This is a genomic window from Citrobacter sp. MGH103 (assembly GCF_001034475.2).
GTDB classification, from domain to species: domain Bacteria; phylum Pseudomonadota; class Gammaproteobacteria; order Enterobacterales; family Enterobacteriaceae; genus Citrobacter; species Citrobacter freundii.
This window is the reverse complement of sequence record NZ_CP073043.1, coordinates 748,552-806,222: the sequence shown is the minus strand read 5'-3', so window position 1 is coordinate 806,222 and position 57,671 is coordinate 748,552. Positions and strand designations below refer to the sequence as shown.

The following is a 57,671-nucleotide window of genomic DNA, read 5'->3' as shown; positions in this document are numbered from 1 at the left end:
CTGGTACGGATAGTAGATATAGATATAGCCCCTGCGCATCGCGCGTAGCGCATAGTGGTAGTTTTCGTTTTCCGCCGGGTAAGCTGATATTCCAGGTTTTGCCCACGCCGGCAATGGTTCTTTAATATATTCAGGAACCACCGCATAGCGTACAGGTAGTAATGCCGGTCCCTGTGACATACAGTCACATTTATGATTTATCATCCCTGTTCTCCCACATATTCGAACTGTAAATTGCTTAATTAATGTTTGCTCGAATTTCATTCCATTGTTGTTCTGTGATATGAGATATGATTTGAGTAAATTTCCCCCTCTCACTTAAGCTATTTATTTCAAGCAAGTTTTTAATAAATCCATGGTTATAAAACTCCGGAGCAACATTAATTGAACACTCGCCCCACTTGATAAGATCTTCTTGATCAGAAAAAGTATACAATACAGCTCTTTTAAGTGACTGCTTCAATAGCTTAAATACCGCGGGCTCTGAAAACCGTTCACGACTCAAATTAGCCAGACGATAATTACAGATAACTCTATTTTTTATCCCTGCAAAATTTATATCACGCCAATTGTCAGCGCTCAGCGATAACGTATATGAAAGTCGCAGTTGATTCTCAGACTGATTTATTTTATTGATAAACTGACCATCGCCATCAATAAAACTCCACACTTCAATTGGCCCTAACAAACGTCGTTGTTGCCAGTCATCCAGAATAGATAAAAGAGAGATCATAATTGCCGGGTCATAATACCGAAGCAAAACATCTTTTCCATCATGCTGCTGGATTGCCACCTTTCCCAGATAATCTGCGAGATTTACAATGTTTTCTTCGCAAGAAAGCCAACCACATACCATCCTGCCCTTACCCAGCAGTATTTCATTAGGTTCGATCTCTTGCAGAGATTGCATAATGCTTTCTTGTAGTAACTTACAATCCTCAGGTAAGGATAAATCCAGTGAAACCAAACAAGGTTCAAATTCAGATGATAGATAACGAGTAGCAACAGGTACCCTTACAACATCTCTATTTGTTATTTCATTATAGAATGATGATTCTTTATTTCTCAACCTTATAATTGCAGTATCAATCATTAAAATGCAATTTCTATTTAACGTTCTAAAAGAATTAAATATTTGCTCACCAATATAACCCCCTTGTTTTTGCATTGCCTGTAAGGAGTAATCATAAGTTATTAATGATTCCTTCATTATTGGTCCTCCATCAACCCAGCGTCACTGTAGGGCTTTGCGTACCACCAGCAGCATCAATAGCTGTGGCGCAAGGATCCGGTAATTCTATGCTGGCATTTAATGTTGCAGGAGCCATTTTCTGAATCCCAATGCTCTTTACGCGTACATTACCAGGCGCCCCTACTTCTATTTCACCATCTTTAAGCCTGATATACGCGCCACCACAACTGAGTACTAACTCTGTCGCTGCGGTAATGATCACCTGCTCATCCTTACTGGCTATACTCAACGTTTTCTTTGCCAGCAGATCCATTGCATCTCCCTGCGCCTGAATTTCCACTTTTCCTTTGCTGGCGAAAATTTTAATTCCCATCCACTGAGCGAAAAGACTTATTGTTTCTTTCACACCAAGGCGGAATTTTTTAGCGACACTGACATCCGTGTCCGCTCCGGAGGTTACAATGACATTCTCACCTGATGAGAGTTGGATGCTGGCAGGAGTCACCTGCGCAATGCCAGCAGGAGCAGAAAAAAGTAAAGCCTGTTTCTTGAGGTCTGTCATAGACTCCATTAACAATGCTTTTTGCCTCTCGATATCAGCCAGTTCTGCTTTCGCTTTTTCTGCCGCAGAGTGAATACCTTTCGCATCCTGAAGCGCAGCTTGTAAGTTAGCTACTGCTTCATGCATATCTAACTGCAAACCTCCAGCTAATTCCTGGCGATCGGCACTGATAAAGATCCCTTTCCCAGCCCGAATAGCTCCCCATTGGTCTGTACGCAGTTCAAACCCCTCGCCCCGCAGCGCACGCTGTGCATCCACATTATGCCCCAGGTTCAGCTGCGTCTTGCCGCCGTACTCGGTGCTGAGCTTGACGTGCTCCTCGCCCCGTTTGTCTTCCATGCGCAGCTTGTTGTTCGCGGGTGTGCGAATGACGTTGCGGGTGTGGTTTGCCTGTGTCACGTGGTCAGGATGCCGGGAGTCGTGCAGCGCGTGGGCTATATAGGGCCGGTCCGGGTCACCTTCATGGAACGCCACCGCCACTTCTGTGCCCTGTATCAGCGGGAAGTGAATCCCGTAGGTGTCGCCGCCGTAGGGTTTGGCCAGGCGCAGCAGCATGCTCTCGTAACCCTGCTGTTTGCTGTCCTGGTCTGCATCGAACTTCACCCGGTACAGCCCCTCCGCCGTCTGATGCGCGTAGATATCCCCGCTCTTCGGGCTGCTGACCCGTGCCGTCAGCGTGCCGCTAACCTTCGGTCTTGCCTTCAGCGCCGGACGCCAGCACTGCGTCTCACTGTACGGCACCGCCGCCAGCGTTACCCTCAGCGCATCCTTCCTGCTGCCGCTGAACCCGGCCCGGATGACCACCACCGGCTGCTGCAGCACGCCCGGCAGCGTCGACGGCACGCTGTTGTCCGTTATCGTCAACACCTGTCCCGGACGTAACCCCGCATCCGTGCTGAAACCCGTTATCAGCGTCTGCTCCGCCAGAAAACGCTCGTGGTCCAGTCGCGCCCAGAAGTTCCCGGTTTCCGCCGCCGGATCGAATGCATCCCCGGTTTCAAGATGGCGCGGTTTGTAGTGATACACCTCGCCATAGCGCATTTCCTCGCCTTCGCCGCCGGTGATATCCGCCCTCGCCGACTGCAGCACCTTCTGCGCTTCGCGGTGGTTATAGTCTTTTGTCGTCACTCCCGCCGGTGCCACCTGGTGCAGAATGTTCAGTCCCCAGACGGAGTCCGCCCCGCTGTCGCTCATTCCTGACGGGCTGTTCAGCGCCAGCCGTTTATCAAACTCATAGGCGCTCTGCTGGTCTGCAAAATGCACCACTTCCGTCCGGGTGTCCGGCTGCAGCGTGAAGAAGTAAAATATCCCCACTTCCGCCAGCAGACGCTCAATAAACGCCAGGTCGCTCTCCTGGTACTGATTTATCTGCTCACGCTTCGGATAACTCTGTGTCAGCGTGAATTCATACTCCCAGCCATGCAGGGCGTGCTCCTGCAGGATTTCACTCACCACTTCCGGGACCGATTTGTTTATGAAGAAGCGGTGCGTGCGGAACTGTTTACCCAGCAGGGAGAGATAAGGCTCAATGATGATTTCATGGCTGACCTGGTCGCACGACCCCGTCAGACGCCGGAAATGGGTCACCACGCCGTGGACGAATTTCACGGGCAGGGCATGCAGTAATTCCCCGCCTTTCATGGTCAGCAAAGCCGGTTGGTTCAGGAACATACCGGCAGTCAGCTCTGAAGCGCTGCAGGTAAAACGGACTGAATAATGGTAACGGACGCTTAACTGCTCCAGCCCCTCAAAACGTTCCACATCCAGTTCATGCGGGCATGAAGAAACCGATAAACTGTAGCGGTTAAGCGTGGGCCCTGATGCTATTTCCATATTCATAGCGTTAACTCCGTTTAATAAACTATAATTACGCGTTTATAAACCATAATAAAAACTGAATAAAACAGTTTTCCATTAAATAAAAATCACAGATAATCATCCCAATTACTACGTACGTGAGGCCAGCCAAATTTCATCATAAAATACCCAAAAACAATCAATAAAAAACCTCCCGCGCCCCATAAATATCTAAATCCATCGTCAGAAATAAAGAAGAACCAAATAGAAAAGGCAATACCAAACATACATAAGATATTACCAGCCAGATATGAAAAATAATACATTAAATATCTGGCTATTTCTCTAAACTTCCCAAGCCGTCCAGAAAACATTGGCAAACCTCATTAAAAAAAACTAAATTTGCATTGTGAAATTCAATTGCTTTTTCAAAAGGTGAAACAAGATCTTCTATCAGAAAATAAAGCAGATCCAGGTCCCCCATATCTTTCAATTTTTGATAATGACCTGGACTCCTTGCAGCCAGATAGCGAGATGTATAGATTGCTCTGGATACTTCCGCTCCCAGCGTAAGAAGCGAGCCTATAGCAGCACCTGAAAAAAATGCCGTGACTAGCCGATTAGAAATAACAGCCCCAATTTTAACGCCAGTTAGCTCTGAGAAAATCATCCTTCCAGCACTATTTCCAGCTATTTTTTCTGCCATTAAAGCAACATCCAGTCGAGAAGAAAAATCATCAATAAAAACTCCAACAACCTGATCTACCAGCTCCTTATTAAATCCCACCTTATTAATAAGTCTGGCAAACCTGTATTTGTCATCTTCATTCGCTCTGCGATGTTCTGTGTCCATAAAATCATAGGCCAAATACCCCATACTAACAGGAAATGATATAAGCCCTTTTACCAAAGCAGCAATAAATCCAGAATCATCAACATTAATAGCTTCGAGCATATCTTTTGCAAGATCTTTAGCACCATCCATATTTAGTCCTTTAGCGCAACGCATATCCCGATACAAAATAAAACCCAGCGCTAGTCTTTTCACTGGGTTTTATTTTTCACTTGCTATCAAATATCAGTTCAATTCCCTCTTCATCACGCCAACTTAAAGTAAGTTGCAGAGGTTTTTGCTGCCGGGAAAGATACGTTAACAACTGCTGGCTGAGCACTGGCAAGATTTGTTGATTCAGCAGGCTGTCAATATTCCTCGCCCCCGTATCCGGTAGCAGGCAAGCGGCGGTCAGGGCATCAAAAAGGTTCTCGGATATCGTCGTGGTGATACCGTAGTGGCGCTGCAATCGCTGGCTAACCTGATCCAGCTTCATTTGTACAATGGTGCGCAGCGCTGGTTCACTGAGCGGGTGATAGATAATGGTCTGGAAACGTGCCAGCAGCGCCGGCTGAAAATGGTCGCGCAAAAGCGGGCGCAGTAGTTCATGCAGATCGGGCTCTGCCGCTTCCGGCTGTTCTTCCAGCAGCTGCATCACGGCATCGCCGCCAAGATTGGAGGTCATCAAAATAACGGTATTGCGAAAATCAATTTCACGGCCTTCGCCATCGCGCATGAAACCACGGTCAAATACCTGATAAAACAGGTTCATGACGTCGCGATGCGCTTTTTCGACTTCATCCAGCAGTACCACGCTATAGGGGCGCTTTCGCACGGCTTCGGTCAGGATCCCTCCCTGACCATAACCCACGTATCCCGGAGGCGAGCCCTTGAGCTGGCTCACGGTGTGCGGCTCCTGACATTCAGACAGATTAATGGTGATCAGCGATTTTTCACCGCCAAACAGAATCTCGGCCAGCGCCAGCGCCGTCTCCGTTTTCCCGGTACCGCTTGGTCCGGTAAGCAGAAACACACCCTGCGGGCCGTTTTCCGGCGTAAGACCCGTTTTTGATGCGCGCAGTCGTTGCGCGATGGCATTCAGCGCATAATCCTGCCCGACAACGCGTTTTCCCATCTGAGTTTCAAGCGTCAGCAAGTCTGTCTGGGAGTCCTTCATTAATGAAGATAATGGTACACCAGTCCAGTCGGCGATCACCGTTGCGACAGTGCGCGCGTCTACATCCGGAAACAGTAAAGGATGACCCTGCTGAAGCACACTAAGCTGCTGCTGCAATTCAACCGTCTCCGCCTGACGGGAAATATCACGGCGGCTGGCCAGCAGTTGCTCAGTGAGCGCTAATTCCTGACCGTACTGGGTTTCGCGTTCATCTAACTCGACAAGCAGACGATTTTCATGCTGTTCAATGCTGGCCAGCCTTTCACCATGCTGACCATTTCCTAGCGCGAGATCGGCAAGCAACGCCTGCTTTTCAATTTCAAGCGCAGTTATCTCCGACTTCAAACGCGTCAGTGGTTCCGGAACGGTATCAAGGCTCATCCGCACTCTTGCGCCTGCGGTGTCCAGCAGGTCGACGGCTTTGTCGGGTAATTGCCGCCCAGTAAGATAGCGGCGAGAGAGCGTAACGGCGGTTTTAACCGCGTCGTCGGTGATGTGAACGCCATGGTGTTCCGCATAGCGTGATTTCAGACCGCGCAGCATTAAACAGGCAGTATCATCATCCGGCTCATCCACTTTCACCATCTGAAAACGCCGCTCCAGCGCAGCATCACGCTCAAAATACTGTTTATATTCGCTCCATGTGGTCGCCGCAATGGTTCGTAATTCTCCTCTGGCCAGAGCGGGTTTTAGCAGGTTGGCTGCGTCTGCGCCTCCCGCCTGATTACCGGCCCCAATGATGGTGTGTGCTTCATCGATAAAGAGCAAAATCGGTATTGGTGATTGTTGAACGGCATCAATGATATTTTTCAACCGCTGCTCAAACTCACCTTTCACTCCAGCCCCCGCTTGAAGCAGCCCAAGATCCAGCGTGCGTAACGTCACCGCTTTCAGGCTATCCGGCACGTTACCTTCCGCAATACGCAGCGCCAGCCCCTCCACCAGAGCGGTCTTGCCGACGCCGGGTTCCCCAACCAGAATGGGATTGTTTTTTCGCCGACGGGACAGCACATCCACCATTTGACGAATTTCATTATCGCGACCAAATACCGGGTCGATACCGCCGGCATGCGCTTTCGCGGTAACGTCCTGCGTAAATTTATCGAGCACGCCTTGTAATGCTGGCGACAACATCGATTCAGCCGGTCCAGGACGCGGTTCATCATCAAAGGAAACCTGCGCCAGAGCGGCTTCTTGCTGTCTTTCCGGCCGCTCATCAGACTGGACATTTAATAGCGGCAGGAGGCGTTCCAGTTGAGTATGTCCTGCGCTCAGAAGAGGCCACAGGCCATCGCACTTCAGCAATGACGGCTTGCCTACCAGCGCCATCAGCAAGTGCACACCCCGTATCTGCGAATTTTCATCCGTTGCGGCGCATAGCCACGCTTGTTGCATTAAAGAAAGAAGCGCATCAGACAACTGCGGGCGGCTTTTCACGGAACGAGGCTGAACATCCAGATGCGCCAGCAGCGACTGCCAGAGATTGTCGATATCCCATTCATAGCGACGAGCGATGACGGTAATATCGCCCTCCCCCTGCTCAAGCAACTTCAGTAACCAGTGTTCAGGCGTGATTTCTGCATGCGCGCGCGTCTGGCATAACGATGCTGCCGCTTCAAGCGCCTGAGCGCAGTAGGGGTTGAGACGACGTAATAACACTGCTGACTGGTGTTCCATTTGGTTCCTGACTCCCTGTATTCAGGCATGCTACCGCCCGTGGCCGTAATCCAATGCCCATAAGGTAATAAGTGACGTTGATACTCTCTGCTTAACCCCCACTCCGGACGCTCAGCAGAGGGCATAAAAAAACGGATGAGGAAATCCTCATCCGTTAGTGCATTACGCGGTGGTACGCTCGTTCCAGGCGTCAGAATGGATAATGTTGCCATCCTTATACGTCCAGACGATCTTCTCGTAGCGCAGTTCAATCTGCTCCAGGTGGTTGTGCTTCTCTTTAGCCGGATCCTTGATGTCGTACATCACAGGGTTTACTTTCACCACTTTCACGTTGTGCAGAGTGGTGTTGAAGTATTCCACTTCCTGACCCGCATCATTAATGCGATACCATTTGAACTCTGCCTGGCGTAGGGTCTGACCGGTCGTTACAGCCTTATACAGATACGGGCTGGAGGCATCGATTTCCTTCGTGAAAAGGAATGGGGTATGGATACGCGTCCCGGTCAACTTACCGGTGTTGTTATCGGTAGGGATGTACAGGTTATGTTCCTGAGCCACTACTTCGATACTGCCCACACGGTCTTTCACGTCAACAGAGCCTTTGATATCCGCACCGCCGTCGTCTTTCAGCCAAAGGTAGACTGGAATTGCCATAACTTTTTCTCCATTTTTACTTCGCTAATGCGTCACCGCCTTCCGGTGACGGTTCCTTCATTCCCGGTACCCGACAGGCATCAGCCTGCGGTACCAGACTGATCTCTACACGGCGGTTGGCAGCCCGACCCTCCGGCGTATCGTTGGTTTTGTAGGGACGTGATTCACCGTAACCCTGAACGGCAAAGCAGCTCTCTGCGACGTCACCGGTATCACGCATCCAGTCGCGAACAGATTCCGCACGTTTGAGAGAGAGCTGTTGATTAGATTTATCGTCACCCACATCATCGGTATGCCCGGCGATGACTATCAGCCAACCGGGTCTGGCTTTGATATTGACCAAAGCTCGAATGAGTACTTTTGTTGAACCCGCTTTTAGCGCCCATTTGCCCGTATCAAACAGCGACATGCTGTTGAGACGCACGGTTTGCGGGGAGATCGCTTTTGGTTTTTCAGGTGGCAACCAGTCGCTGATTGCGGCCTGCAAAGGTGGGATCAATCTCATCCCCTGGTACAATCCCATTGAAAGAGAAAGGGGTTCGCCGCGCTGATACCAGCGATCAAGCCGCTGCGCATCCCGACGAAGTTGATCCTGAGCCTGAATCTTTGGCTCGACAGGATTGCCGCTAAGATGGCGGTATAGCGTCAGATGATCGTTTGTGATCCTGATGAGATGCTGGTTATTGATAAAGCTGCATGCCATCGCCAGTCCGACAAAAATGCCGCATAGCAGACCACTTATACCCAACGTTCGTTGAAATGCTGTCAGCGCCCGGCGGCGGGATAAAAAAGGCAATGCTAAATCAGGAAAAGGCAGCAGTTCGGACGCTGCAGAAACCGCAGGAGAAATCGTTGTCCGATCGGTGATATGCCGTTGCCACAGATTATTTTCACAGACCGCTAATGAGGTGAAACACACAACCCGTAAAGCAGAGAAAAGTGGCGGAACATGGCGCTCGGCGTCGCCCTGCTCCTTCTTCAGCCAACCCAGTAAAGTATCTAACCACACTGCATGTGTAAGATGAGAATGGCGAGCAGAGTGCTCTTGCGATGAGAAAGGAACACAATCATCTAATCCTGTAGCCGACTGCACTTCAGCATCCTGAGGGGTGCGAATAAACCAACGTACAGTCTCATTGCATTGAGGAGAATTCAGCCAACAACACAGCCAAAATGGCGGTATACCAGATAACCAACGCCGACTCTGGGTCACCACCCGCCGCCAACTGAGCAGCATGTGCTTAAGCGCATCTTCATCATTATGCCGTTCCGGGATTAACGCCAGCATCACGGAGACACGCATAAGAAGCCCCGGACGCTGCACAGCTATCTGACGAACCAGAGCACTATAATGCTCTGGGGATTGAACAGATAAATACCAGCCCTGTGAACTCTCGCAGGAATCGCCACGTCCGGCAAACAAGGGGGCAGTATCGCCACATACCAGCACAACAGGCCCACTGAAACTCTCTGGAGGGAGCGGAACGTCATGAGCAGACGTCAGCCGACCATACTGGCGCCAGCCATAAACGATTCCAGGAATGGAAAGCAGTAAAATAAAGACGGTAAGACCACTGCGAACACCTGCACTTAACGGACTGAATCCCCAGACCAGCAACAAAGCCAGCACGGTCGCCAGTACATAGTTCACGATCCCTCGCAACTGAGCCATGTCTTAACCCTGCCCAATAAGCTGAGCAATCTGCCCTTGTAAGACATGAGAAAATGTGAGCCATAAAGCACCTAACGCCAGCGCGCCGACAAGCCATGCCAGCCACCAGCGGCGCTTACCGCCAGAGAAGCCGGAAGCCCGCATAATTACCGGCGCATCGTGCTTTAATTTAAAAGGCATCGCCTGAGTCGCCAGCGCCTCAAGAACATCTTCGCGACGTTCGTCACCTTGCTCACGATAGCGCCCCACAAATCCGAGCGTGATTGCGCGATAAAAGCAGGTTAATACGGCGGTATCAGGAACGGGCTCGCGCAGAACGGTGCGAATACGCTCCCAAAGTTCTTCCCCGGCATTGGTGGTGTTGAAATAGCGGGCCTGTAAAGGTGTCGCAAGCCAGGTGATATAACCGCTATCCTGACGGTTGCGGTTCAACACGCTTTCATCCAGTAATGCACATTGCGTATAGAGCATGTGCTCAACGCTGTGTTCGCTGTATCCCATATCACGCAAGGCCTCACGTGCAGAATCAATCCATTGGCAGGCCTGGCGATAGAAAGCAGCCCCATCGTCAACTTCCGGCCCATCGCGTAATTGGCTTACAGCAAGCCAGGTTGGCCAGAACACCTGATCAATATCCTTATTCATTTATTTCAATCCCTTAATACTGCAAAGAGCTCAAGTTGAATCTCTCCCAACGTTCCCGGCACATAGAAAGCGCAATTACCGGCGTCCAGCATGGACTGGGCGGCTGGATGATTAATCTCAAGAGCAAAATATTGATTTTCCAGTCGTAGTGGGATAGCGGCGGGTACATGCGTCAGCGGTTTTAATGGAATGCCGCTGAGTGCCACATTGACGACATCTGACACATCAGCCCGACTTCCTGCTTTACACAGCTGTGGAAACTGCGTCAGGAGGACATGCGCAGGAAGAGGCGAACGAACGGAAAGATAAAAATCAGCGCCTTCACGCAGCCGTGCATCCGACAGAGCGCCATACCAGAACTGTCGCTCCTGCGTCAGTTCAATCGCGACAACGCGAGATGGCAGGCTGGCTTCCAGTAGTTCCACCAGCAGTGCAAACAGTGGCGGGAATACCTGCTGCGGATTTGCGTGCTGGTATGGAGGTACAACGCTGACATCATTTTCTAATGAAAAGGTCAGCAGGCTGCCGGCTAACCGCGCCAACTCCCGCCACAAAAGCTCGGGGTGACGACCTGGGTTTTGCAGCATTTCTTTCAGAACAGGCTCTGAGCTATTAAGCGCATTCAGCAGCCAAAACAATGAAACATCTGCTACCGCAAAATCCGCCATTCGTTCATTACTTTCACGGCGCAAGGCCATCAGACGGCGGCAACGGGCCTGGATACGGTGTACCAAATCACCGAGCGAATTGATTAATGAGGGGCTCGCTGAGAGTGAAAGCGAGGGTGGTAAAAAATCGTGCCCTAATTCCCATTGCCCCTGAGCATTACGAATAAGGCAAGCTACCGGACAGGTGAGATAAGCGCTGTTATCGTCGTGGGCATACCGGAGGGTAATAGCATGCCGCAGCACCGCCATATCAGTCTGCTCCTGGCCTGCGAGATCCTGCACTGGCAGCCATTCCTGCTGCCAGCGACACGGGCGGCTAACGCCGTTGCCTGATGAAAGGTTACCGCCATTAGCCGAAAGCAGCGGCAATGCCAGCACGATATCAACGCTGTTGTAACCAGTAAGGTGCGATAAATCACACGCCGGAGGCAGGTTATCTGAAATACCTGTATCCACTAACGTACCGTCAGGGAAGCGCACCACCAGATTAACGGGATTCAAACGGGAAACCGTTAGCGCACTTTCGTCAAACTCCGCGCTGATGACGCCCCACGGTGATGAAAGTGACATGTGAGCCACAACGTCAGCGACATAGGCATCCCAACGAGTCTGTTGCTGAAACTGCTGGGGAGCCAGAAAGGCCTCCTCGCTCCATAACGGACGATAGATCTTCATCGCACCTCCTGTGCGCTGCGTCGTTAAGATTTCGACTTAGGCATTTGTGAAACTAACGACAGACTGACGTCCATACCTTCAACCTGGAAATGCGGAATAGCGTACAGGCGCACGCGGAAGAAACCGGGGTTATCCTCAATGTCCTCCACCACGACACGCCCATCACGCAGCGGGTGTGATGCCTGTAAATCATCGCCAGGATCGGTCATTTCGGTTACCAGACTGCGCAGCCAGTTGTTAAGTTCAAGCTCAAGCAGACGGCGATCTTTAGTCGTGCCAATGTTTTCTCGCTGCAGGATTTTCAGGTAGTGAGCGATACGAGAAAGCAGGAATATATACGGCAGACGTGAGTTAATCCGACTGTTAGCCGTCGCTTCCGGAGTATCAAACTGTGCAGGTTTTTGAGCCGAGTTAGCAGAGAAGAAGCAGGCGTAATCACGATTCTTATAATAAGAAAGCGGAATAAAACCGAGGTTGGCGAATTCAAACTCGCGGGTTTCCGGAATCATTACCTCAGACGGGATTTTCACCTGATTACCTGTACCTAAATCGTACAAATGGATAGGCAAATCTTTAACCGCGCCGCCCGCCTGTGGCCCACGGATCTGGACGCACCAGCCATTCTTGATAAAACTTTTCACCATGTTCACAGCGAAAGAGAAAGAGGCACTGGTCCACAAATATTTTTCGTGATCCGGCCCCTTAACTTCTTCAACATAGTTAAAACTGCGTACCGGCACCGTATCTGGGCCATACGGCAGGCGACCCAGCACACGCGGCATAGTCAGCCCGATGTAGCGTGAATCATCGCTATCACGAAATGCTTTCCACTTGATGTATTCAGCACGTTCGAAATAATCATTGATGTCTTTTATGGCCGCGACTTCTTCCATATTTTCTTTCAGGAAGAATTTCGGCCCCACGGCACCAATAAACGGCATATGGCAAGCAGCCGACACGCCAGAAATATTGCGCAGCAGTGCAATATCCTGCGGACTGTTATCAAATTCGTACGCTGAAATCATTGCCGCAATGGGTTCGCCGCCTGGTTGATCATATTCTTCAATATAAACATGGCGGTATAACCCACTCTGGATAAGCTCCGGCGCGTCGTCAAAATCATCACGCAGCGCATCCTTGCTGATATCCATCATTTCTACACGGACATTTCGGCGAAAATCGATGCCGGTGATCATCGAATGCAAACCACGCCAGAGCGATTCTTGTTTTTGAAATTCAGCATGGTGCATAACTTCATTAACCTGGTCGCTAATTTGCTTATCCAGGCGAGCAATCTGCTCATCGAGCAGCGTTTTATCCAGACGTTCCAGGGGCTGCGCAGCATCCGCCAGACATGAGACCAGAACCTGAATCGCAGCGGTCACGCGTTCAGCCGGAGCGGCATCAGATAGCGCTTCATCGCTCTGCCACGCATCGACGTTTTTTAATGTCGAAACCGGGGCAAGATTAATTTTGTCAAAGAGGGATTGATAAACGCTACGTTCACTGGTCGTGGTGGTCGCGACTGAAGAGGTATGTTCCTGAACAGACATCAACATATTCCTTTTATGATCCTTTACTATTCCTGCCGATTTAGCGGAGGAAACCCTGTATAGCCTTAAATCTCTTCCGGCATCATCGTTGCCAGTTCATCACGCAATTCCTGACTCAAGTCCGGATCTTTAAGGATGATTTCCAGCTCGCGACGAAAAGCGGCGTTATCGAGTAAGTTAGATTTCAGGTCACGCAGTAAGTTACGCATAGCTAACAAAACGCGTAATTGTGGGATATTTCTTGCGACCTGTTCGGGTTCGAAATCGCGGATATTTTTAAAGGTAAGGTTAATATCGTCCTTTCTGTCATCACCAGCCAACGTATTTTTAACACTCAAATTAACCACTGGTGAGAACTTAGCTAACACATCATTAAAATTATTCTTATTAATATCAACCTTTTCGCGCTCCGATAATGGTCGTTGTTCTCTACCATTACTGAAATCCCCCACGGTCAAAAGTTTTAACGGCAATTCAACCTTTTTTTGCACGCCTCCGGTATGTAAATCTAACTTAATATTAACGCGTGCTGTCGGCACTTCATTCTGAAAACTGTCACCCATACGTCCCTCTCAGACCGGCGATTCCTGCCGATATTGTGCATTTCCTGACGGAGCATTTTCTAATCACTCAACGTGTTTCTTACAACGTCATTTCTGTGGGCAGTCAATAATGACTGTTAATGACAATTAATGATTATAATTAGTACGCAGTCGGAATCCGATATATTCCACGGGAGAAAACTTGATCGATATCACTAATCAGCCAAATAACACATTAGTGTTTATTATTTAAAATTAAAATCAATAAAATATTTATCTGATACAAGCGACGAAAATTAATCATTGGTGAATATATTCATTAAACGAATGCATTTAAGTTATAAGACATTAATCTTAAAAATATTTACGCTCTTATATATACATCACGAAACTTATTTAAAGTTAACCAGCACCAATTTAACTATAAATAAAAAAGCCGGAGATATACTCCAGCTTTTCGTATTTCAATCAAGAACATGCCAAAAGATTACTCTTCCTTCACCACAATCAGCGGCTCGATATCGCTCTCTTTCTTAATCACCAGCGACTCATCGCCGCGCAGGCAGGTACCGCCGTAGTTACCGCCTACGGTGAAGGTACAAACCTGAATATATTTACCGGCAATGTTTGGCAGACACCAAAGCTGCTGATAAATGTTCTTCTGCTCGGCAAACTTACCGCTGGTTTTATCCAGTAGCTCTTCCTGATGGCTCACCAGATCGATGTTGCTGCCACAACGTCCTGCAATGGGTTTCACCGCATAACCGGTTTGTGCCAGCTCTTCATTAACAGTGAAATCGGTATCAAGCAGATAGCGGTGGTGCGGGAAAAGCTGCCAGAGGATTGGCAATATCGCTTTGTTGCCTGGGATCACCGTCCACAGAGGTTCGAAGACCAGCACTTCCGGGCGCAGCAACACGTCGATTAAACGCACTTCCTGATTCGTATGCCCGGTACGAATTGGTACCGCGGCGTACTCCGTTTCGCTGACCTCTCGCACCTGCTCAATCGCGGTTTCCCACGCCCAGGTTTTCCAGACACAGTTCACCAGGCGGCCGTCACCGTCAATCAGTTGACCGGCATCATCCCAACGTAGCTCATCGAGGCCACGCAGAATTTTGCTGTCAAACCCGGCCTGACGCAGCGCCTGCTGCATAAACTGCGCGTGATAGTTTTCTTCGATATCCTTATCCTGCATGATGTGGACAAACGGACGTGCGCGGCTGTGCTTCCAGGCACCCGCCAGTTCGTTGATCAACCCTTCAGCCGGGTTGTGTCCCTGCCCTGTGTAACCACGCTCGGCCCATCTTTCGAGAATCAAGCCAGCTTCGGTATGGCACGAGGCGGAATCGGCGTTGTACTCATACACCTTCAGTCCACGTTCATCCATACAGAAATCCATACGACCCGTAATCATATGATGCCGACGACGCTGCCAGGAAAGGCGCAGGCGCGGCCAGAGGATTTTCGGAATATCGAACAGCGCCAGCAAGTTATCGTCTTTCAGCACCTTGTCGGTCGCGTGCAAGTACATCAGGTGCAGCTCGTTAGTGGCTTTGATCAGCTCCTGCTCGGCACTTTCGGTAATGGTGAAGTACTGATGCGGATCCTGATTAATCACATGCCCATTCGCCAGCACGTAGGCTTTTTGCAGCGGATCCTGTTCATCCAGCCATTTACCGTCAAACTGCCCGTTATCTTCCAGTCGCGCGCCGCCAATTTTCAGTGAGTCACTGGCGATCTCCGGCTGCGGCAGGCTGTAACGAGTATCCTCGGTCTGGATCATCCAGCCAAGGATGGTGGTGTCGTCAAAGGTATCCCTCAGGGTGTAGCAACCGTTTTCAACCACCATCTCCAGCTCGCGGGTCCACTGCTGTCCGGGAGGCAGCGGCGTATGGAGCACGTTCTGTTCGGCAATACGGATTTTGTTTTCCAGCAACTGGGTGACGACCGCCACATGGCCAGTATCTTTAAATTCGCCGCCTTTTTGCCAGATAAGCAACGCGCCTGCTACCGGTGCGCGGGGTGAACCATTGGGAAATGCCTGTAACGGCAGGATATTGTCATTCACCACTTCACGTAGGAAGCGTAAGGAGAAGATCTCCCAGGCCATGCCTACATCGGTGAAGACCACGCCATAGTTAAGGAAGAGAAAGCGGCGTGCGAACTCTACGCACTGCCATTTGTGGCCCATGTATTCGTCGTCGATATAGCTGCGAAATGCCGCATCATCGTCGTAGTCCCGTGGGTCGAGGGAGCTGTAATCTGAAGAGTAGATTGCTACGCCACCTGGGGCGTAGCCCAATAATGTCCCGAATGGGGCATCCTGACTGGTCGTTCCTTTGCTCATGCACCTTACCTCAAAACAATACAGCCTGAGCAGGTTGGCGTGAATTTTTCGCTCTGATTGCCTGCTCTGCGACACTAACCGGACAGAGGTCGACATCATCATACACCTCAACGCAGCGACTGGCGCTCAGAGGCGAAAAATTCACAACAGGAACTACACCTGGGTAAGGATTACCGGCACGCTTTTATAGGCCGGAGTCAAACTTTGTGTATCCACCGCCTCCAACGAGAGCAGGACATTCGCTTCAGGCAGATACGCGCCAATTGAGCCCGCCGCCATGTTGTAAATCACCACCGTTAAGCCGTACATGATGCGATCCGCGCAGGGCTGACCGTTGTCGTCCAGCGCCTGAACGTTGACCACATCACCCTGGCTCAGACCGCGGCTCATCGCTTCTTCGACGCTTAAAAACACCACATCCCGACGACCGGTAATGCCACGATAGCGATCGTTCATACCATAAATCGTGGTGTTGTACTGATCGTGGCTGCGTAGCGTCGCCAGTATCAGCGTATCGGCAGGCTGATTTTCCCGCTCTACCGCCCGCTGATGGCTGACGATAAAGTTGGCTTTGCCATTCTCCGTTCGCCATTCACGGCGCGAAGCAGGCGTATCCATACGAAACCCGCCCGGTTCAGCAATACGGGCGTTGTAGTCGTGGAACGCCGGGATCACGGCTTCAATGGCATTACGGATCAGCGCGTAGTCCCCGGTCAACGCTTCCCAGTTTACCGGCGAAAGCGGCAGCGTTGCGCGCGCCATGCCCGCCACAATCGCGGGCTCGGATTTTAGCCAGCGGGAAGCCGGCTTCAGCGCGCCACAGGACGCGTGGACCATCGACATTGAGTCTTCGACGGTCACAGACTGAATGCCCGTAGCTTGCAGATCGCGCTCGGTTCTACCCAACGCGGGGAGCAAATAGTTGTGTTTTGCCAGCAGCAGGTGTGATCTGTTCAGTTTGGTCGCCACATGGACCTGCAGATCCAGCTTTTTCATCGCCGCAAAGGTACGCTGCGGCTGGGGCATCGCCACCGCCAGATTGCCACCCATGCAGATAAGTGCTTTTACGTCTCCGCGCTCAATGGCGCGAATACTCTCCACGCTGGAACGACCATGTTTGCGCGGAACACGGATAGAAAAATACGTCTCAAGGCGTTGCAGGAAATCTTCGGACGCCGCTTCGTTGATCCCCACAGAACGATCGCCCTGCACGTTAGAGTGACCGCGCAACGGGCAGATCCCCGCCCCCGGCTTACCTATATTGCCTTTCAGCAGCAGCAGGTTTACCAGTTGCTGGACGTTCTCAGTGCCGTTTTTATGCTGGGTGATGCCCAGGCCGTAACAAACAATCGTGGCGCGGGATTTACTGTAGCTGTGCGCCAGATCTTCCATCTGACTGCGCGTCAGACCCGAGTCCTGTTCCAGCTCCGCCCAGCTACGCTGGCGTAAGTCATCATACAACGCGGCATATCCAGCGGTATGCTCTTCGATAAACGCATGATCGAGCGTCGGCTGCTGATCCAATAAGATCCGCGCTTCGTCCATTTCGATTAGCGCTTTCATGATGCCTTTGAGCAGCGAAGCGTCACCGCCCATTTTTACCTGGTAGTAGTCGTTGCTCAGCGCCGTCGCCTGACCGGTGAACATCTCTTTCGCGCTTTGCGGGAAGCTAAAGCGCTCAAGCCCCCTTTCGTTCAGCGGATTAATGGAGATAATTTTAGCCCCGCGTTTGGCAACGTCGCGTAAGGTGGTCAGCATGCGCGGATGGTTAGTGCCAGGGTTATGCCCGATACAAATCACCAGATCGCAGTGGTCAAAGTCCTCAAGTTCAACGGTTCCTTTTCCAAGGCCAATGGCCGGCGTTAACCCTGCGCTGGTCGGTCCGTGGCACATGTTTGAGCAATCAGGGAAGTTGCTGCTGCCATATTCGCGGGCAAACAGCTGATACAGGAACGCTGCTTCATTTGACGTTCTGCCGGAGGTGTAAAACTCAACCTGCTGGGCTGAATCATAACTGCGCAGACGCTCGCCGATTTCCTGGAAGGCGATATCCCAATCCACCGCCTGCCATGTGTCTGACGCGGCATCGTATTTCATCGGCTGCGTTAAACGACCGATGTTTTCCAGCTCATAATCGCTGTAATGCCAGAGTGTGGAAACCGGGTGACGGCTGAAAAATTCTGGTGACGCTTTCTTGTTGGTTGTCTCCCAGGAAACCGCCTTAACGCCATTTTCGCACAGCTCCATCGGTGCCCGATGGCCAGGGTCCGGCCATGCACAGCCCGGACAGTCGAACCCTTTCACCTGGTTCATTTTAAACATCGCGATAATATCGCGGGCGACAGCCTTTTGCGAAAACAGCGAAGCAGTGACGGCTTTTACCGCGCCCCACCCACCCGCCGGGCCCTGATAACCGCTTACTCCTGGAACACCCTTTTTCATTATTACTGCTTATTCACCGCCAATTTTTGATGGTGAATACGGTAGCAATTTCCGTGCAACAATGATTTCCTCTTCATGGAGTACGGGCCAGGTACAATGAACGGGTTAGATTTATCTTCCCCTTTCAGCACAAAACGGCATAAAGTCCCAATCTGTTAAATTGAGTTCTACCTGGCTGCTACACTGCATCAAACAACCACTCAGAAGGCAGGTCACTATGTCAGACAATACCTATCAGCCCGCGAAAGTCTGGACGTGGGAAAAATCGAACGGCGGCGCATTCGCCAATATCAACCGCCCTGTTTCCGGCGCTACACACGAGAAAACGCTGCCGGTTGGCAAGCATCCGCTGCAGCTCTATTCGCTGGGTACGCCAAACGGGCAGAAAGTGACGATTATGCTGGAGGAGTTGCTGGCGCAGGGCGTGAAGGGCGCGGAATACGATGCCTGGATTATCCGCATCGGCGATGGCGATCAGTTTTCCAGCGGCTTTGTTGAGGTGAATCCGAACTCGAAGATCCCGGCACTGCGTGACCACTCGCAAAACCCACCGGTTCGCGTATTTGAATCTGGCGCAATCCTACTCTATCTGGCGGAAAAATATGGTTATTTCTTGCCGCAGGATTTGGCAAAACGTACTGAAACGCTAAACTGGTTGTTCTGGTTACAGGGTGCTGCCCCGTTCCTCGGCGGTGGCTTTGGTCACTTCTATAATTATGCGCCGGTTAAAATTGAATACGCGATTAATCGCTTCACCATGGAAGCCAAGCGCTTACTTGACGTGTTGGATAAACAGTTAGCGCAGCATCAGTTTGTCGCCGGAGATGAATACACCATCGCCGATATGGCAGTCTGGCCGTGGTTTGGCAATGTGGTTCTGGGTAACGTGTACGACGCGGCAGAGTTCCTTGATGCAGGAAGCTACAAGCACGTGCAGCGCTGGGCAAAAGAGATTGCGGCGCGTCCGGCGGTTAAGCGTGGTCGTATTGTGAACCGTACCAACGGACCGCTGAACGAGCAGCTTCATGAACGCCATGACGCCAGCGATTTCGATACCCATACCGAAGATAAGCGCCAGGGTTAACGTAAGATGCCGGATGGCGGCGCAAACGCCTTATCCGGCCTACATATAAGGCGCGGGCCTGATAAGCGCTGCGCCATCCGGCATAAAATCACGCGCTGGTGACGTCGTACTCCATACGGCGAAGTGCGTCTAACGTGGCTTTAGCTTCATCTTCATCAATGATGCTCATGGCGAACCCTACGTGCACCAGCACCCATTGCCCGACCAGCTCAGCCGTATCACCTTCACAAATCAGGGCAATATTGACATCACGTTTGATGCCGCACACTTCAACCTGCGCAAGCTGGTGAATATCTTCACCAACGGCCAGAACCTGACCAGGGACTCCAATACACATATCTGACTCCGCCCCATAGCAACCTATGGGTTATTCGACTTCAATACTTTTCACTTTCAGTGAATCGCCCGCATCAACTCGCAGACGATCCCCCTGACAATGTGGACACTGCGCATCATGCTGGGTGATTTCCACAACCTGACTGCAATCCCAGCACCATGCCTGGGCTGGCTTGTAATCAATATGCAGCTCACACCCTTGCGCCAGCGTCCCCTGACAGACGATGTCGAAACTGAAACGCACGGCGCTCTCTTCAACGCAGGAGAGCGCCCCGATTTCCAGCCAAACGCCGGTTACACGTTTGACACCGTGCTGCTCTGCCTGCTGTTGAACAATCTCAACCGCGCTCTGACAAAGGGACAGCTCATGCATTTTCGCAGTTCCGACGACCCAGCAGCAGCGCGCGGCGATTGAGCTGCGGCGCATTTGGATCGCTCACCGGCAGCGATAACAGCATTCGCGCACAATCGTCAGTCAGGCGCACTCCTTCTTGCGCAGACATGCTGTGCGAAAGCGGCGACATCAGTGAACAGGAAAGGTATTGTGATACGCCCTCCAGTTCACCAACGGTAAAGGTCATCTCGCCATACGGCAGACGCAGCCCGATTTTTTCGCTGACTTTACGTACCGGCCAGACCTGGTCTGGTCCAGGGAAAATCAGTGCGCTGAGCATCCAGGGTGTGATAACACACCCCGTCCACTGCCCTTCAAACAGCGTAAAATCAGAGACATATACCGGCATATTCGGATGCAAGAAAGAGAGATCGTGCATCGAACGCCGGGCAACCTCTTCAAACGCTGCCTGAATCTGCATCTTCGGGGCCGTCTGAAAACCGACAAACTCCTCAGACATGAGCCGCCTCCCGAGGGATCGCTTCAACACCTGATTCGCGAAGCGCAGCAAGAACCTGCTCAAGTGCAGGTTCAATCATCGCTTCGACCGTTGGCGTTAGCCCGATATGCGGCTCCAGTGACTCCGGAATAATGCCGACTAACGTCAGCTTTTTCGGAAACTCTCCGGTGAAACGCAGGGCCGACAAAACGTCGGCCAGGCCAAGCTGGTGCGGTGAGATTTTGTTGGTAAACAGCGCCGGGATCTCTTCATCCCGCAGGACCATCATCGTTCCTGGCGTGTTTTTCTTCGACACAATGGCGTCAGCAATGATCAGATGATCTCTGTTCGCCATATCGCCGAGAAGCTCCATCCCAGCCGTACCACCGTCCAGAACATCAACAAAGTCTGGCAGGATGTACCGTTGCTCTAATGCCTCAACGATACGTACTCCGATGGCTTCGTCGGTCAGCAAAATATTGCCGACCCCTAAGACTAATATCCGCATTACAGAACCTTAACTGAGACCACTTCGTTCCCGTCAACGTCCACCACATGCACCGCACATGACATACAAGGATCGAAGGAGTGAATGGTACGAACCACTTCCAGCGGTTTGTTTGGATCGGCAATCGGCGTACCTACCAGCGAGCGCTCATACGGTCCCACTTCATCATTAAAGTTACGTGGGCCAGAGTTCCAGGTTGACGGTACAACCGCCTGGTAGTTGCTGATAATGCCATCTTTAATCACCATCCAGTGAGACAGCATACCGCGCGGCGCTTCGAGGAAACCAACACCTTTGAATTCGCCCGTTGCCGGAATATCCGGTTTCACGAAGGTGGTGTGGTCGCCTTTACCGATGTTCACGATCAGCGCGTTGTACTGATCCTGCAGAACGTTCTGCAGTTCACAGCAGTGAACGGTACGGCCAATAATACGACCCAGCGTAGAGTGCAGCTGAGACACTTCGATAGTTTTACCGGTCAGCTTGGTGTAAATCGCGATGATTTCATTCAGCTTGGCATGAGTAGACTCACGTTTGGCCGCCAGTTTACACAGCATGTTGGCCAGCGGACCCACTTCAACCGTTTTACCGTAGAAGGTCGGTGCTTTAACCCAGGAGTACTTGCCGTCATCTGACCAACCGGTGTAATCAGGAACCGTTGTACCTTCCCACGGAGCCTGCGGCGCTTCGTCTTTGTACCACGCGTGTTTCGCACTCTCCTGAATCCCTTTGATCAGGTACTCATCGGAGTGAGAGGTGATCGGACGATAGGTCGACAGATCTTCATTAGTAATGTAACCACCCGGGAACAGGAAGCTGCCGTTTTTACCGTCAGTCGGGAATTCCGGCGCACTCAGGTAGTTAACCGCGCCCTGACCACGTTCCAGCCATTCAGGGTAGAACGCAGCAATGACTGCGGTATCAACCTTGTAAACCTGCTCAACGAAGTCGCTCAGCTTATCAATGAATGACTTGATGTACATCAGGCGTTCAAGGTTCAGCACGCCAAGACCGTCGAGGTTAATCGGGTTAGCAACCCCACCTACCGCCAGGTTCTGGATGTGCGGCGTTTTACCGCCCAACAGCGCCACAACGCGGTTGGCATCACGCTGGCATTCCAGCGCCTGCAGATAGTGAGCGACCGCAATCAGGTTCACTTCCGGCGGCAGCTGCATTGCCGGGTGACCCCAGCAACCGTTAGCAAAAATGCCTAACTGACCGCTGGCAACAAGATCTTTGATCTTGTTCTGAACCTTGGTGAACTCTTCTGCGCTGTTCAGGTGCCAGGAGGACACGCCGTTCAGCATGGCAGATGCTTTCGCTGGGTCAGCTTTCAGGGCAGAGGTGATATCCACCCAGTCCAGCGCAGACAGCTGATAGAAGTGAACAATGTGGTCATGCGTGGTGTGCGCGGCCAGAATGATGTTACGGATATACTGTGCGTTCACCGGAACATCAATATTCAGCGCACTTTCTGCTGCACGAACGGAAGAGATAGCGTGAGTGGTCGTACAAACGCCACAGATACGCTGCACAATCATCCAGGCATCGCGCGGATCGCGGTTTTTCACGATCTCTTCCATGCCGCGCCACATGGTGCCGGAAGCCCATGCTTTAGATACCACGCCATTTTCGATTTCGCAGTCGATGCGTAAATGACCCTCAATACGGGTTACCGGATCAATAGTAATTCTCTGGCTCATGCTTTGCTCGCCTCATGACGATTTTGATCGTTTTGTTTTAAAGGAGGAAGTATCGGCAGTAGACGAATGAGTACGATGTATGCACAAATCTCAATAGCCACAAAACCAATAGAAATCAACAGTTCTTCCCAGGTCGGGAAGTAGTGGTAGCCACCACCAGGATTGAACGCCACCAGCGAATAGGACAGACGCCATGTTGCACAACCCAGCAATGCGCTCAGCGCAGACAGATACAGCATGCGCGAGTCATTACGCAGCTTAGTGACGCGCAGCACCACCAGCGGGAAGACCATCAGCACGACCTCAAGCCAGAACATGGCTGAGTAGAAATCGCCTGCAAACGCATACGACAGCTTGTCGCGATAGATCAGTTCGCCAAAGCGCAGAACCACGAAAATCGCCAGCAGCACGCTGATGGTGTTCGTCAGCTTGATGAACAAACTTTTCTCGTCCGGACCGTTACCTTTCAGCCCCGCTTGTACCAGTGAGCCTTCAAAGATGACGATCGAGAAGCCCATAATAAAGGCGGTTAATACCGAGAAAAGCGGCAACATTTCATAAGCTTGCCAAAGCGGATGCACCTTATAACCCGCAGAAATCATCAATGAACCCATTGAAGACTGGTGCATGGTTGGCAGCAGCGCGCCGAGAGCAATAACAAAGAACATCACTTTATTCAAACGCTTGAGAGAAACTTTCCACCCCAGACGTTCAAACAGAGCCGGAGCAAATTCCAGCGCCATGATGCCGATATAGATGGTCATACAGACCGCCGTTTCGAACAGTACCGAATTCACGTTGAAGTGGCCCGGAATGTAGAAATACGGCAGGTTCCAGTAACGACCGACGTCGATGGTGATTGACAGACCACCCAGCGAGTAGCCAAACAGGCTCGCCAACAACGCCGGACGTACCAGCGGATGGTATTGTCCTCTGTTGAAAACATACACCGCCCACGCCAGCGCCCAACCGCCGCATGCAAAGCCAGTACCAATCAACAGGTCAAACGCGATCCATACACCCCATGGGAAACCGCCGTTCAGATCGGAGACTGAGCCCAGTCCGAAGACCAGACGTTTCACGATCAGGAGCATACACAGGACGATAAGCGGCCCAAAAATAATGACCGGTTTGCTGATTATTTTTCCGCCCAGCGGTTTAGGATCATGACTCATGATCGTCTCCTCCATCGTGATGGTCGTTTTTCGTGTTACGACGAACCAGCACGGTTAAGCCCGCCAGCGCAGCCAGGGGTAATATCATGCCCTTGTACAGGGAATGTTGAACATGTTCGGAACGCGCACCAGTTGAAAGATCATCCAGCTTCGGCAGATCCAAATCCTCGTAAGGAACACCCGTCAGCACCATAACCTGCGTACCACCACCTTCTTTCTCACCGTACAGGTGTGGGTAGTACTTCGGTACCGTATGCAGATAGGTATCGCCTGCTTTCACCGTTTGACGCGGATAGTGGTATTCGCTGCCAGGCTTCAGCGCGAGACGTTTTTTCGCCTCAGCCATCAACTCTTCACGGGTACCAAAAATCACCGCACCGGCTGGGCACACTTCAACACAACCCGGCAAACCGCCTTTGTCCAGACGCTCAACGCCTTTCTGGTTACACAGTTCACATTTGTGAAGCGCACCAAACGGGTTGTTGTAGTCGTACTTAGGCACGTTGTACGGGCAGGCGACCATGCAGTAACGACAGCCCGTGCAGACGTCCTTGTCATAATGGACGATGCCGGTTTTCGGATCTTTCTTCAGCGCGGAGACCGGGCAAACGGAAACGCAGTTCGGATCAACACAGTGCATGCACTGTTTCTTGATGTATGCGTAGCCATTTTCTTCCTGGTCTTTGTTCACGCCTGTTCCGCTACGCCACACCTGGATGATGTTATTGGTATACGGAGACAGTTTGTCGTTGTTCGACCAGGTTTGCTCGCCTTCCGGGTTACGGGCCGGGAAGTTGATATCCTGACACTTGGTGACACAGGCCTGGCAGCCTACGCACAGCGTCGAGTCATAGAGCATCCCAAGAGAACCCGGGATCGGCGGACGGTTTTCTGCAGCCGCATGACTGATGGACGGCGCTGCGCCCAACAGCAATGCCCCGCTGGAGGCTGCTTTAATAAAGTTACGTCTGTTCACGGTTATTCTCCCCGTGAGTCAGCGTTATCTTTCTTTTGCTGACGCCCCAGTTCACGTACCGCCATCACGCTGACGCCGGCAACCAGTCCTACTACGCCACCCAGCAGTCCAATCGCTCCGGCAGATACATTACCGCCTTCTTTCATATTGACGTCAGGCTTCTCGGAACGCGGCGTTTGGTTTTCCACATGAGCAAGCTGGTGAATACCTTTATGGAAACCGACGCCTTCTTCGTTACAGCCGTAGCAAGGGTGACCAATAGCCACCGGCCACACGCCGCCAACGTCGCAGAATTGCAGCGTTGAACAGTTGCCGTAGGTTTCTGGCCCTTTACAGCCCAGATGGTAGAGGCACCAACCTTCACGGTGGCCTTCATCGCCAAACTCTTTCGCAAAACGACCAGCATCGAAGTGCGGGCGACGTTCGCAGTGCTCGTGAATCAAACGGCCATAGGCGAATGTCGGACGGTTTTTGGTATCCAGCTTCGGCGGCTTACCGTAAGTGATGATATGCGCGACCGTTGCGAGGAAGTTATGCGGGTTCGGCGGACAGCCGGGGATGTTGATGATGGTTTTGCCTGGCAGAACTTCTTGCAGGCCGACGGCACCCGTTGGGTTAACGCCAGCGGCAGCAACACCACCCCACGCGGCGCAAGAGCCGATGGCAATGATAGCGGCTGCGCCTTCTGCGGCCCGGCGGATGTGATCCACGATCGGCTCACCGGCAACCATGCAGTAAATGCCATTATCTTTCAGTGGGATAGAACCATCCACTACCAGAACATATTGCCCTTTGTACTTCTCCAGAGCGTTATGTTTGTTCTCTTCAACCTGATGGCCGAAGGCGGCAGAGAGCACCTCATGGTATTCCAGAGAGATTGTCTCCAGAACGAGGTTTTCCACTGTAGGGTGTGTCGCGCGAAGCAGCGATTCAGTACAACCCGTACACTCCTGGGCACCAATCCAGATAACCGGTGGGCGCTGAGGACGAGAAACTGATTCGGCCATTTCTGCGGCGGCTTTGCTACTGAGCCCCATGGTAGCGGCCAGTGCTGCACAAAGCTTCATGAAATCACGGCGATTAATGCCGCTCGAATTGATGAGAGAGTTATCTCCAGTCATTTTATAGTTATTCCGTTGCGAAGACCTGGCTTTTTATTTTGCACCATTCGCATGTTGCATATTGCGATCGGCGCGCCATTACCACACTTTTTATATGGTTATGTGCGATATATTACTTCGACGGAGCAACAAAACGAAGGTGTTGGTCAATAGTGTAATTAATTAAAGCAACGGAATACCCCTTTCGGATCAAGCTTCGAGCCGATAGCCAGCCATGAAAAACCGAATTGTCGTACTGGACTGGTTCTCTTTAAAGAAATCCATCACCATCTCTTTATCCAGGCCATAGCGGCGCGTGAGGATGCCCGCCTCCCACGCACTAAGTTGTCGATCGCCCGTTTTTTCAAACATGCGATGTGAAAATCCCAACACAAAACCACGCTTATAATCCGCACAAAAATTCGCCACTGAGCGTGCGCTGTCCGCACTTGAGGCGTTTAATCCGGCCATCAGGCCTTTTCCAAAATGGTTGTCCATGCATAACCTCCAATCGCTATATAATAAATTATATAGCGATTTTTTGAGCAAAGACCAGAGGTATCACGAACTTTTTATGCCAGCTTAAAAGGACACCCATTCATCCGTTTTAGCTGCCGCAGACGTTTTGCTGTCTGCTGAAGGGGAAGCAGTATTAGCAGCGGCGTATTGCACATCATTCGCTGAGAGGCGGAACTGTTGCACCGAGCGTTGCAGTTCCTCTGTTTGTCGTTCCAACGCCACGGCAGCGGCGGAGACTTGCTCTACCAATGCAGCGTTCTGTTGCGTTACGCTGTCCATCTGCGTGATCGCCACGCTCACCTGCGAGATGCCCTTATTCTGTTCTTCCGAGGCTGAGGCAATTTGCTTCATTATGACCGTCACTTCGGTGGCACCGCGCAGAATTGCCTCCATGGTTAATCCCGTTTCTTTAACCAGACGAGCCCCCTGATCGACACGACGAGATGACTCGCCAATCAGCGTCTCAATCTCTTTCGCCGCCCCAGCGCTGCGACTGGCAAGGTTGCGTACTTCACCGGCAACGACGGCAAAACCGCGCCCCTGCTCGCCTGCCCTGGCAGCTTCAACTGCGGCGTTCAGCGCCAGAATATTGGTCTGGAAAGCAATGCTATTAATAACTGACGTGATTTCCGCGATCTGTTTAGAGCTGGCGGCAATGCCGTCCATCGTCTCAACCACTTCTGAAACCAGCGTGCTGCCTTTACCTGCCGTTTCTGTGGCCGTATCGGCAAGCTGGCTGGCTTCACGCGCATTTTCAGCGTTCAGTTTTACCGTTGCGGTCAGTTGCTCCATGCTGGCAGCGGTCTCTTCCAGCGCCGCGGCCTGCTCTTCAGTTCGTGAGGAGAGATCGTTATTACCGGTGGAAATTTCCGTCGCCCCTCGCCAGATGTTGTCACTACCTGAACGGATGGTACTGACGGCTTCACGCAGGCTGTCCTGCATCGCGCACAGTAACGGCACCAGTTGGCCCACGCAGTTACGCCCAAAATCTTCAATTGGATGGCTGAGATCGCCCTGCGCAATCTGCTGGAACTGCTGACGGATGCGTCCCAGAGGTTTCACCATCATGGCGACGAGGTAACGGTCGGTAAAGAACAGTAGGGCAATACCGAGGATAACGGCAGTAATAATTAATGTCCGGATGATAGACGTTTTGCCATCGACCATCACGCGGGTGGTATCAAGCCGCTCCCCTGCCGTGGCGTTAAAACGTTCGGCACTGGCGCCAAATTCACGGCTCAGCGCTGGCGTTATGGTACTGGCATGTTCCGCAAAGGCCGTGAGCGTGCCCTGCTTTGCCAACTGCATTTGCGGGATCACGCCATTGTCCAGCAGCGCCTGCCACTTCGTCAGTACCGCCGCGGCAACTTCCGGATCCATGGGGCCTGGAGACAATGTTTTCATCTCCTGGAGTTTTTTACTCATATTCTCCAGGGACTGCTGCGCCGGCGCAAAATCAGGCGTTCCGCCGCTCATTTTGACATCCATGGCGCGACTTAAGCGCGTTACGAAGCGAAAGTACTGATCGTTACCCTGACTGAGAACCGTCATCTGATGGACAAGATGGCGGTCAATATCATTGCCTTCAGATATTTTTGATAACGAATGAAGACTGAATAAACCCACGCCCGACCAGAGCAGGCAGAAAAGTCCCAGTATTGCCAACATGACAATACGAATAGTGAAGTTTTTCAGCAAACGCATAATAATTTCCTTGCCGTTGATGAGGAATTCGCCATCAGGCGATACTTATCCTTGTTATCGGCAGGCAGTAGAGAAGATATAATGCGTTCTTTATTTTTTTACTTTCTTAAGTACATCCACTATCTCTCCACCCTATATCAATATGAATGCTAATGAAATTAGGTAGCATTATTATTCAGGTAATTAATTAAAAGCATTAAATAATCTATTGTTTTCTATCGCAAATATTTGTCAAACCACGCAAGAGTACGTTCCCAGGCTAAATCAGCGGTAGCTTTATCATAACGGGGGGTAGAATCATTGTGAAAGCCATGATTAACACCGGGGTAGATATATGCTTCATAGACTTTCTTATTCGCCTTTAGCGCCGCTTCATATGCAGGCCATCCCTCATTAATTCGGGTATCTAATTGCGCATAGTGCAGTAATAAAGGCGCGCTTATTTTAGGGACATCTGATGCAGGAACCTGACGCCCATAAAAAGGCACCGCACAGGCCAGTTCAGGGAAAGCCACAGCTGCGGCATTCGACACACCACCACCATAGCAAAATCCGGTGATACCTACCTTTCCTGTCGTCCCTGAATAATGCTGCATAAATTCAATGGCGGCAAAAAAGTCGTTCATTAACTTTACGGGGTTAACCTGCTGCTGCAATTCCCGACCTTTATCATCATTGCCTGGATATCCCCCTACCGAACTTAACCCATCAGGCGCGAGTGCCATAAAGCCCGCCTTCGCCACCCGTCGCGCCACATCTTCAATATACGGATTCAGCCCACGATTCTCATGCACTACCACCACCGCCGGAACTTTTCCCGTCACCTTCGTAGGTTTAACCAAATACCCCCGCACATCACCATGTCCTTCAGGCGAGGGATAGGTAATATATTCCGCCAGAATATCGGGATCGGTAAATTCTACCTGCGTTGCGAGAGCGTAGTTGGGTTTCAATAAATTGAATAAGGCCAATGCCGTCATGCCACCCACTGCATATTTCGCTGCCATATTGAGAAACTCGCGTTTCGTTATTTTGCCATGAGCGTAATAGTCATAGTAGTCGAGCAGTTCTTGCGGAAAATCTTTGGCAGTCAAACGCGGCATCGTCGCACTCCTGATTGATGTTTTTTTAAGCAAAGCACAGTGACCTGTTTTTGCCCAGTTTTTCATCTCAGTGTGACCTGGTGAACGGGATATTCACCGTGAACCCGCTAGAATAGAAACGTTGTTTCGAAATTCACCTGCACTAAGGAGATCTCATGGCCTGGTTTGCCAATCCTGAACGTTACGAGCAGATGCTCTATCGCTACTGTGGGCGCAGCGGTTTGCGCTTACCCGCGCTATCGCTGGGTTTATGGCACAGTTTTGGGCACGTTCAGGCGCTGGATTCACAGCGAGCCCTGTTGCGTAAAGCATTTGATTTAGGCATCACGCATTTTGATTTAGCCAATAACTATGGGCCGCCACCAGGCAGCGCAGAAGAGAATTTTGGCCGATTACTGCGCGAGGATTTTGCACACTATCGCGATGAACTGATTATCTCCACCAAGGCAGGCTATGACATGTGGCCAGGGCCATACGGTTCTGGCGGTTCGCGCAAATACCTGCTCGCCAGCCTCGATCAGAGCCTGAAACGCATGGGCCTCGACTATGTCGATATCTTCTACTCGCACCGCGTCGACGAAAATACGCCAATGGAAGAGACCGCCTCAGCCCTGGCCCACGCCGTACAGAGCGGCAAAGCGCTGTATGTCGGCATCTCATCCTATTCGCCAGAGCGTACGCAGAAAATGGCCGAGCTGATGCGGGAATGGAAAATTCCCCTGCTGATCCACCAGCCGTCTTACAACCTGCTTAACCGCTGGGTAGACAGCAGCGGCCTGCTGGATACGCTGGAATCCAATGGCATGGGCTGCATCGCCTTTACGCCACTGGCTCAGGGACTACTGACGGGGAAATACCTCAACGGCATTCCGGAAGGTTCACGCATGCAGCGTGAAGGGAAAAAAGTTCGTGGGCTGACGGAAAATATGCTGACGGAAGAAAATTTTAACAGCCTGCGGTTGCTCAATGAGATGGCGCAACAGCGTGGACAGTCGATGGCGCAAATGGCCTTAAGCTGGCTGCTAAAAGACAACCGGGTGACTTCGGTATTAATTGGCGCCAGTCGACCGGAGCAACTGGAGGAAAACGTTCAGGCGTTGGCGAACCTGACGTTCAGCACCGAAGAACTGGCGCAGATCGATAAGCACGTCGCGGACGGTAAGCTGAACCTGTGGCAGGCCTCATCTGACAAATAGCCGTATGTAACATCGTGCCGGGTGGCAGCGTTAGCCTCCCCGGCACGTAATACGGGCCAAACAGTCCCCTTCACACCTCTTCCGCTTTGATCTCCGGGCGTTGATACTCCGGCCACACCAGCGCGACAAGCGCGGGATAAGCCTCCAGACTGAACTCCCTAAAACACTGACGCAGGTTGAGCACGTCCAGGTCGGCATGCGGGACCTTCTCACCGTTCAAACAGCGCTTTTTAATATTGTCGTAATATTTATACACCGCAGAGTTGAGATCGCTACAACGCCGCTGCGCATCAAATAATCCAGGTGTCTCATTCAACTCCACCATTGTCATCCGCTTGATCGTGGAGTGGATAAAATCGATATATTCGTGATTAACGCGCCAATACCAGACCGGCGTAATCGAATTCATCAATACCGAGAAATGGTCCTCGCCTTCTTCTTTACTCAGCATTTCCGGCTGGTTTTCAGAGTGCCCATTTTCGGCATGTCGGTTTTTATTTGCACTGCGCATTAACAAAAGTACCCCGCAGGTCAGCAATAGCAGGGTAATAACAGAATAAAATATACTGTTCATATACTGGCTCCATTTTTTTTGATTTTAAAATTACGCCATGCTATTGTCAACGCGGCCTGGTTTATTTAAAACAACATATCATTGGCATCAAAGGATATTTCAACATGCTTCCCGAGCATCTTGTTCCCTCGCACTTTCACTTATCCAGCCCCGCTACCAATACCAATCCCGTAGATAATAGTGAAAATTTGACTCAGGGAAAGAGAACATTAAGCGATTACGAATCCGATATTTTGATTAGCTCAACGGTTACCGGTCAGTCACGAAATATGCTATTTGAAGAGTGCGACCGTCATTTAAAAGAGCGTCTGTTTCGTGCAGCAAAAATTGAGTCATTCTCTCGCCTGCTCAATTCACTACAAGCAGAAGGCGATATTAACGCACAAGAATTAAGTAAAATTTTGACTCAAAAAACAGCCATCATAAATGAACAGGGCAACAAAATTTGGCTTAATTTAATTACGCGTGAAACCAGCGACCCTATTTTTTATTCTCTGGAAGAGAAATAGAATGAAAGATGTTGAGGATAACAATGTTTATTTGGCTTTAGATAACCATAAAAGCGATGAGTTTGTCTTAAAGCAAAATTTAGCCGTGTTGATTGCCAATAAAAACGCGACGCTGGAAAGCGTTGCTCAGGAGATAGTCTCTATTCCCGCTGCACTGGTGCGGATGAAATGGCAAAATCGGCGTGAAATTTACACGCTACAGGCTAAAGAAGAGATCTACGGTGCCGCGATCGAAGCCATTATGGAGCAACAACCAGAACTGCGGGACAAAATCATGGCCCGACTGGAAAGCACCTACCAGCATATACTCGCGCGGGAAACAGCCACCTTACGCCTGACACGAAAGCTGTCTGAAGGGAACTACGAACCCACCAGGACAACCACGGTCGCGTTAGACGAGAACAGATAAGAACAGGTATGCGAGGGAGTTGAATCAGGAGAGGCACGCCGGGTAAGGCGACAACCATTACCCGGCAATGAGGAGGATTACTTCGCTTTCACAGTCTCTTCGCCAACCAGACCAATCTTCAGGAAGCCCGCCTGATGCAGCGTATCCATAACCTTCATCATGGTTTCATAATCAACGGTTTTATCTGCCCGGAAGAAAATGGTGGTGTCTTTCTTCCCATCTGTCAGTGCATTTAACTCGCTAATCATGGTGTCATCCGTCACCTGATTGTTGCCAATAAACATACTTTTATCGGCTTTAACAGATAGGTAAACCGGTTTTTCCGGACGCGGCTGCGGCGTGCTAGTGGAGGCAGGAAGATTCACTTTCACATCCACCGTTGCCAACGGTGCGGCCACCATAAAAATGATCAATAAAACCAACATAACGTCGATAAACGGCGTCACGTTGATTTCATGCATTTCACCGTTATCGTCCAGGTTTTCATTAAAGCTCATTGCCATGGAACATTATCCTACACGTAATTTCTGCGCTGCACGTACCGGATGCGCGGATGCGCTTGCGTTCAGGTCCAGATCGCGACTTTGCAGTAACAGCACCTGTGCCGCGACGTCACCCAGCATCGCTTTATAGCTGCCAATCTGACGTGCGAAAATGTTGTAGATAACAACCGCTGGAATTGCTGCGACCAGACCAATTGCGGTCGCTAACAGCGCTTCTGCGATACCCGGCGCAACAACGGCCAGGTTGGTCGTTTGAGTTTGTGCAATCCCGATGAAGCTATTCATGATGCCCCATACGGTACCGAACAGACCGACGAATGGAGAGATAGCCCCGATGGTGGCCAGGTATCCGTTACCACGTCCCATATGACGACCTACCGCCGCCACACGACGCTCCAGACGAAAGCCGGTACGCTCTTTAATGCCTTCGTTATCGTCACTGCCTTCTGACAGTTCCAGCTCGTTTTGCGCTTCGTTAATCAACTGTGCGCCCAGGCTTTTGCCATCGAATCCTGCGGCAATCTCACTTGCCTGATCTAAAGAGCGGGCTTCCGCCAGCAGTTGCTGTTCACGCTTAAGGCGGCGTTTCTGAGTAAAGAACTCAAGGCTCTTACTAAAGAAGATAGCCCAAGTGACCACTGACGCCAAAATCAGCCCAATCATCACGCACTTAACCACGATATCGGCGTGCTGATACATACCCCAGACGGAAAGATCCGTCTGCATCAAATTATTACCCACTCTGTATCTCCAGGACGCAAATCACAAAATCTGAGCGTAATGATATCAAAACGACGTCGAATTGATAGTCGTTCTCATTACTATTTACATATTGCCGCACCTTTGGTTTCTTTTCCTTGCGCTTACGCAGTAAAAAAGTCACCAGAAGCATTTTGAGATTATTTTCTACTGTATAACCGTTCTGCAGGATGCGTCATCTTTGATTCATGGTAGTTTAGACATCCAGACGTATAAAAACAGGTAAGACAACATGGCAGATAAGCAACTTGAAACCAAGCTCGTTCACGCAGGACGCAGTAAAAAATACACGCTGGGCTCGGTAAATAGCGTGATCCAGCGCGCTTCTTCGCTGGTGTTTGACACCGTGGAGGCCAAAAAGCAGGCCACACACAACCGTGCCAACGGTGCGCTTTTCTATGGACGTCGCGGAACCCTGACGCATTTCTCTCTGCAGGAAGCGATGTGCGAACTGGAAGGCGGCGCGGGTTGCGCCTTGTTCCCTTGCGGTGCGGCTGCCGTTGCCAACACCATCCTCGCTTTTGTGGAGCAAGGCGATCATGTGCTGATGACCAATACCGCCTATGAACCCAGTCAGGATTTCTGCACCAAAATTCTCGGCAAGCTTGGCGTGTCCACCGGCTGGTTCGATCCGCTGATTGGCGCCGATATTGTGAAGCACATGCAGCCGAACACCAAAGTCGTATTTCTGGAGTCGCCTGGCTCTGTCACCATGGAAGTGCATGATGTTCCGGCTATTGTTGCCGCCGTCAGAAGCGTAGCACCTGACGCAATCATCATGATTGATAACACCTGGGCTGCCGGAGTGCTGTTTAAAGCGCTGGATTTTGGTATCGATATTTCTATTCAGGCAGGCACCAAATATCTGATTGGCCATTCCGACGGCATGGTCGGCACGGCGGTCTCTAACGCCCGCTGCTGGGATCAACTTCGCGAAAATGCGTATCTAATGGGGCAAATGCTGGACGCCGATACCGCCTATATGACCAGCCGTGGGCTGCGTACGCTGAGTGTACGCCTGCGTCAGCACCATGAAAGCAGCTTAAAGGTCGCCGAGTGGCTGGCCAGCCATCCGCAGGTCGCCCGCGTGAACCACCCGGCACTGCCCGGCAGTAAAGGACATGAATTCTGGAAGCGTGATTTCACCGGCAGCAGCGGCCTGTTCTCCTTTGTATTGAATAAGAAACTCAATAATGAGGAGCTGGCCGCGTATCTGGATCACTTCAGCCTGTTCAGCATGGCCTACTCTTGGGGCGGTTTTGAGTCGCTGATTCTCGCCAACCAGCCGGAACACATTGCGGCAATCCGTCCGCAAGGCGAGGTGGACTTCAGCGGAACGCTCATCCGTTTGCATATCGGTTTAGAGAATGTTGACGATCTGATTGCCGATTTGGCCGCAGGATTTGCCCGAATCGAGTAAAATTGCCACAGATGGACATATATGCAGACACTTCTGGTGGAAAAGTCTGCAATTGTTGCGTCCGGGATCAAGGCATCCCGGACAATTCAGGAGTACAATCCACACATAAACGCTGTTCCACAGGAAAGTCCATGGTAGTCATTCAAGATATTGTCTCCGCGCTCTGGCAACACGATTTTGCCGCACTGGCGGATCCACACGTTGTGAGCGTGGTGTACTTCGTCATGTTCGCCACACTGTTTTTAGAAAATGGCCTGCTGCCCGCCTCCTTTTTACCCGGAGACAGCCTGTTATTACTGGCAGGGGCGCTGATCGCTCAGGACGTGATGAGTTTTTTACCTACCATAGCTATTCTGACTGCCGCCGCCAGTCTGGGTTGCTGGCTGAGCTACATTCAGGGACGCTGGCTGGGCAACACGCGCACGGTGAAAGGCTGGCTGGCGCAATTACCTGAAAAATACCATCAACGCGCTACCTGCATGTTTGACCAACACGGGTTGATGGCGCTGCTTGCCGGGCGTTTCCTGGCGTTCGTCCGTACCTTGCTGCCAACGATGGCGGGCATTTCAGGGCTTCCTAACCGTCGGTTCCAGTTTTTTAACTGGCTGAGCGGACTGCTGTGGGTCACCGTCGTCACCAGCTTCGGCTATGCGCTGAGTATGATCCCGTTCGTCAAACGTCATGAAGATCAGGTGATGACCTTTTTAATGATCCTGCCGATTGCTCTGTTAACCGCAGGTCTGTTGGGAACGTTGTTCGTGGTGATTAAAAAAAAATACTGTAGCGCCTGAGTATTAGCCGTATGCCGGAGTCACTCCGGCATTTCATTGATGGCGCGCTGCTTTAAAGCCGACAAGAAATCAACTCCCCTGCATCATACGAATTCTTGCCGCATCTTCCCCCGGCGTTACGCCAAAGAAACGTTTGAACTCCCGACTGAATTGCGATGCGCTCTCATAGCCGACGCGCATTGCTGCCGCACTGGCCTTCATTCCATCGTGGATCATCATCATCCGTGCTTTATGCAGGCGATAGCTCTTCAGATATTGCAGCGGCGAGGTACTGGTCACCGCTTTAAAATTATGATGAAACGCCGATACGCTCATGTTCGCCTCTGCCGCCAGCTGTTCTACATTGAGGTTTTCGGTGTATTTGGTTTCAATCCGCTTGAGTACCCGGCTTATCAAACTGAAATGCGTCTGGCGACTGACCAGCGCAAGTAACGCGCCACCGCGCGGCCCGGTCAGCACATGGTAGAGGATTTCGCGAATGATCTGTTTGCCCAGAATTCGCGCGTCCAGCGGGCGCTCCATCACATCCAGTAAACGCTCAGCCGCGCAAAGAATCTCGTCAGAAAGCGTGGCAGAGTTAATCCCGCTCGCCGCCATTGAGGGCTGGAACAGTTCATCTTCGCCGATGTCCATCAGGAGCTCCTGCAATTGCAGGATATCGACATTCAGGCGCATACCGGCCAGTGGAACTTCCGGTGTCGCATATGTTTCACATTCAAAGGGTAAAGGTACGGTGAGCAGCAGGTATTCGTTGGCGTCATAACGAAATATGCGCTCATTGATATAACCAATTTTATGCCCCGAGAAGAGAAATATGATGCCCGGCTGATACATCACCGGTGTGCGTAGCCCCGGCTCTGTGCCATACAGTAGACGCACATCCGGCAGCAACTCACTGAGTTTATTTTCATTATTTTTCAGCTGCTTAATTTTATCTGTCAGCAGGAGGCAGATCTCATCACGGTTCATAGAACACCATTTCATCATCGGATTGCAACACCAACAGTGTGCGCATTTTTATCCTTTTTCTCCAGCAGCCTGTAGAAATAGGCAAGACATTGGCAGAAATGAGCATTGAGAGGAACGCGTCTGACGACCACAATGTTCACCATCAGGCAGACACTCGCCTGCCCTCTTTTTTACCCACATAAGGGAACGAGCAATGAACAACTTTAATCTCCACACCCCGACCCGCATTCTGTTTGGTAAGGGCGCTATCGCTGAACTGCGCGATCAAATCCCTCAGAATGCTCGCGTGCTGATTACCTACGGCGGCGGCAGCGTGAAAAAAACCGGCGTTCTGGCACAGGTTCAGGATGCACTGAAAGACCTGGACGTGCTGGAGTTTGGCGGTATCGAGCCAAACCCGTCTTATGAAACGCTGATGAACGCGGTAAAAATCGTGCGTGATGAGAAAGTGACGTTTCTGCTGGCAGTAGGCGGCGGTTCCGTGCTGGACGGCACCAAATTCATCGCGGCTGCTGCACAGTACGCGGACGGCGTAGACCCATGGCGCATTCTGGAAACCCACGGCAACGACGTAACAAGCGCCATCCCGATGGGCTCCGTATTAACCCTGCCTGCAACCGGCTCTGAATCTAACTCCGGCGCGGTAATTTCGCGTAAAACCACCGGCGATAAACTGGCCTTTATGACCCCATTTGTGCAGCCGGTTTTTGCCGTACTGGATCCGGTTTACACCTACACCCTGCCGCCACGTCAGGTTGCAAACGGCGTCGTGGATGCGTTCGTTCATACCGTTGAGCAGTATGTGACTTATCCGGTCGACGGGAAAATTCAGGATCGCTTTGCCGAAGGCATTCTGCTCACACTGGTAGAAGAAGGTCCGAAAGCCTTGCAGGAACCGGAAAACTACAACGTGCGTGCGAACGTCATGTGGGCGGCAACCCAAGCGCTGAACGGTCTGATTGGCGCAGGGGTACCGCAGGACTGGGCAACGCATATGCTGGGTCATGAACTGACTGCAATGCACGGTCTGGATCATGCTCAAACGCTAGCCATCGTTCTGCCAGCGCTGTGGAATGAAAAACGTGATACCAAGCGTGCCAAACTGCTGCAATACGCAGAGCGTATCTGGAATATCACCGATGGAAGCGATGACCAGCGCATCGACGCCGCCATTGCCGCAACCCGCGCTTTCTTCGAACAAATGGGCGTACCGACTCGCCTGTCTGACTACGGTCTGGACGGTAGCTCCATCCCGGCGCTGCTGGAAAAACTGCAAGCGCATGGCGGTACGAAACTGGGCGAACATCAGGACATTACGCTTGAGGTCAGCCGTCGGATTTACGAAGCTGCCCGCTAAGGTTTTTTAACCTCCGCCTTTCGTTTTTGGGTATTTATACCAGACTTAAGTCACACCTATGTCACCGGAATATGTTCCGGTGACAGTCATTAAGGGGAGGAATTATGACCACTCCAACCATTATCAAACTACAGGATGGTAACGTCATGCCGCAACTGGGCCTGGGGGTCTGGAAGGCAAGCAACGAAGAAGTCATCACTGCCATTCATAAAGCGCTGGAAGTGGGGTATCGCTCAATTGATACCGCGGCAGCGTACAAAAACGAAGAAGGTGTCGGCAAAGCAATACGTGACGCAGGCGTGCCACGGGAAGAGTTATTCATTACCACCAAGCTGTGGAATGATGACCAGAAACGCCCCCGGGAAGCCTTGCTCGAAAGCATGGAGAAACTCCAGCTTGATTACCTCGATCTGTACCTGATGCACTGGCCAGTTCCGGCGATCGACCACTACGTTGAAGCGTGGGAAAACATGATCGACCTGCAAAAAGAAGGGCTGATTAAGAGCATCGGCGTGTGCAACTTTCAGATCAACCATCTCCAGCGGCTGATGGATGAAACCGGCGTACCTCCGGTGATTAATCAGATAGAACTTCACCCGCTCATGCAGCAGCGCCAGCTGCACGCCTGGAACGCCACACATAAAATCCAGACCGAATCCTGGAGCCCGCTGGCGCAGGGCGGCAAAGACGTCTTCGATCAAAAGATAATCCGTGACCTCGCAGAGAAATATGGCAAATCACCGGCGCAGATTGTCATCCGCTGGCATCTGGATAGCGGCCTGGTGGTGATTCCGAAATCGGTCACCCCTGCGCGTATCGCAGAAAACTTTAACGTCTGGGACTTCCGCCTGGATAAAGATGAATTAGGCGAAATCGCGAAACTCGATCAGGGCAAGCGTCTGGGGCCAGACCCGGACCAGTTCGGCGGTTAACCCCTTCCCTCCAGCCCGACACTCTCGTCGGGCCTTTACTGATTTGAAATATCAGGAAACAATTCACGCACATATATTGTTGTATTTCTTGCAGTCACTGGAGCAGCATTGCGCAACATAACCTGTTAATTATTAAATAAATATATTTATTTGATGAATACATTCACCACATCCATAGGTGCGTAACCGTGACTGAGAAAAAAGGTAATGGAGTCAAATGGCTCCCATTAATTCTTATAACATTCATTTCTGCCGGGCTGTGGCAACTTCCCCCTCCATCCGGGTTAAGTGCGCCAGCCTGGCATTCGGCAATTATCTTCGTTGCGACGATTGCTTCTATCGTGGCAAAAGTTTTACCCATCGGCGCGGTCGGCATTATTGGGATTACGGTTTTTGCACTCGCCTATGCGGCCGGGGATAAAACCGCCAGCGGCGCTATCACCACAGCGCTAAGCGAGCTGAACAGTTCGCTTATCTGGCTTATCGTCGTGGCTTTTATGATTGCCCGTGGGTTTATCAAAACTGGCCTCGGACGACGCATTGCGCTGCAGATGATCCGTCTGCTTGGCAAGCGCACACTCGGACTCGCCTACGGTCTGGCCTTTGCCGATCTGATCCTCTCCCCGGCAATGCCGAGTAATACGGCACGCTGCGGCGGTGTCATCTATCCGATTGCCGACTCTCTGGCACGCAGTTTCCATTCGAACCCGGAAGATGAGTCCCGCAGTAAAATCGGTACCTTTCTTATCACCTGCATTGGCAACGTCAACGACGTCACCGCCGCGCTCTTTATGACCGGCTATACCGGCAACTTGTTGGCGGTGAAGTTGGCGGCCAATGCGGGCGTCACGCTGACCTGGGGCAGCTGGTTTATGGCGGCGCTGCTGCCATGCCTTGTGTCCTTACTGCTGGTTCCACTGCTGGTCTACTGGATCGTGCGCCCGGAAATAAAGCACACGCCGGATGCCCCGAACCTGGCGCGCAAAGAGCTGGCGGAAATGGGCAGTATGTCTCGCGGCGAATGGCTGATGCTGGTTACCGTCGGCGTACTGCTGGTACTGTGGATTTTTGGCGATACGTTAGGCGTCGACGCCACTACTGCCTCGTTCGTGGGACTGTCCATTTTATTGCTAAGCGGCGTTCTGAGCTGGGAAGATGTGAAAAGCGAGAAAGGTGCATGGGACACGCTGATTTGGTTTGCCGCGCTGCTGATGATGGCGAACCAGCTGAAAAAACTAGGTTTCACTACCTGGTTTGGCAATCTGATCGGCGATAGTCTGAGCAGTACTATGCACGGTACCAGTTGGGTGATCGTCCTGTTGCTGCTGAATGCCGCCTACTTCTATACCCACTACTTTTTTGCCAGCGGTAATGCACAGATTGCCGCGCTGTACGCCGTTTTCCTCGGCGTCGGACTGCATCTGAATATCCCCGCAGCCCCCACGGCGTTAATGCTGGCCTTCACCAGCAGTTTGTACTGCTCGCTCACCCAGTACACCCACGCTCGCGGTCCAATCCTGTTTGGTGCCGGGTACGTTCCAACGGGCGTCTGGTGGCGCACAGGATTTATCATTAGCTTGTTTAACCAGGCGGTGTTTATCACCGTAGGTCTGATGTGGTGGAAGGTGTTGGGTCTGTACTAAACTAACTGCGCCCTGACGAATCACCTTACCTGCGGAGAAAAGGAATGACCTGTATTTTCTGTCAAATTGTTGAAGGTAAAGCCCCCTGCCATAAGGTCTGGGAAGACGAGCACCATCTGGCTTTTCTGTCGATTTTCCCGAACACCGACGGTTTTACCGTGGTGATCCCGAAAAAGCATTACCCCAGCTATGCCTTCGATATGCCGCCGCAGGCGTTGGCTGACCTGATGATGGCAACCCAAAAAGTGGCTAAGAAACTGGATAAGGCTTTCCCGGATGTCAGTCGTACGGGGATGTTCTTCGAAGGTTTCGGCGTAGACCATGTGCACAGCAAATTAAGCCCCATGCACGGCACTGGCGATCTAACTCACTGGAAACCGATTGAGTCGCGGCAGACCAAATTTTTCGAGCAATATGAAGGGTATCTGTCATCACACGATCATGAACGGGCGGATGATGCAAAACTGGCCGCATTAGCGGCCAGAATTCGTGAGGCATAAATACTGAGCACTTCTGCCGGATGGCGGTGCAAGCACCTTATCCGGCCTACAAAACTGTGCTGCTCGTAGGCCTGATAAGCATTTCACCACCGGGCAAAGTAAATTAACGTCCCGCTACTTTCCCGCGTTTTTTGTTTGCGGCAGGGGTCTGGCGCTGGTGCGCCACCGGGGTGTGCTTGGTCAACGCCGGGCGGGTATGACGGTTCTGGCGACGTGCTTCGCGCATCTCTTCCAGCGTAGGCGCCGGAACCAGACATTCACGACGACCGCCGATCAGATGCTTTTTACCCATGTCTTCCAGCGCCTGGCGGATTAACGGCCAGTTAGCTGGATCGTGGTAACGCAACAGGGCTTTATGCAAACGGCGCTGCTTATCACCTTTCGGCACCACCACGTCTTCACTCTTATAACCAATTTTACCCAGCGGGTTTTTCCCGGTGTAATACATGGTTGTGGAGTTCGCCAGCGGCGATGGATAAAAGTTCTGCACCTGATCCAGACGGAAACGACGTTGTTTCAGCCACAGCGCCAGATTCACCATATCCTCGTCACGCGTACCCGGGTGCGCGGAGATGAAGTACGGGATCAGGTACTGCTCTTTACCCGCCTGTTTAGAGTAGGTATCGAACAACTCCTTAAAGCGATCGTAGCTGCCCATCCCCGGCTTCATCATCTTCGACAGCGGGCCTTCTTCAGTATGCTCTGGCGCAATCTTCAGATAGCCGCCAACGTGGTGGGTCGCCAGCTCTTTGATATAGCGCGGATCTTCAACCGCGATGTCATAGCGCACACCGGAAGCAATGAGGATCTTTTTAATGCCTTTCAAATCACGCGCCCGGCGATAAAGATTAATCGTCGGTTCGTGATTGGTGTCCATATGCGGACAGATATCCGGATAGACGCATGACAGACGACGGCAGGTCTGCTCCGCACGCGGTGACTTACAGCGCAGCATATACATGTTCGCCGTTGGGCCGCCGAGGTCGGAAATCACGCCGGTAAAACCTGGAACGGTGTCGCGAATGGCTTCGATTTCATTGATGATCGAATCTTCAGAGCGGCTCTGGATGATGCGGCCTTCGTGCTCGGTGATCGAACAGAACGAACAGCCGCCAAAGCAGCCACGCATAATGTTGATCGAGAAACGGATCATCTCATAGGCCGGAATGCGGCTGTCGCCATACGCCGGATGCGGCACGCGCTTGTACGGCAGCGCAAAGACGCTATCCATCTCTTCGGTAGAGAGCGGAATGGCTGGCGGGTTAATCCAGATGTAGCGATCGCCGTGCTTTTGCATCAGCGCACGCGCGCAGCCCGGGTTGGTTTCGTGGTGCAGGATACGCGACGCATGCGCATACAGCACTTTATCGCCCTTCACTTTTTCAAAGGATGGCAGCAGCACGTAGGTTTTTTCCCACGGTTTCGGACGCGGCGGCTGTACGGTTACCGCTTTCGCTTCCTGCTTTTTCGGTGCGACCGGTTTGTTGTCAGCACACGGCAGATCTTCGCCGTACGGATGCGGGATTGGATCAATCTTGCCCGGCGTGTCGAGACGCGTGGAATCCACGCCACTCCAGCCCGGCAGCGCTTCTTTAACCATAATCGCGGTGTTACGCACGTCGCGGATCTGATCGATGGTTTCGCCCATCGCCAGACGATGCGCCACTTCCACCAGCGGACGTTCGCCGTTGCCGAACATCAGCATGTCGGCTTTGGAATCCACCAGAACAGAGCGACGAACGGTATCAGACCAGTAGTCATAGTGCGCGGTACGGCGCAGGCTGGCCTCAATGCCGCCGAGAATAACCGGCACATCTTTCCATGCTTCTTTACAACGCTGGGTATAGACCAGCGTGGCGCGGTCCGGGCGTTTACCTGCTACGTTGTCTGGTGTGTAGGCATCGTCATGGCGCAGTCGGCGATCTGCGGTGTAACGGTTGATCATCGAGTCCATGTTGCCTGCGGTCACACCAAAGAACAGGTTCGGTTTACCCAAACGCATAAAATCGTCTTTGTTGTTCCACTCCGGCTGGGCGATAATCCCTACACGAAAGCCCTGCGCTTCCAGCATACGGCCGCATATTGCCATGCCAAAGCTGGGATGATCGACGTATGCATCGCCGGTAACCAGAATGATGTCGCAGCTATCCCAGCCAAGTTGGTCCATTTCGTCGCGTGACATCGGCAAAAACGGTGCCGGGCCAAAACAGGCAGCCCAGTACTGCGGCCAGGAGAAAAGGTCTCTGTCCGGCTGGATCAGGGATATTGCGCTCATAATGCTTCCAAAAATGGTAAAAAAATAATCAAAGGCCGGGGATTATACGCTGTATGTCGACAAGAAATGAAGTGGAGTCTGAACCAGGGCAGTAGAAAGTTATATAAATTGTTAAATTTTACGACGCTCATTTTTATCAATCATAATTAACACCATGCCGGCCAGCTGAGATAACTCTTTTTCGGCGGGGGATTTTTCATTGCGACTCAACGATTCACTGCATATTTCCCAGTTACGGGTTGTTGTTCACCTGTGTGGGTTTCTGGTTCTTCTCTACAGCTTTTCTATGCTGCCACCGATGACCATCGCTTTGTTAAACAAAGAGCGGAGTTTGTTCGCTTTTTTCAGCACATTTATGACTTTCTTCACCCTCGGCGGCGGGGCGTGGCTAGCAACCAAACATGCGGGTATTCAACTGCGAACACGGGATGGTTTCGTTATTATCGTCCTGTTCTGGCTGTTGTTTTCGTTTATCAGCGCGATGCCGATGTGGATGGACGATGGCTTAAACCTCTCCTTTGCGGATGCCCTGTTTGAAGGGGTTTCCGGGATTACCACCACGGGCGCAACGGTAATTGGCGACGTCAGCGCCATGCCGAAGTCGTATCTCTACTATCGGGCTCAGCTCAATTTTATTGGTGGCCTGGGTGTTATTGTCCTCGCCGTGGCGGTATTACCGCTTTTGGGTATCGGCGGCATGAAGCTGTATCAGTCTGAAATGCCGGGCCCCTTTAAAGAAGAACGCCTCACGCCAAGACTTGCTGATACTGCACGTACGCTGTGGCTGACCTATGTCATTCTGGGTCTTATCTGTACCCTGGCCTACTGGGCTGCCGGGATGTCGTTCTTCGATGCCTTATGCCACGGGCTGTCGACGGTTTCTCTCGGCGGATTTTCCACTCGCAGTGAAAGCATCGGCTTCTATAACAGCCATGCGATCGAGCTGGTCGCTGGGGTGTTTTCTCTGCTGTCTGCGTTTAACTTCACCCTCTGGTACGTGGCTATCGTGAAACGTACCTTCAAACCCTTTCGTCGTAATGCCGAACTGCGTTTCTTTATGCTTATTGCGTTGGTTGTCACTCTGATCGCCACCTGGCAAGTTTGGCGGGCAGGCATGTACGGATTAACGGACAGCCTGGTGCATGCTTTTTTTCTGGCCAGTTCGATGCTGACAGATAATGGCCTGTCGACGGCGGATTACGCGCAGTGGCCTTCGCACACGATCTTCATGCTGCTCAGCGCCAGTTTCTTCGGCGGTTGTGTGGGATCGACCTGCGGGGGGATTAAGGTGCTGCGTTTTTTGATTATGTTCAAGCAGTGCCGTCAGGAGTTACACCAGCTCGCGCATCCCCGTGCCCTGCTGAACATTAAAGTGGGCAATAGCGTGGTAAGCGACCGGGTGGTGCGTTCGGTATGGAGCTTTTTCTTTCTCTACGTTTTGTTCACCAGCTTTTTTATCTGGGCGCTCAATCTGATGGGCTACGATCTCTTCTCCTCTTTTGCCACCGTCGCCGCCTGCATCAACAATATGGGGCTAGGATTTGGCGTCACCGCCACGACATTTGGCACCTTAAATGAGGAAGCAAAGCTACTGATGTGCGCGGCCATGATCATGGGGCGTCTGGAGATTTACCCCATTCTGATCCTGTTCTCGCGCATGTTCTGGCGGGCATAACGGAAATCCCGGCGCATTACGGCGCCGGGTTCACCAACATCTGTCCGATTGAGCCGCGATCTGCCATTTCCAGCGTCTGGCTATTAAAGTAGAACGGGAAATGGGCCCAGGAAGGCTGTCCGTAATAAACCAGTAATTCAACCTGGCCGTCAACCCAGACGGTATCTTTCCAGCCTCTGTCTTCCGGGAACGGCATCGCGCCATTCACATTACGGATCAGGAACGAGACGCCTTCAATATGGAAGGACTGGGGCATATCCGCCCGCACCGTCCAGCGCTCCCAGGAGCCCTGCTGAGCGGTAATATCCATACGATTGACGTCCCACAGCTGACCGTTGATGCCAGGGTCATCGTCCAGGCTGATATCACGGCTGCGAATCGGCGAACCGCTGAGGATTTCCGTTGGCAGCAGGCGCATTGGCAGGCTGTCAGTCACCAGCGGCAGAAGCCCCGTTGGACGCAGAGTCAGCACCAGCGTGGAGATGAGAATACTGGAAGGCTCAAAGAACCCGCGGATCCTGTCGACAATACTGGCTGCCTCGCCACAGGTGATAGAGACCTCATTACCGTTCGTCATATCCACCAGGATCTCACGACGCTCGCCAGGCGCCAGCGAGAGCTGCTTCACCGAAACGGGTGCAGGTAAAAAACCCTGATCGCTGGAAATCACATGCAGTGCACGGCCATCGCTCATTTGCAGCTGGTAACGACGCGAGTTTGAAGCGTTCAGTAAACGCAAGCGCACCCAGCCGCGGGAGACTTCGACATACGGGCTTTGCGCCCCATTGACCAGCAGCGTATCACCGACAAAGCCACCGCTGCCGGGCTCGCTGTATTCCGGAGTGCCAAAGTTGTCCAGCCGCTTGTCCTGGATAATGACCGGAAAATCATCCACGCCATAGTGGTTGGGAATAGACAGTGATTTACTCACTTCATCTTCAACCAGCCACATCCCGGCAAGGCCGTTATAGACCTGCTGAGCAGTACGATTTGGCGTATTGGCGTGATACCACAACGTGGCGGCATTCTGGCGAATCGGTAGCACCGGCGCCCAGTCAGCATTCGGGGACATCATGCGCGCCGGGCCGCCCATCAGCGGGCCTGGTACCTGTAACCCGGCGACGGTCATCGAGACATTCTCAGTCAGACGGTTGCTGTAGATAAGCTTGACGTCATCCCCTTTCCAGACGCGAATTGTCGGTCCCAGGTAGCGGCCGTTAATTCCCCAGACAGGTGCGCGCGTGCCTTGTGTAAAGGACCAGTGCGCACGTTGCAGCGTCATAAATAGCGGCTGCCCCCGGCGGGATTCCAGCAGCGGAGGCACAGGTAACGGTTGTTGCTGACCGGCAGCATTAGCCTTCAGCGGAACAGCACCTGCACACAGTGCGATCCCCGATGCCTGAATGAACTGACGCCGACTGAATGACATATAAACTCCATAAAAAACTGGCTATTAACACGCAGGAAGTCATTTCCTGTAAAAAACCCGAATTGCGCGGATTAAACCTTACCGGCGGCTTCCCGCTCAGCAACTTCTTTATCGAGCTCTGCGATTTTTTGTTCCATCAGCGTGCGGCAATGTGCTGCCAGTTCACGAACCTGATCTTTGCCAAAGTGGCTAATATCCACCGGCGGCAACATCTCGACAATCGCCAGACCATTATTGAGTCTGTTTAATTTTATCTTGTTCGAGGTTGTGGAAACGCATACCGGAATGACCGGGACACCAGCAGCAATCGCAGCATGGAACGCGCCGGTTTTAAACGGGAGCAGACCGCGACCGCGGCTACGCGTTCCTTCCGGGAACATCCAGATAGAAATGCGGCGTTTTTTGAAATGATTCACCACGGCAGCAATGGTGCTGTGTGCTTTTGCGCGGTTATTTCTGTCAATCAGCAGGTTACCGGTTAACCAGTACAGCTGCCCGAAGAAAGGGATCCACAGCAGGCTTTTTTTACCCACCGTCACCGTCGGCGGTTGAACGATATTCGCAGCAGTAACCATGTCATAGTTGTTCTGATGGTTACAAATATAGATAGCATTACCATAGTTCTGCGCGTCTGCCGGCATGCGGCACTCGACCTTCAGACCATAAAGGGGAGCCAGGCGGCCAAACATATGACCGAACGTTGCAACGTGTTTTGGATTTCGCGGGCTGAACAGACAGTATATGCAACCGAAAATACAGACCAGAACGCAGTAAATAACAGTAATAATTAAACGAAAAATATATAGCATAACAACCTCTAAGGCCTAAGAGCCTGGCATTTTACGTCACCTGATTCATCACGCGGTATCAGGTTAGGGCTTTGTTAAGGGCGGCTCTCTGGAAAAGCGTATTGTTAATCGCAACGCACGAATAAACAACGGTTTCACGGGAATTTTTAACGTTGGCTCTCCCTGGACTTTAACAGGGAGAGCCGGACGGTAGCGTTATTCTTCGCTGTCGCCGTGACTGGCGCGTCGAGGCGAGTCAATCTCAATGCTGTCGATACGCTGCAGACCACGCATTAGCGTGCCGCGACGGCCGCGCTCGCCGGTCACTTTCTGCAACTCTTCGGGACGCAGTTTGATTTTGCGCTTACCGACGTGGATAGTCAGTGTGCTCTGCGGCGGCAGCACGTAAAGTTGCGCCAGACCATCCTCGCCTTTCGCCGCTTCCGCTGAAGGGATATTAATGATCTTGTTCCCTTTGCCTTTCGACAACTGCGGTAAATCGCTCACCGGGAACATCAACATGCGACCAGCCTGAGTAATCGCCAGCAGCATATCGGTTTCATCTTCAATCACCACCGGCTGCATGACGCGCGCATTCTCTGGCAGCGTAATCAATGCCTTACCTGCACGGTTACGTGCAACCAGGTCATTGAAGGTGCAGACAAAACCGTAGCCCGCATCCGATGCCATCAGCAGTTTCTGATCATCGCCTTCCATCAGCATGTGCTCAACCGTCGCGCCCGGCGGCAGAGTGAGCTTCCCGGTCAGCGGTTCACCCTGACCGCGCGCCGACGGCAGCGTAATCGGATCGATGGCATAGCTGCGGCCGGTCGAGTCCACGAACACCACCGGCTGATTGCTCTTACCCTTCACTGCCGACTTAAAGCTGTCGCCCGCTTTATAGCTTAATCCCGGCGCATCGATGTCGTGGCCTTTCGCGCTACGCACCCAGCCGCTCTGGGACAGCACAATGGTCACCGGCTCAGACGGCAGCATGTCGTGCTCGCTCATCGCCTTCGCTTCTTCGCGCTCCTGCAGCGGAGAACGACGATCGTCGCCATAGGCCTCAGCGTCAGCCTGCAGCTCTTTCTTCAGCAGGTTATTCATTTTACGTTCAGAAGCCAGAATGGCCTGCAACTGATCGCGCTCTTTCGCCAGTTCATCCTGCTCGCCGCGGATTTTCATCTCTTCGAGTTTGGCAAGATGGCGCAATTTCAGCTCAAGGATGGCTTCAGCCTGGGTTTCAGAAATACCAAACCGCGACATCAGCTCTGGCTTAGGTTCATCTTCATGACGAATAATTTCGATTACTTCGTCAATATTGAGGAACGCCACCAGTAAGCCTTCAAGGATGTGCAGGCGCTTGAGCACTTTTTCCAGACGATAATTCAGGCGGCGGCGCACGGTATCGCGGCGGAACGCCAGCCATTCGGTGAGGATCTCCAGCAGGTTTTTCACCGCCGGACGACCATCAAGACCGATCATGTTCAGGTTTATGCGGTAACTTTTTTCCAGATCGGTGGTGGCAAACAGGTGGTTCATCACCTGCTCCATATCCACGCGATTGGAGCGCGGGACAATCACCAGACGGGTCGGGTTTTCGTGATCCGATTCGTCGCGCAGGTCGTCTACCATCGGCAGCTTTTTATTGCGCATTTGAGCAGCGATCTGCTCCAGCACTTTTGCCCCGGAAACCTGATGTGGCAGCGCGGAAATCACCACCGCGCCGTCTTCTTTCGTCCATACCGCACGCATACGTACGGAGCCGCGTCCGTTTTCGTAAATCTTACGAATCTCCGCGCGCGAGGTAATGATCTCCGCTTCGGTCGGGTAATCCGGCCCCTGCACGATATCCAGCAACTGATCCAGCGTCGTTTTCGGCTGCTCAATCAGAGTAATCGCTGCTTTTGCCACTTCACGCAGGTTGTGCGGCGGAATGTCCGTTGCCATACCAACGGCAATACCGGTCGTACCGTTGAGCAGAATATTTGGCAGACGCGCAGGCAGCATCTTCGGCTCCTGCATGGTGCCGTCAAAGTTCGGCACCCAGTCCGACGTGCCCTGACCGAGTTCACCCAGCAGGACTTCCGCATATTTAGACAGGCGGGATTCGGTATAACGCATCGCCGCGAAGGATTTCGGATCGTCCGGCGCCCCCCAGTTCCCCTGCCCGTCAACCAACGGATAACGGTAAGAGAACGGCTGCGCCATCAGCACCATCGCTTCATAGCAGGCGCTGTCGCCGTGCGGATGGTATTTACCCAGCACGTCACCGACGGTACGGGCGGATTTTTTAAATTTGGCGCTGGCATTCAGCCCCAGTTCGGACATCGCGTACACGATGCGACGCTGAACGGGTTTCAAACCATCGCCAATAAACGGCAACGCCCTATCCATGATGACGTACATGGAATAGTTCAGATAGGCGTTTTCCGTGAATTCATGCAGCGCCAGGCGCTCTGCCATATCGCTCATTAATCGTGGTTCCTCAACTTTGTACCCCTCTATTGAAGGGCAATATTGCCGCAGATACTACCCTATCTGGCGTGTTGAGTCACAAAGAAAAGGGCCGCGGACGCGGCCCTGATGGGGATTACTTAGCAACTTTGGTAATCTGTTTCACGTCGATTTCAACGGAGTTCCAGTCTTTATCCACTTCACCCTGGATTTCAACCACATCCTGCGGTGTGACGGTTACGCCGTTCCAGCGCTTGTGGTCGATATCCACATTCACCGTGCCGGTCGCATCTTTAAACACATACAGGTCGTCGGAAATACGCTCAACGATGTTCCCGCGCAGGGTAACCCAGGTGTCATCACGCAGTGATTTGGCGCTTTCTACTGTCGTGCTGCTACCGTTCGGGCCGACAAATCCGCCGTTTTGGCTCTGCGTAGTGGTTGTCGTTGGCCCAGAGAAGCCGCCCTGCTGAGCTGCCAGAACAGGTGCGGAACACAGTGCCATTACGGCAACCATTGCAGCTAATTTTTTCATCGTCATGTCTCCCTTTCATGTTGGTTTACGACTATTAAATAAGTTAATCCTTAACAAGTTCTTAAGGCAAAAAAAGATACTTTTTTTACTGTACAGAGACTGTAGCCACAGGTTTACTGACTGCAAATGAGTTATCGCAGGGAAGAACATATGCGTATTTTACTGATCGAAGATGACACGTTGATTGGCGATGGCCTGAAAACAGGTTTGAGTAAAATGGGTTTCAGCATTGACTGGTTTACCGAAGGTCTCCAGGGCAAAGAAGCACTCTACAGCGCACCTTATGATGCGGTAATCCTCGACCTGACACTGCCAGGCATAGACGGACGGGACATTTTGCGCGAATGGCGAGCTAACGGGAAGCAGGAGCCGGTACTGATTCTGACCGCTCGCGACGCGCTGGCGGAACGCGTTGAAGGCCTGCGCCTGGGCGCAGATGACTATCTGTGTAAACCCTTTGCGCTGATCGAAGTTGCTGCCAGACTGGAGGCGCTGGTGCGTCGTGCCAGCGGCCAGGCCAGCAACACATTGCGCCATGGCCAGGTAACGCTCGATCCTGGCGCATTGGTCGCCACGGCGGCGGGTGAACCTTTGTCACTCAAACCTAAAGAGTTCGCACTGCTGGAACTGTTGATGCGCAACAAAGGTCGCGTCCTGCCCCGCAAACTGATTGAAGAAAAACTGTATACCTGGGACGAAAATGTCTCCAGCAATGCGGTTGAGGTCCACGTTCATCACTTACGCCGTAAGCTCGGCAGCGACTTTATCCGTACCGTGCATGGCATTGGCTACACCCTGGGTGACGCATGAAACTCACACAACGCCTCAGCCTGCGCGTCAGGCTAACGCTTATTTTTCTGATTCTGGCATCAGCCACCTGGGCCGTATCCAGTTTTGTGGCCTGGAGGCAGACTACCGATAATGTCGATGAGCTGTTTGATACCCAGCTGATGCTGTTCGCCAAGCGGCTTAGCACGCTGGATATCAGCGATGTCACCACCTCAAGCAATATGGCCCGCACGCCAAAGAAACTAAAGCATGGCCATATTGATGACGACGCACTGGCGTTTGCCATCTACTCCACCGACGGCAAAATGGTGCTACACGATGGCGATAATGGCCAGGATATTCCCTACAGCTACAGCCGGGAAGGGTTTAGCGACGGCCAACTCAGGGGCGACAGCGATTCCTGGCGCTTCCTGTGGCTGAATTCCGCTGATGGGAAATATCGCATTGTGGTGGGCCAGGAGTGGGAATATCGGGAGGATATGGCGCTGTCGATCCTTACTGCACAATTAACCCCATGGCTGGTTGCGCTGCCGCTGATGTTGCTGATCCTGGTGGTCATGCTGAGTCGCGAACTCAGGCCGCTAAAAAAACTGGCGCAAGCTCTGCGCTGGCGCGCCCCGGAATCAGAAGAGCCGCTCGACTCGAAAGGTGTGCCAAGCGAAGTGCGCCCGCTGGTTGAATCGCTAAATCAGCTGTTTACCCGCATCCACTCAATGATGGTGCGTGAACGCCGCTTCACTTCTGATGCCGCCCATGAGCTGCGCAGTCCGTTGACCGCGCTGAAGGTGCAAACCGAAGTGGTGCAACTGTCAGACGACGACCCGCAAACGCGGGAAAAAGCGCTGGCGCAGCTACATGCGGGAATTGAACGCGCCACCCGACTGGTCGATCAGCTCCTGACGCTTTCGCGCCTCGACTCCCTCGATAATCTTCAGGATGTGGCGGAAATTTCATTGGAGGAGCTACTGCAATCCGCGGTGATGGATATCTACCACCCGGCCCAGCAGGCGCACATTGACGTACGTTTGCAAATTAACGCACACAATATTATGCGCACAGGACAGCCGCTGTTGCTGAGCCTGATGGTACGAAATCTGCTGGATAATGCCATTCGCTACAGTCCGCAGGGGAGCATTGTGGAAGTGACGCTCAACGCCCGCAATTTCAGCGTCAAAGATAATGGTCCAGGCGTTGCGCCGGAGGTACTTACACACATCGGTGAACGTTTTTATCGTCCACCAGGACAAAGCGTGACCGGCAGCGGTCTCGGCCTGTCAATTGTCCGCCGTATCGCAACACTGCATGGAATGTCAGCCTCGTTTGGCAACGCTTCGGAAGGTGGCTTTGAAGCTAAGGTCAGTTGGTAACTGCATTATTATTGCTCAAATAGCAAAAGACTTTGCACATTTTGCTAATTTCACCGCACCGCTGGTGGGGGTAAAATCGTCCTCAAACGTATTTCCTTGAGGACACAAAATGAGCAACATTCTGATTATCAACGGGGCGAAAAAATTCGGCCATTCTAATGGCCAACTGAATGACACCCTGACCGAGGTCGCGGACGGTATCCTGCGCGACCTCGGGCATGATGTTAAAGTCGTACGCGCGGACAGCGATTATGACGTAAAAACAGAAGTGCAGAATTTCGTCTGGGCCGATGCGGTTATCTGGCAGATGCCAGGCTGGTGGATGGGCGCACCGTGGACCGTGAAAAAATACATCGATGACGTGTTTACCGAAGGTCACGGCACGCTGTACGCCAGCGATGGCCGCACACGTTCAGATGCCTCTAAAAAATATGGCTCCGGCGGGCTGATTCAGGGCAAAAAATACATGCTGTCCCTGACCTGGAACGCACCGATGGAAGCCTTCACTGAAAAAGACCAGTTCTTCCATGGCGTTGGTGTTGATGGCGTCTATCTACCGTTCCATAAAGCAAACCAGTTCCTGGGAATGGAAGCGCTGCCGACCTTTATCACCAATGACGTGATTAAAATGCCGGACGTCCCGCGTTATATCGCAGAATATCGCAAGCATCTGACCGAAATTTTTGGTTAACTGGTAACCTGGAATTAGAAGGAGTTAACCATGCTTACCGTTATTGCAGAAATCCGTACACGTCCAGGTCAACATCACCGCCAGGCGGTACTGGATCAGTTTGCTAAAATCGTTCCGACCGTACTGAAAGAAGAAGGCTGCCACGGCTATGCGCCGATGGTGGATCATGCCGCAGGTGTGAGTTTTCAGACCACAGCGCCAGATTCAATCGTGATGGTTGAGCAGTGGGAAAGCATCGCGCATCTTGAAGCGCATTTGCAGACCCCGCATATGAAAGCCTACAGCGAAGCCGTAAAAGGTGACGTGCTGGACATGAATATTCGAATTCTGGAGTCGGGTATTTAAGGTTGTCGATTTGCCGGATGACGCTTTGCTATCCGGCATATAATCGCTTCGTCAGATGAGAGCCGGATAAGGCATTTTACGCCCCTCTCCGGCTTTTCTACATGCAATTAGCCTTCAAGATCCGCCAGGTCGCCTTTCTCTTGCAACCAGTTACGACGGTCTTCAGAACGCTTCTTGGCCAGCAGCATATCCATCATTGCGTTGGTACGCTGATCGTCTTCATCATCGATAATGAGCTGCACCAGGCGACGGGTGTTCGGATCCAGCGTGGTTTCACGAAGCTGCATCGGGTTCATTTCACCCAGTCCTTTAAAGCGCTGCACGTTCGGCTTACCTTTCTTGCGCTTTAACTGCTCCAGTACGCCCGCTTTCTCTTCTTCCGTCAGCGCGTAATACACCTCTTTACCGAGGTCGATACGGTATAACGGCGGCAGCGCCACGTACACGTGACCGTGTTTCACCAACGTGCGGAAGTGCTTCACAAACAGTGCGCACAGCAGCGTGGCGATGTGCAGACCATCGGAGTCCGCATCCGCCAGGATACAGATCTTACCGTAACGCAACTGGCTCAGATCGTCGCTGTCCGGATCGATGCCGATCGCCACCGAAATATCGTGCACTTCCTGCGAAGCCAGAACTTCATCGGAAGAGACTTCCCAGGTATTAAGGATCTTACCTTTGAGTGGCATGATCGCCTGATATTCACGATCGCGCGCCTGTTTGGCGGAACCGCCTGCGGAGTCACCTTCGACGAGAAACAATTCGGTGCGATTAAGATCCTGTGCGGTACAGTCCGCCAGTTTACCCGGCAGCGCCGGACCACTGGTCAGCTTTTTACGCACCACTTTTTTCGCCGCGCGCAGACGACGCTGGGCGCTGGAAATCGCCATCTCAGCCAGCAGTTCGGCGGACTGTACGTTCTGGTTCAGCCACAGGCTGAAGGCATCTTTCACCACGCCAGAAACAAACGCCGCACACTGACGCGAAGAGAGGCGTTCTTTGGTTTGTCCGGCAAACTGCGGATCCTGCATTTTTACCGACAGCACGTAAGCACAGCGATCCCAGATATCTTCCGCCGACAGCTTCACGCCACGCGGCAAAATATTGCGGTATTCGCAGAACTCGCGCATCGCATCCAGCAGACCCTGACGCAGACCGTTGACGTGCGTCCCGCCCTGCATAGTTGGGATCAGGTTCACATAGCTTTCGGTCAGCAGCTCACCGCCTTCCGGCAGCCAGAGCAGCGCCCAGTCCACTGTCTCCGTCTCACCGCTGAAATTACCGATAAACGGTTTTTCCGGCAGAGTCGGTAGGCCATTCACCGCTTCGCTCAGATAGTCATTCAGACCATCCTGGTAGCACCAGCGCTGTTCGCTGTTGTTGACCTCATCCTTGAAGGTGATCTCAACGCCCGGGCACAGTACCGCTTTGGCTTTCAGTACGTGCGTTAAGCGCGAAACAGAAAAACGCGGGCTGTCAAAGAAGCTTTCATCCGGCCAGAAGTGCACGCTGGTCCCGGTGTTGCGTTTGCCGCAGGTACCGACAACCTGTAAATCCTGCACTTTATCGCCATTCTCAAACGCGATGTTGTATACCTGCCCATCGCGGCGTACGTTCACTTCCACACGTTTGGACAGGGCGTTAACAACGGAGATCCCCACACCGTGCAGACCACCGGAGAATTGATAGTTCTTGTTGGAGAACTTGCCGCCCGCGTGCAGACGACAGAGGATCAGCTCAACCGCCGGAACGCCCTCTTCAGGGTGAATGTCTACTGGCATGCCGCGTCCGTCATCAATGACTTCCAGAGACTGGTCGGCATGTAAGATCACGTCCACGCGTTTCGCGTGGCCCGCCAGTGCTTCATCCACACTGTTATCAATCACTTCCTGTCCAAGATGGTTCGGACGGGTCGTATCGGTGTACATCCCAGGGCGACGGCGTACCGGCTCAAGCCCAGTGAGTACCTCAATGGCATCAGCGTTATAAGTTTGCGTCATGGTTTAAATAAGCAATTCGAATTGATCGTCAGAAACTGTGCAGTCCAAGGAAATCGACAATCGGGTTGAAATAATCTTCGAAGCCCGTGAATGCGTGGTTTCCGCCCTCAATAACTGTCTGACGGCAGGAGGCGTAATACGCCACCGCCTGGCGGTAGTCCAACACTTCATCGCCCGTTTGTTGGAGCAGCCAGATCAAATCCGGCGCTTCCAGCGGGTCAATCTGCATGACTTTAAGATCGTAAATATGGCGTGACTCTAGCACATATTGCTGCCCCGTGTAGGGGTTCTCGTTTTGACCGAGATAGTCGACCAGCAGTTCATAAGGCCGTACAGCAGGGTTCACCACCACTGCCGGCAGCATAAAACATTGCGACAGCCAGGTGGCGTAATAACCACCTAATGAGGAGCCGACAATCCCCAGCGACTCTCCGCCATGTTCAAGAATGATCGATTCCAGCATCTCTGCAGCCTGGGCCGGATACGGCGGCAACTGCGGTACGATCATCTCAACGTGCGGATGGTGCTCCGCCAACCAGTTTTTCAGCAAACACGCCTTCGCCGAACGAGGAGAGCTATTAAATCCGTGAAGATAGAGAAGCGTAGACATCAGTAGCCTTCTGAAGCGGTATCAGGGTGGAACCGATTACCCTGCAGACGACTTACCTGAGTCTGCAACGTCCCGTCAGCAAAAAGCTCCAGCGTCCGCCAGCCGGGGCTGATGGTATCCAATGTGAAGTTGGAACAGTGCGGCTTAAACTGCACGCAGGTCGACGGCGTCGCCAGCAGACGGCGTCCGTTCCAGTCCAGATCCAGTTCCTGATGAATATGCCCGCACAGCAGATACTTCACGCGTGAATAGTTCACCAGCACGTTATCCAGCTCAGCGGCATTGCGCAGGCTATGCTGATCGAGCCAGCTACAGCCCGCAGGCAGAGGATGATGATGCAGAAGCAGCAAGGTATTACGCTCTGGTGCATCAGCAAGTTTACGCTCCAGCCATTCGAGCTGGAATTCACTTAATTCACCGTGGGGAACGCCGAACACCTGGCTGTCGAGCAGCAAAATTTGCCACTGTTCGCCGATGAAAACACGCTTGGCAGGGGAAATTCCCGCATCCTGCAGCGCGCTGTACATTGCCGGCTGAAAATCGTGATTGCCCGGTAGCCAAACGCAGGGCGCACGAAAGCTTGCGATGCCCTCAGCAAAATGCTGATAGGCCGCAGCGGATTGATCCTGCGCCAAATCACCCGTCGCGACGATCAGATCGTACTCAGGCGACTCTGCATGTATGGCATCCAGTACGGATTGATAACTGTCCCAGGTATTCACACCCAGCAGCGTTTCATGCTTTTCGGCAAACAGGTGAGTGTCTGTAATTTGTAAGATCCTGACTCTGGCCTCACCAGCCAAAGGAAGGGTTAACAGGCTTTCCAAATGGTGTCCTTAGGTTTCACGACGCTAATAAACCGGAATCGCCATCGCTCCATGTGCTAAACAGTACCGTAGCCAGTCGGCCAGAAACTGATTAATTTGATGCTTTTCGTCGCGTTGATGCAACTTTTTATTTGGATAATCATACCGCGCTTTGAAGCGAAAGATCTGCTGACTTGAACACACTTCAGCCACCCTCGCGTCATGATACAGGCGCACGGTCAATGACGGCAGGCTCCAGTATGTGACGGCCGGCGCCGTTTGTTCGATCGCGACAAGCGTAGTGTATCGGGTCGATTCAACGATCGTTAACCGATATTGTGCGTTTGCTACCTGATAGCTCACTGTTTCACCGGCTGCATCATTACGTGGCAGCAGGCGGCGCAATTGCGAATAGTTGGTTTCGCACAGGCGCATCATTTCAGGGAAGTCAGGTGTGTAACGCTTCATTTTTTCCACTCAGTTTTTAACTCTTGATAGTGCAGCTGTAACCATTGCAAGGCGATGACAGAAGCCGCGTTGTCGATTTTCCCCTCTTCTACCCATTGATAAGCCTGCTCCCGGCTCACCACATGAACACGAATATCTTCGTTTTCATCAGCCAGACCATGAATTCCGCTCGCGGTCGTAGCGTCCACTTCGCCAACTAAAATAGACAGGCGCTCACTGGTGCCGCCAGGGCTTGCCAGATAGCTCAGAACGGGTTTCGTACGTTTAACGTCCAGTCCGGCTTCTTCCATCGCTTCACGACGGGCCACATCTTCAACAGTTTCGCCCTCTTCGATCATTCCGGCTACCATTTCCAGTAGCCACGGGCTTTCGCTGGTATCAAACGCCGCGATACG

General features: G+C 52.1%; 53 protein-coding genes (2 of these 53 only partly in view). 15 read left to right on the top strand and 38 right to left on the bottom strand.

What is annotated here, in order from left to right:
• The 13 genes from SK33_RS03920 to SK33_RS03860 form a co-directional block, all read right to left on the bottom strand.
• On the bottom strand, nt 1-180 hold the 5' end (the start) of the coding sequence (locus SK33_RS03920; protein WP_247751692.1) for a T6SS effector BTH_I2691 family protein. The gene continues 2,580 nt to the left of window position 1, outside the view; only the first 180 of its 2,760 coding nucleotides appear in the window; its start codon is at nt 178-180; its stop codon lies beyond the left edge, outside the window.
• 58 nt (nt 181-238) lie between these two features.
• Nucleotides 239-1,210 (bottom strand): DUF4123 domain-containing protein, encoded by a 972-nt coding sequence (locus tag SK33_RS03915; RefSeq protein ID WP_048218583.1) that lies wholly within the window; start codon nt 1,208-1,210, stop codon nt 239-241.
• A gap of 13 nt (nt 1,211-1,223) precedes the next feature.
• A complete protein-coding gene (locus SK33_RS03910) occupies nt 1,224-3,593 on the bottom strand; it encodes a type VI secretion system Vgr family protein (protein ID WP_048218585.1) in 2,370 nt (789 codons plus the stop codon).
• Between the two features lie 295 nt (nt 3,594-3,888).
• Nucleotides 3,889-4,536: a hypothetical protein gene (locus SK33_RS03905; RefSeq protein ID WP_003024432.1), complete on the bottom strand. Its 648-nt coding sequence runs from the start codon at nt 4,534-4,536 to the stop codon at nt 3,889-3,891.
• Between the two features lie 76 nt (nt 4,537-4,612).
• The gene (gene tssH, locus SK33_RS03900; protein ID WP_048218586.1) at nt 4,613-7,237 is read right to left on the bottom strand and encodes a type VI secretion system ATPase TssH; all 2,625 of its coding nucleotides are present in this window, start codon (nt 7,235-7,237) and stop codon (nt 4,613-4,615) included.
• A gap of 162 nt (nt 7,238-7,399) precedes the next feature.
• Entirely contained in the window at nt 7,400-7,891 is a 492-nt protein-coding gene (gene tssD, locus SK33_RS03895; RefSeq protein WP_003024437.1) for a type VI secretion system tube protein TssD, read from the bottom strand.
• Between the two features lie 16 nt (nt 7,892-7,907).
• A complete protein-coding gene (locus SK33_RS03890) occupies nt 7,908-9,563 on the bottom strand; it encodes an OmpA family protein (protein WP_048218587.1) in 1,656 nt (551 codons plus the stop codon).
• 3 nt (nt 9,564-9,566) lie between these two features.
• Nucleotides 9,567-10,208, bottom strand: a complete 642-nt coding sequence (gene tssL, locus SK33_RS03885; protein WP_003024441.1) for a type VI secretion system protein TssL, short form — start codon at nt 10,206-10,208, stop codon at nt 9,567-9,569.
• A gap of 5 nt (nt 10,209-10,213) precedes the next feature.
• Nucleotides 10,214-11,551: a type VI secretion system baseplate subunit TssK gene (gene tssK, locus SK33_RS03880; protein ID WP_048218588.1), complete on the bottom strand. Its 1,338-nt coding sequence runs from the start codon at nt 11,549-11,551 to the stop codon at nt 10,214-10,216.
• A gap of 23 nt (nt 11,552-11,574) precedes the next feature.
• A complete protein-coding gene (gene tssC / locus SK33_RS03875; protein WP_003024445.1) occupies nt 11,575-13,104 on the bottom strand; it encodes a type VI secretion system contractile sheath large subunit in 1,530 nt (509 codons plus the stop codon).
• 65 nt (nt 13,105-13,169) lie between these two features.
• Nucleotides 13,170-13,667, bottom strand: coding sequence for a type VI secretion system contractile sheath small subunit (gene tssB, locus SK33_RS03870; protein WP_003024448.1), 498 nt, complete (start codon nt 13,665-13,667; stop codon nt 13,170-13,172).
• A gap of 466 nt (nt 13,668-14,133) precedes the next feature.
• A complete protein-coding gene (gss, locus tag SK33_RS03865; RefSeq protein WP_003024450.1) occupies nt 14,134-15,996 on the bottom strand; it encodes a bifunctional glutathionylspermidine amidase/synthase in 1,863 nt (620 codons plus the stop codon).
• Between the two features lie 153 nt (nt 15,997-16,149).
• Nucleotides 16,150-18,438: an FdhF/YdeP family oxidoreductase gene (locus tag SK33_RS03860; RefSeq protein WP_003024453.1), complete on the bottom strand. Its 2,289-nt coding sequence runs from the start codon at nt 18,436-18,438 to the stop codon at nt 16,150-16,152.
• A gap of 217 nt (nt 18,439-18,655) precedes the next feature.
• Between SK33_RS03860 and yghU the strand changes: the two genes are divergently transcribed.
• A complete protein-coding gene (yghU, locus tag SK33_RS03855; protein ID WP_003024455.1) occupies nt 18,656-19,522 on the top strand; it encodes a glutathione-dependent disulfide-bond oxidoreductase in 867 nt (288 codons plus the stop codon).
• A gap of 88 nt (nt 19,523-19,610) precedes the next feature.
• Here yghU and hybG read toward each other — a convergent pair whose 3' ends face one another.
• The 11 genes from hybG to yghX form a co-directional block, all read right to left on the bottom strand.
• Nucleotides 19,611-19,859 carry a hydrogenase maturation factor HybG gene (gene hybG, locus SK33_RS03850; protein ID WP_003024459.1) on the bottom strand — a complete coding sequence of 83 codons (249 nt, stop codon included), beginning with the start codon at nt 19,857-19,859 and terminating at the stop codon, nt 19,611-19,613.
• A 30-nt stretch (nt 19,860-19,889) separates the two neighbouring features.
• Nucleotides 19,890-20,231 (bottom strand): hydrogenase maturation nickel metallochaperone HypA, encoded by a 342-nt coding sequence (gene hypA / locus SK33_RS03845; protein ID WP_003024462.1) that lies wholly within the window; start codon nt 20,229-20,231, stop codon nt 19,890-19,892.
• Nucleotides 20,224-20,712 (bottom strand): hydrogenase-2 assembly chaperone, encoded by a 489-nt coding sequence (gene hybE, locus SK33_RS03840; RefSeq protein ID WP_003024465.1) that lies wholly within the window; start codon nt 20,710-20,712, stop codon nt 20,224-20,226. Before hybE ends, hypA begins: the two co-directional genes overlap by 8 nt.
• On the bottom strand, nt 20,705-21,199 hold the full coding sequence (locus SK33_RS03835; protein WP_003024473.1) for a HyaD/HybD family hydrogenase maturation endopeptidase: 495 nt from the start codon (nt 21,197-21,199) through the stop codon (nt 20,705-20,707). Before SK33_RS03835 ends, hybE begins: the two co-directional genes overlap by 8 nt.
• A complete protein-coding gene (hybC, locus tag SK33_RS03830; protein WP_003024476.1) occupies nt 21,199-22,902 on the bottom strand; it encodes a hydrogenase 2 large subunit in 1,704 nt (567 codons plus the stop codon). Before hybC ends, SK33_RS03835 begins: the two co-directional genes overlap by 1 nt.
• Nucleotides 22,899-24,077, bottom strand: coding sequence for a Ni/Fe-hydrogenase cytochrome b subunit (gene hybB / locus SK33_RS03825; protein ID WP_003024479.1), 1,179 nt, complete (start codon nt 24,075-24,077; stop codon nt 22,899-22,901). Before hybB ends, hybC begins: the two co-directional genes overlap by 4 nt.
• Nucleotides 24,067-25,053, bottom strand: coding sequence for a hydrogenase 2 operon protein HybA (gene hybA / locus SK33_RS03820; protein ID WP_003828357.1), 987 nt, complete (start codon nt 25,051-25,053; stop codon nt 24,067-24,069). Before hybA ends, hybB begins: the two co-directional genes overlap by 11 nt.
• Before the next feature lie 2 nt (nt 25,054-25,055).
• The gene (gene hybO / locus SK33_RS03815) at nt 25,056-26,174 is read right to left on the bottom strand and encodes a hydrogenase 2 small subunit (RefSeq protein WP_003024486.1); all 1,119 of its coding nucleotides are present in this window, start codon (nt 26,172-26,174) and stop codon (nt 25,056-25,058) included.
• A gap of 189 nt (nt 26,175-26,363) precedes the next feature.
• On the bottom strand, nt 26,364-26,651 hold the full coding sequence (locus SK33_RS03810) for a DUF2623 family protein (protein WP_003024490.1): 288 nt from the start codon (nt 26,649-26,651) through the stop codon (nt 26,364-26,366).
• Nucleotides 26,652-26,735: 84 nt separating this feature from the next.
• Nucleotides 26,736-28,376, bottom strand: coding sequence for a methyl-accepting chemotaxis protein (locus tag SK33_RS03805; RefSeq protein WP_003024493.1), 1,641 nt, complete (start codon nt 28,374-28,376; stop codon nt 26,736-26,738).
• Nucleotides 28,377-28,591: 215 nt separating this feature from the next.
• Nucleotides 28,592-29,479, bottom strand: coding sequence for a YghX family hydrolase (gene yghX / locus SK33_RS03800; RefSeq protein ID WP_048218589.1), 888 nt, complete (start codon nt 29,477-29,479; stop codon nt 28,592-28,594).
• 155 nt (nt 29,480-29,634) lie between these two features.
• On the opposite strand from yghX, the gene SK33_RS03795 reads away from it, so the two are divergent.
• Nucleotides 29,635-30,675 carry an aldo/keto reductase gene (locus SK33_RS03795; RefSeq protein ID WP_048218591.1) on the top strand — a complete coding sequence of 347 codons (1,041 nt, stop codon included), beginning with the start codon at nt 29,635-29,637 and terminating at the stop codon, nt 30,673-30,675.
• A gap of 70 nt (nt 30,676-30,745) precedes the next feature.
• On the opposite strand, the gene SK33_RS03790 is transcribed toward SK33_RS03795, so the two are convergent.
• The gene (locus SK33_RS03790) at nt 30,746-31,249 is read right to left on the bottom strand and encodes an ESA_00282 family adhesion-associated protein (protein WP_048218593.1); all 504 of its coding nucleotides are present in this window, start codon (nt 31,247-31,249) and stop codon (nt 30,746-30,748) included.
• A gap of 104 nt (nt 31,250-31,353) precedes the next feature.
• Between SK33_RS03790 and SK33_RS03785 the strand changes: the two genes are divergently transcribed.
• Together SK33_RS03785 and SK33_RS03780 are read left to right on the top strand one after the other, a co-directional pair.
• Nucleotides 31,354-31,758 (top strand): hypothetical protein, encoded by a 405-nt coding sequence (locus SK33_RS03785; protein ID WP_032950110.1) that lies wholly within the window; start codon nt 31,354-31,356, stop codon nt 31,756-31,758.
• 1 nt (nt 31,759) lies between these two features.
• Nucleotides 31,760-32,167: a hypothetical protein gene (locus tag SK33_RS03780; RefSeq protein WP_003024504.1), complete on the top strand. Its 408-nt coding sequence runs from the start codon at nt 31,760-31,762 to the stop codon at nt 32,165-32,167.
• 77 nt (nt 32,168-32,244) lie between these two features.
• Here the strand turns inward: SK33_RS03780 and exbD are convergent, their stop codons facing one another.
• The gene (gene exbD, locus SK33_RS03775) at nt 32,245-32,670 is read right to left on the bottom strand and encodes a TonB system transport protein ExbD (RefSeq protein WP_003024505.1); all 426 of its coding nucleotides are present in this window, start codon (nt 32,668-32,670) and stop codon (nt 32,245-32,247) included.
• Between the two features lie 6 nt (nt 32,671-32,676).
• A complete protein-coding gene (gene exbB, locus SK33_RS03770) occupies nt 32,677-33,411 on the bottom strand; it encodes a tol-pal system-associated acyl-CoA thioesterase (protein WP_003024507.1) in 735 nt (244 codons plus the stop codon).
• A gap of 250 nt (nt 33,412-33,661) precedes the next feature.
• Between exbB and metC the strand changes: the two genes are divergently transcribed.
• Nucleotides 33,662-34,849 (top strand): cystathionine beta-lyase, encoded by a 1,188-nt coding sequence (metC, locus tag SK33_RS03765; RefSeq protein ID WP_003024509.1) that lies wholly within the window; start codon nt 33,662-33,664, stop codon nt 34,847-34,849.
• 131 nt (nt 34,850-34,980) lie between these two features.
• Nucleotides 34,981-35,640: a DedA family general envelope maintenance protein YghB gene (gene yghB, locus SK33_RS03760; protein ID WP_003024510.1), complete on the top strand. Its 660-nt coding sequence runs from the start codon at nt 34,981-34,983 to the stop codon at nt 35,638-35,640.
• A gap of 69 nt (nt 35,641-35,709) precedes the next feature.
• Here the strand turns inward: yghB and SK33_RS03755 are convergent, their stop codons facing one another.
• Complete coding sequence (locus tag SK33_RS03755) at nt 35,710-36,609, bottom strand: AraC family transcriptional regulator (RefSeq protein WP_162771969.1); 900 nt, start codon at nt 36,607-36,609, stop codon at nt 35,710-35,712.
• Nucleotides 36,610-36,802: 193 nt separating this feature from the next.
• Between SK33_RS03755 and yqhD the strand changes: the two genes are divergently transcribed.
• The 4 genes from yqhD (at nt 36,803) to SK33_RS03735 (ending at nt 41,041) form a co-directional block, all read left to right on the top strand.
• Complete coding sequence (gene yqhD / locus SK33_RS03750) at nt 36,803-37,966, top strand: alcohol dehydrogenase (RefSeq protein WP_048218596.1); 1,164 nt, start codon at nt 36,803-36,805, stop codon at nt 37,964-37,966.
• A gap of 104 nt (nt 37,967-38,070) precedes the next feature.
• Nucleotides 38,071-38,898 (top strand): 2,5-didehydrogluconate reductase DkgA, encoded by an 828-nt coding sequence (gene dkgA, locus SK33_RS03745; RefSeq protein ID WP_003024520.1) that lies wholly within the window; start codon nt 38,071-38,073, stop codon nt 38,896-38,898.
• A 188-nt stretch (nt 38,899-39,086) separates the two neighbouring features.
• Entirely contained in the window at nt 39,087-40,541 is a 1,455-nt protein-coding gene (locus tag SK33_RS03740; RefSeq protein WP_048218597.1) for a DASS family sodium-coupled anion symporter, read from the top strand.
• Nucleotides 40,542-40,585: 44 nt separating this feature from the next.
• The gene (locus SK33_RS03735; protein WP_003024529.1) at nt 40,586-41,041 is read left to right on the top strand and encodes an HIT family protein; all 456 of its coding nucleotides are present in this window, start codon (nt 40,586-40,588) and stop codon (nt 41,039-41,041) included.
• A 103-nt stretch (nt 41,042-41,144) separates the two neighbouring features.
• Here SK33_RS03735 and SK33_RS03730 read toward each other — a convergent pair whose 3' ends face one another.
• Complete coding sequence (locus SK33_RS03730) at nt 41,145-43,316, bottom strand: YgiQ family radical SAM protein (RefSeq protein WP_003024532.1); 2,172 nt, start codon at nt 43,314-43,316, stop codon at nt 41,145-41,147.
• Nucleotides 43,317-43,515: 199 nt separating this feature from the next.
• Between SK33_RS03730 and SK33_RS03725 the strand changes: the two genes are divergently transcribed.
• Nucleotides 43,516-44,991, top strand: coding sequence for a TrkH family potassium uptake protein (locus tag SK33_RS03725; protein ID WP_032950117.1), 1,476 nt, complete (start codon nt 43,516-43,518; stop codon nt 44,989-44,991).
• 16 nt (nt 44,992-45,007) lie between these two features.
• Here SK33_RS03725 and ftsP read toward each other — a convergent pair whose 3' ends face one another.
• The 4 genes from ftsP to SK33_RS03705 all read right to left on the bottom strand — a co-directional run bounded on the left by ftsP (nt 45,008) and on the right by SK33_RS03705 (nt 50,200).
• Entirely contained in the window at nt 45,008-46,420 is a 1,413-nt protein-coding gene (gene ftsP / locus SK33_RS03720; protein ID WP_003024538.1) for a cell division protein FtsP, read from the bottom strand.
• A gap of 71 nt (nt 46,421-46,491) precedes the next feature.
• Nucleotides 46,492-47,229, bottom strand: a complete 738-nt coding sequence (gene plsC / locus SK33_RS03715) for a 1-acylglycerol-3-phosphate O-acyltransferase (RefSeq protein ID WP_003024540.1) — start codon at nt 47,227-47,229, stop codon at nt 46,492-46,494.
• Between the two features lie 195 nt (nt 47,230-47,424).
• The gene (parC, locus tag SK33_RS03710; protein WP_003024543.1) at nt 47,425-49,683 is read right to left on the bottom strand and encodes a DNA topoisomerase IV subunit A; all 2,259 of its coding nucleotides are present in this window, start codon (nt 49,681-49,683) and stop codon (nt 47,425-47,427) included.
• A 118-nt stretch (nt 49,684-49,801) separates the two neighbouring features.
• Nucleotides 49,802-50,200: a YgiW/YdeI family stress tolerance OB fold protein gene (locus SK33_RS03705; RefSeq protein ID WP_003024544.1), complete on the bottom strand. Its 399-nt coding sequence runs from the start codon at nt 50,198-50,200 to the stop codon at nt 49,802-49,804.
• Nucleotides 50,201-50,350: 150 nt separating this feature from the next.
• On the opposite strand from SK33_RS03705, the gene qseB reads away from it, so the two are divergent.
• The 4 genes from qseB to SK33_RS03685 all read left to right on the top strand — a co-directional run bounded on the left by qseB (nt 50,351) and on the right by SK33_RS03685 (nt 53,392).
• Entirely contained in the window at nt 50,351-51,010 is a 660-nt protein-coding gene (gene qseB, locus SK33_RS03700; protein WP_048218599.1) for a quorum sensing response regulator transcription factor QseB, read from the top strand.
• Nucleotides 51,007-52,356, top strand: coding sequence for a quorum sensing histidine kinase QseC (gene qseC, locus SK33_RS03695; protein WP_003846328.1), 1,350 nt, complete (start codon nt 51,007-51,009; stop codon nt 52,354-52,356). The genes qseB and qseC overlap by 4 nt, the downstream gene beginning before the upstream one ends.
• Before the next feature lie 109 nt (nt 52,357-52,465).
• Nucleotides 52,466-53,047 (top strand): NAD(P)H-dependent oxidoreductase, encoded by a 582-nt coding sequence (locus SK33_RS03690; protein ID WP_003838153.1) that lies wholly within the window; start codon nt 52,466-52,468, stop codon nt 53,045-53,047.
• A gap of 30 nt (nt 53,048-53,077) precedes the next feature.
• Nucleotides 53,078-53,392, top strand: a complete 315-nt coding sequence (locus SK33_RS03685; RefSeq protein ID WP_003024557.1) for a putative quinol monooxygenase — start codon at nt 53,078-53,080, stop codon at nt 53,390-53,392.
• A gap of 107 nt (nt 53,393-53,499) precedes the next feature.
• Here the strand turns inward: SK33_RS03685 and parE are convergent, their stop codons facing one another.
• The 5 genes in view from parE to nudF are tightly spaced (at most 28 nt apart) and all read right to left on the bottom strand, a layout consistent with a single transcriptional unit that may run on beyond the window.
• Nucleotides 53,500-55,392: a DNA topoisomerase IV subunit B gene (gene parE / locus SK33_RS03680; RefSeq protein ID WP_003024571.1), complete on the bottom strand. Its 1,893-nt coding sequence runs from the start codon at nt 55,390-55,392 to the stop codon at nt 53,500-53,502.
• Nucleotides 55,393-55,420: 28 nt separating this feature from the next.
• Complete coding sequence (gene yqiA, locus SK33_RS03675) at nt 55,421-56,002, bottom strand: esterase YqiA (RefSeq protein WP_003024575.1); 582 nt, start codon at nt 56,000-56,002, stop codon at nt 55,421-55,423.
• A complete protein-coding gene (gene cpdA / locus SK33_RS03670; RefSeq protein WP_048218601.1) occupies nt 56,002-56,829 on the bottom strand; it encodes a 3',5'-cyclic-AMP phosphodiesterase in 828 nt (275 codons plus the stop codon). Before cpdA ends, yqiA begins: the two co-directional genes overlap by 1 nt.
• Nucleotides 56,830-56,853: 24 nt before the next feature.
• Nucleotides 56,854-57,276 carry a DUF1249 family protein gene (locus SK33_RS03665; RefSeq protein ID WP_003024582.1) on the bottom strand — a complete coding sequence of 141 codons (423 nt, stop codon included), beginning with the start codon at nt 57,274-57,276 and terminating at the stop codon, nt 56,854-56,856.
• Nucleotides 57,273-57,671, bottom strand: the 3' portion of a protein-coding gene (nudF, locus tag SK33_RS03660; RefSeq protein ID WP_003024585.1) for an ADP-ribose diphosphatase. Its footprint extends 234 nt past the window's final position; only the last 399 of its 633 coding nucleotides appear in the window; its start codon lies off the right edge, out of view; the stop codon is at nt 57,273-57,275. The genes SK33_RS03665 and nudF overlap by 4 nt, the downstream gene beginning before the upstream one ends.

What these genes read in the sequence shown, in the direction of transcription:
- hybB (WP_003024479.1), bottom strand. Translation starts at nt 24,077, where the DNA reads ATGAGTCATGATCCTAAACCGCTGGGCGGAAAAATAATCAGCAAACCG.
- SK33_RS03860 (WP_003024453.1), bottom strand. Translation starts at nt 18,438, where the DNA reads ATGAAAAAGGGTGTTCCAGGAGTAAGCGGTTATCAGGGCCCGGCGGGT.
- gss (WP_003024450.1), bottom strand. Translation starts at nt 15,996, where the DNA reads ATGAGCAAAGGAACGACCAGTCAGGATGCCCCATTCGGGACATTATTG.
- exbD (WP_003024505.1), bottom strand. Translation starts at nt 32,670, where the DNA reads ATGGCAATGAGCTTTAATGAAAACCTGGACGATAACGGTGAAATGCAT.
- SK33_RS03795 (WP_048218591.1), top strand. Translation starts at nt 29,635, where the DNA reads ATGGCCTGGTTTGCCAATCCTGAACGTTACGAGCAGATGCTCTATCGC.
- SK33_RS03810 (WP_003024490.1), bottom strand. Translation starts at nt 26,651, where the DNA reads ATGGACAACCATTTTGGAAAAGGCCTGATGGCCGGATTAAACGCCTCA.
- tssB (WP_003024448.1), bottom strand. Translation starts at nt 13,667, where the DNA reads ATGGGTGACAGTTTTCAGAATGAAGTGCCGACAGCACGCGTTAATATT.
- yghX (WP_048218589.1), bottom strand. Translation starts at nt 29,479, where the DNA reads ATGCCGCGTTTGACTGCCAAAGATTTTCCGCAAGAACTGCTCGACTAC.
- qseC (WP_003846328.1), top strand. Translation starts at nt 51,007, where the DNA reads ATGAAACTCACACAACGCCTCAGCCTGCGCGTCAGGCTAACGCTTATT.
- SK33_RS03690 (WP_003838153.1), top strand. Translation starts at nt 52,466, where the DNA reads ATGAGCAACATTCTGATTATCAACGGGGCGAAAAAATTCGGCCATTCT.
- SK33_RS03780 (WP_003024504.1), top strand. Translation starts at nt 31,760, where the DNA reads ATGAAAGATGTTGAGGATAACAATGTTTATTTGGCTTTAGATAACCAT.
- SK33_RS03790 (WP_048218593.1), bottom strand. Translation starts at nt 31,249, where the DNA reads ATGAACAGTATATTTTATTCTGTTATTACCCTGCTATTGCTGACCTGC.
- SK33_RS03915 (WP_048218583.1), bottom strand. Translation starts at nt 1,210, where the DNA reads ATGAAGGAATCATTAATAACTTATGATTACTCCTTACAGGCAATGCAA.
- SK33_RS03735 (WP_003024529.1), top strand. Translation starts at nt 40,586, where the DNA reads ATGACCTGTATTTTCTGTCAAATTGTTGAAGGTAAAGCCCCCTGCCAT.
- tssD (WP_003024437.1), bottom strand. Translation starts at nt 7,891, where the DNA reads ATGGCAATTCCAGTCTACCTTTGGCTGAAAGACGACGGCGGTGCGGAT.
- hybG (WP_003024459.1), bottom strand. Translation starts at nt 19,859, where the DNA reads ATGTGTATTGGAGTCCCTGGTCAGGTTCTGGCCGTTGGTGAAGATATT.
- hybE (WP_003024465.1), bottom strand. Translation starts at nt 20,712, where the DNA reads ATGTCTGAGGAGTTTGTCGGTTTTCAGACGGCCCCGAAGATGCAGATT.
- ftsP (WP_003024538.1), bottom strand. Translation starts at nt 46,420, where the DNA reads ATGTCATTCAGTCGGCGTCAGTTCATTCAGGCATCGGGGATCGCACTG.
- parE (WP_003024571.1), bottom strand. Translation starts at nt 55,392, where the DNA reads ATGACGCAAACTTATAACGCTGATGCCATTGAGGTACTCACTGGGCTT.
- metC (WP_003024509.1), top strand. Translation starts at nt 33,662, where the DNA reads ATGGCAGATAAGCAACTTGAAACCAAGCTCGTTCACGCAGGACGCAGT.
- hybO (WP_003024486.1), bottom strand. Translation starts at nt 26,174, where the DNA reads ATGACTGGAGATAACTCTCTCATCAATTCGAGCGGCATTAATCGCCGT.
- SK33_RS03835 (WP_003024473.1), bottom strand. Translation starts at nt 21,199, where the DNA reads ATGCGGATATTAGTCTTAGGGGTCGGCAATATTTTGCTGACCGACGAA.
- SK33_RS03665 (WP_003024582.1), bottom strand. Translation starts at nt 57,276, where the DNA reads ATGAAGCGTTACACACCTGACTTCCCTGAAATGATGCGCCTGTGCGAA.
- SK33_RS03730 (WP_003024532.1), bottom strand. Translation starts at nt 43,316, where the DNA reads ATGAGCGCAATATCCCTGATCCAGCCGGACAGAGACCTTTTCTCCTGG.
- yqiA (WP_003024575.1), bottom strand. Translation starts at nt 56,002, where the DNA reads ATGTCTACGCTTCTCTATCTTCACGGATTTAATAGCTCTCCTCGTTCG.
- SK33_RS03805 (WP_003024493.1), bottom strand. Translation starts at nt 28,376, where the DNA reads ATGCGTTTGCTGAAAAACTTCACTATTCGTATTGTCATGTTGGCAATA.
- yghU (WP_003024455.1), top strand. Translation starts at nt 18,656, where the DNA reads ATGTCAGACAATACCTATCAGCCCGCGAAAGTCTGGACGTGGGAAAAA.
- SK33_RS03705 (WP_003024544.1), bottom strand. Translation starts at nt 50,200, where the DNA reads ATGAAAAAATTAGCTGCAATGGTTGCCGTAATGGCACTGTGTTCCGCA.
- tssC (WP_003024445.1), bottom strand. Translation starts at nt 13,104, where the DNA reads ATGTCTGTTCAGGAACATACCTCTTCAGTCGCGACCACCACGACCAGT.
- parC (WP_003024543.1), bottom strand. Translation starts at nt 49,683, where the DNA reads ATGAGCGATATGGCAGAGCGCCTGGCGCTGCATGAATTCACGGAAAAC.
- hypA (WP_003024462.1), bottom strand. Translation starts at nt 20,231, where the DNA reads ATGCATGAGCTGTCCCTTTGTCAGAGCGCGGTTGAGATTGTTCAACAG.
- SK33_RS03890 (WP_048218587.1), bottom strand. Translation starts at nt 9,563, where the DNA reads ATGGCTCAGTTGCGAGGGATCGTGAACTATGTACTGGCGACCGTGCTG.
- dkgA (WP_003024520.1), top strand. Translation starts at nt 38,071, where the DNA reads ATGACCACTCCAACCATTATCAAACTACAGGATGGTAACGTCATGCCG.
- SK33_RS03905 (WP_003024432.1), bottom strand. Translation starts at nt 4,536, where the DNA reads ATGGATGGTGCTAAAGATCTTGCAAAAGATATGCTCGAAGCTATTAAT.
- plsC (WP_003024540.1), bottom strand. Translation starts at nt 47,229, where the DNA reads ATGCTATATATTTTTCGTTTAATTATTACTGTTATTTACTGCGTTCTG.
- SK33_RS03685 (WP_003024557.1), top strand. Translation starts at nt 53,078, where the DNA reads ATGCTTACCGTTATTGCAGAAATCCGTACACGTCCAGGTCAACATCAC.
- tssH (WP_048218586.1), bottom strand. Translation starts at nt 7,237, where the DNA reads ATGGAACACCAGTCAGCAGTGTTATTACGTCGTCTCAACCCCTACTGC.
- SK33_RS03755 (WP_162771969.1), bottom strand. Translation starts at nt 36,609, where the DNA reads ATGAACCGTGATGAGATCTGCCTCCTGCTGACAGATAAAATTAAGCAG.
- hybC (WP_003024476.1), bottom strand. Translation starts at nt 22,902, where the DNA reads ATGAGCCAGAGAATTACTATTGATCCGGTAACCCGTATTGAGGGTCAT.
- tssK (WP_048218588.1), bottom strand. Translation starts at nt 11,551, where the DNA reads ATGAAGATCTATCGTCCGTTATGGAGCGAGGAGGCCTTTCTGGCTCCC.
- yqhD (WP_048218596.1), top strand. Translation starts at nt 36,803, where the DNA reads ATGAACAACTTTAATCTCCACACCCCGACCCGCATTCTGTTTGGTAAG.
- tssL (WP_003024441.1), bottom strand. Translation starts at nt 10,208, where the DNA reads ATGAATAAGGATATTGATCAGGTGTTCTGGCCAACCTGGCTTGCTGTA.
- qseB (WP_048218599.1), top strand. Translation starts at nt 50,351, where the DNA reads ATGCGTATTTTACTGATCGAAGATGACACGTTGATTGGCGATGGCCTG.
- yghB (WP_003024510.1), top strand. Translation starts at nt 34,981, where the DNA reads ATGGTAGTCATTCAAGATATTGTCTCCGCGCTCTGGCAACACGATTTT.
- SK33_RS03785 (WP_032950110.1), top strand. Translation starts at nt 31,354, where the DNA reads ATGCTTCCCGAGCATCTTGTTCCCTCGCACTTTCACTTATCCAGCCCC.
- SK33_RS03910 (WP_048218585.1), bottom strand. Translation starts at nt 3,593, where the DNA reads ATGAATATGGAAATAGCATCAGGGCCCACGCTTAACCGCTACAGTTTA.